Origin of the sequence: Streptomyces shenzhenensis, assembly GCF_003688995.1 — a bacterium.
GTDB lineage: Bacteria > Actinomycetota > Actinomycetes > Streptomycetales > Streptomycetaceae > Streptomyces > Streptomyces shenzhenensis_A.
The window spans coordinates 115344-173014 of the sequence record NZ_PENI01000002.1; the positions used below are offsets into that span (position 1 = coordinate 115344).

Annotated in this window: 38 protein-coding genes, 1 other RNA gene and 3 pseudogenes (2 of these 42 cut by a window edge); 28 read left to right on the forward strand and 14 right to left on the reverse strand. The window is 68.6% G+C overall.

The genetic code is table 11. The features are described 5' to 3' along the window. Nucleotides 1-413 carry the final stretch of a bifunctional RNase H/acid phosphatase gene (locus CTZ28_RS03530; protein ID WP_121887727.1) on the forward strand. 781 nt of this gene lie to the left of the window's left edge, so 413 of the gene's 1194 nt are visible here — the last part of the coding sequence; the start codon falls outside the window, past its left edge; it ends in the stop codon at nt 411-413. 462 nt (nt 414-875) lie between these two features. Here CTZ28_RS03530 and eda read toward each other — a convergent pair whose 3' ends face one another. Beyond that, nucleotides 876-1547, reverse strand: a complete 672-nt coding sequence (gene eda / locus CTZ28_RS03535) for a bifunctional 4-hydroxy-2-oxoglutarate aldolase/2-dehydro-3-deoxy-phosphogluconate aldolase (protein ID WP_121887728.1) — start codon at nt 1545-1547, stop codon at nt 876-878. Nucleotides 1548-1624: 77 nt separating this feature from the next. Beyond that, a complete protein-coding gene (gene yaaA, locus CTZ28_RS03540; RefSeq protein ID WP_121887729.1) occupies nt 1625-2407 on the reverse strand; it encodes a peroxide stress protein YaaA in 783 nt (260 codons plus the stop codon). Nucleotides 2408-2557: 150 nt separating this feature from the next. Between yaaA and CTZ28_RS03545 the strand changes: the two genes are divergently transcribed. The 3 genes and pseudogenes from CTZ28_RS03545 (at nt 2558) to rnpB (ending at nt 4698) form a co-directional block, all read left to right on the forward strand. Beyond that, nucleotides 2558-3382 (forward strand): AraC family transcriptional regulator, encoded by an 825-nt coding sequence (locus CTZ28_RS03545; RefSeq protein WP_121888088.1) that lies wholly within the window; start codon nt 2558-2560, stop codon nt 3380-3382. An 82-nt stretch (nt 3383-3464) separates the two neighbouring features. Continuing rightward, a pseudogene (locus tag CTZ28_RS49445) lies at nt 3465-4181 on the forward strand (DMT family transporter); the annotation flags it as partial. 115 nt (nt 4182-4296) lie between these two features. Then, nucleotides 4297-4698, forward strand: an RNA gene (gene rnpB / locus CTZ28_RS03560) — RNase P RNA component class A. Nucleotides 4699-5203: 505 nt separating this feature from the next. Here rnpB and CTZ28_RS03565 read toward each other — a convergent pair. From CTZ28_RS03565 to CTZ28_RS03580, 4 genes and pseudogenes are all read right to left on the reverse strand, one after another. Continuing rightward, nucleotides 5204-5716: pseudogene (locus CTZ28_RS03565) on the reverse strand (transposase); the annotation flags it as partial. Nucleotides 5717-6042: 326 nt separating this feature from the next. Beyond that, a complete protein-coding gene (locus CTZ28_RS03570; protein WP_121887731.1) occupies nt 6043-6699 on the reverse strand; it encodes a response regulator in 657 nt (218 codons plus the stop codon). Further along, on the reverse strand, nt 6696-8042 hold the full coding sequence (locus tag CTZ28_RS03575; protein WP_121887732.1) for a sensor histidine kinase: 1347 nt from the start codon (nt 8040-8042) through the stop codon (nt 6696-6698). Before CTZ28_RS03575 ends, CTZ28_RS03570 begins: the two co-directional genes overlap by 4 nt. Nucleotides 8043-8124: 82 nt before the next feature. Next, nucleotides 8125-10473 carry an MMPL family transporter gene (locus CTZ28_RS03580; protein ID WP_121887733.1) on the reverse strand — a complete coding sequence of 783 codons (2349 nt, stop codon included), beginning with the start codon at nt 10471-10473 and terminating at the stop codon, nt 8125-8127. A 404-nt stretch (nt 10474-10877) separates the two neighbouring features. Here CTZ28_RS03580 and CTZ28_RS03585 point away from each other — a divergent pair, with 404 nt between their 5' ends. The 5 genes from CTZ28_RS03585 to CTZ28_RS03605 are packed head-to-tail and all read left to right on the forward strand — an operon-like array spanning nt 10878 to nt 15689. After that, nucleotides 10878-12095, forward strand: coding sequence for a cytochrome P450 (locus CTZ28_RS03585; protein WP_121887734.1), 1218 nt, complete (start codon nt 10878-10880; stop codon nt 12093-12095). A gap of 28 nt (nt 12096-12123) precedes the next feature. Then, entirely contained in the window at nt 12124-12321 is a 198-nt protein-coding gene (locus CTZ28_RS03590) for a ferredoxin (RefSeq protein WP_121887735.1), read from the forward strand. Continuing rightward, entirely contained in the window at nt 12318-13502 is a 1185-nt protein-coding gene (locus CTZ28_RS03595; protein WP_121887736.1) for an NAD(P)/FAD-dependent oxidoreductase, read from the forward strand. The genes CTZ28_RS03590 and CTZ28_RS03595 overlap by 4 nt, the downstream gene beginning before the upstream one ends. A 57-nt stretch (nt 13503-13559) precedes the next feature. After that, complete coding sequence (locus CTZ28_RS03600; protein WP_259471460.1) at nt 13560-14981, forward strand: MFS transporter; 1422 nt, start codon at nt 13560-13562, stop codon at nt 14979-14981. A 42-nt stretch (nt 14982-15023) separates the two neighbouring features. Further along, nucleotides 15024-15689 carry a DedA family protein gene (locus CTZ28_RS03605; RefSeq protein WP_121887738.1) on the forward strand — a complete coding sequence of 222 codons (666 nt, stop codon included), beginning with the start codon at nt 15024-15026 and terminating at the stop codon, nt 15687-15689. A 15-nt stretch (nt 15690-15704) separates the two neighbouring features. Here CTZ28_RS03605 and CTZ28_RS03610 read toward each other — a convergent pair whose 3' ends face one another. After that, the gene (locus tag CTZ28_RS03610) at nt 15705-16235 is read right to left on the reverse strand and encodes a PadR family transcriptional regulator (RefSeq protein WP_121887739.1); all 531 of its coding nucleotides are present in this window, start codon (nt 16233-16235) and stop codon (nt 15705-15707) included. Between the two features lie 251 nt (nt 16236-16486). Here CTZ28_RS03610 and CTZ28_RS46830 point away from each other — a divergent pair, with 251 nt between their 5' ends. After that, nucleotides 16487-16642, forward strand: a complete 156-nt coding sequence (locus CTZ28_RS46830; RefSeq protein WP_183154255.1) for a hypothetical protein — start codon at nt 16487-16489, stop codon at nt 16640-16642. Nucleotides 16643-16734: 92 nt separating this feature from the next. On the opposite strand, the gene CTZ28_RS03615 is transcribed toward CTZ28_RS46830, so the two are convergent. Then, nucleotides 16735-17424, reverse strand: coding sequence for a TetR/AcrR family transcriptional regulator (locus CTZ28_RS03615; RefSeq protein ID WP_220795303.1), 690 nt, complete (start codon nt 17422-17424; stop codon nt 16735-16737). A 98-nt stretch (nt 17425-17522) separates the two neighbouring features. Between CTZ28_RS03615 and CTZ28_RS03620 the strand changes: the two genes are divergently transcribed. From CTZ28_RS03620 to CTZ28_RS03645, 6 genes are all read left to right on the forward strand, one after another. Beyond that, nucleotides 17523-18434, forward strand: coding sequence for an SDR family oxidoreductase (locus CTZ28_RS03620; RefSeq protein ID WP_121887740.1), 912 nt, complete (start codon nt 17523-17525; stop codon nt 18432-18434). Between the two features lie 247 nt (nt 18435-18681). Beyond that, nucleotides 18682-19698 carry an aldo/keto reductase gene (locus tag CTZ28_RS03625; RefSeq protein WP_121887741.1) on the forward strand — a complete coding sequence of 339 codons (1017 nt, stop codon included), beginning with the start codon at nt 18682-18684 and terminating at the stop codon, nt 19696-19698. A 583-nt stretch (nt 19699-20281) separates the two neighbouring features. Further along, entirely contained in the window at nt 20282-20941 is a 660-nt protein-coding gene (locus tag CTZ28_RS03630) for a hypothetical protein (RefSeq protein WP_147481110.1), read from the forward strand. A 33-nt stretch (nt 20942-20974) separates the two neighbouring features. Then, complete coding sequence (locus CTZ28_RS03635) at nt 20975-21265, forward strand: hypothetical protein (RefSeq protein WP_121887743.1); 291 nt, start codon at nt 20975-20977, stop codon at nt 21263-21265. A 17-nt stretch (nt 21266-21282) separates the two neighbouring features. Next, entirely contained in the window at nt 21283-22035 is a 753-nt protein-coding gene (locus CTZ28_RS03640) for a Rossmann-fold NAD(P)-binding domain-containing protein (RefSeq protein ID WP_220795308.1), read from the forward strand. Continuing rightward, entirely contained in the window at nt 22017-22238 is a 222-nt protein-coding gene (locus tag CTZ28_RS03645) for a helix-turn-helix domain-containing protein (RefSeq protein WP_259471462.1), read from the forward strand. Before CTZ28_RS03640 ends, CTZ28_RS03645 begins: the two co-directional genes overlap by 19 nt. 626 nt (nt 22239-22864) lie before the next feature. Here the strand turns inward: CTZ28_RS03645 and CTZ28_RS47995 are convergent. Next, complete coding sequence (locus tag CTZ28_RS47995; RefSeq protein ID WP_259471463.1) at nt 22865-23176, reverse strand: hypothetical protein; 312 nt, start codon at nt 23174-23176, stop codon at nt 22865-22867. On the opposite strand from CTZ28_RS47995, the gene CTZ28_RS03650 reads away from it, so the two are divergent. Both CTZ28_RS03650 and CTZ28_RS03655 read left to right on the forward strand, forming a co-directional pair. Continuing rightward, complete coding sequence (locus CTZ28_RS03650) at nt 23175-24572, forward strand: DUF3320 domain-containing protein (RefSeq protein WP_259471464.1); 1398 nt, start codon at nt 23175-23177, stop codon at nt 24570-24572. The two genes, CTZ28_RS47995 and CTZ28_RS03650, sit on opposite strands and share 2 nt — an antisense overlap. A gap of 274 nt (nt 24573-24846) precedes the next feature. Beyond that, nucleotides 24847-26769 (forward strand): DUF2075 domain-containing protein, encoded by a 1923-nt coding sequence (locus CTZ28_RS03655; protein WP_121887744.1) that lies wholly within the window; start codon nt 24847-24849, stop codon nt 26767-26769. Nucleotides 26770-26812: 43 nt separating this feature from the next. On the opposite strand, the gene CTZ28_RS48000 is transcribed toward CTZ28_RS03655, so the two are convergent. After that, entirely contained in the window at nt 26813-28615 is a 1803-nt protein-coding gene (locus CTZ28_RS48000; protein ID WP_259471465.1) for an HNH endonuclease, read from the reverse strand. Nucleotides 28616-29154: 539 nt separating this feature from the next. Here CTZ28_RS48000 and pglW point away from each other — a divergent pair. From pglW to CTZ28_RS03685, 3 genes are all read left to right on the forward strand, one after another. Next, a complete protein-coding gene (gene pglW, locus CTZ28_RS03670) occupies nt 29155-33846 on the forward strand; it encodes a BREX system serine/threonine kinase PglW (RefSeq protein WP_121887745.1) in 4692 nt (1563 codons plus the stop codon). After that, a complete protein-coding gene (gene pglX / locus CTZ28_RS03675) occupies nt 33843-37451 on the forward strand; it encodes a BREX-2 system adenine-specific DNA-methyltransferase PglX (protein WP_121887746.1) in 3609 nt (1202 codons plus the stop codon). The genes pglW and pglX overlap by 4 nt, the downstream gene beginning before the upstream one ends. 918 nt (nt 37452-38369) lie before the next feature. Beyond that, nucleotides 38370-39233 (forward strand): hypothetical protein, encoded by an 864-nt coding sequence (locus CTZ28_RS03685; RefSeq protein ID WP_259471466.1) that lies wholly within the window; start codon nt 38370-38372, stop codon nt 39231-39233. A 119-nt stretch (nt 39234-39352) separates the two neighbouring features. Here CTZ28_RS03685 and CTZ28_RS03690 read toward each other — a convergent pair whose 3' ends face one another. Both CTZ28_RS03690 and CTZ28_RS03695 read right to left on the reverse strand, forming a co-directional pair. Next, nucleotides 39353-39991 (reverse strand): DUF6879 family protein, encoded by a 639-nt coding sequence (locus tag CTZ28_RS03690; protein ID WP_121887747.1) that lies wholly within the window; start codon nt 39989-39991, stop codon nt 39353-39355. Then, complete coding sequence (locus tag CTZ28_RS03695) at nt 39984-40253, reverse strand: hypothetical protein (protein ID WP_121887748.1); 270 nt, start codon at nt 40251-40253, stop codon at nt 39984-39986. Before CTZ28_RS03695 ends, CTZ28_RS03690 begins: the two co-directional genes overlap by 8 nt. Nucleotides 40254-40480: 227 nt before the next feature. Between CTZ28_RS03695 and CTZ28_RS03700 the strand changes: the two genes are divergently transcribed. The 4 genes from CTZ28_RS03700 (at nt 40481) to pglZ (ending at nt 50264) form a co-directional block, all read left to right on the forward strand. Continuing rightward, nucleotides 40481-40891, forward strand: coding sequence for a hypothetical protein (locus CTZ28_RS03700; protein ID WP_121887749.1), 411 nt, complete (start codon nt 40481-40483; stop codon nt 40889-40891). Next, on the forward strand, nt 40888-43044 hold the full coding sequence (locus tag CTZ28_RS03705) for a tetratricopeptide repeat protein (RefSeq protein WP_121887750.1): 2157 nt from the start codon (nt 40888-40890) through the stop codon (nt 43042-43044). Before CTZ28_RS03700 ends, CTZ28_RS03705 begins: the two co-directional genes overlap by 4 nt. A 429-nt stretch (nt 43045-43473) precedes the next feature. Next, the gene (gene pglY, locus CTZ28_RS03710) at nt 43474-47361 is read left to right on the forward strand and encodes a BREX-2 system ATPase PglY (protein WP_121887751.1); all 3888 of its coding nucleotides are present in this window, start codon (nt 43474-43476) and stop codon (nt 47359-47361) included. Then, a complete protein-coding gene (gene pglZ, locus CTZ28_RS03715) occupies nt 47358-50264 on the forward strand; it encodes a BREX-2 system phosphatase PglZ (protein ID WP_121887752.1) in 2907 nt (968 codons plus the stop codon). The genes pglY and pglZ overlap by 4 nt, the downstream gene beginning before the upstream one ends. A 47-nt stretch (nt 50265-50311) precedes the next feature. On the opposite strand, the pseudogene CTZ28_RS03720 reads toward pglZ, so the two are convergent. After that, a pseudogene (locus tag CTZ28_RS03720) lies at nt 50312-51359 on the reverse strand (CBS domain-containing protein). Continuing rightward, nucleotides 51356-53173, reverse strand: a complete 1818-nt coding sequence (locus CTZ28_RS03725) for a DUF262 domain-containing protein (protein WP_121887753.1) — start codon at nt 53171-53173, stop codon at nt 51356-51358. The pseudogene CTZ28_RS03720 and the gene CTZ28_RS03725 overlap by 4 nt, the downstream one beginning before the upstream one ends. A gap of 168 nt (nt 53174-53341) precedes the next feature. Between CTZ28_RS03725 and brxD the strand changes: the two genes are divergently transcribed. From brxD to CTZ28_RS03740, 3 genes are all read left to right on the forward strand, one after another. Then, nucleotides 53342-54691, forward strand: coding sequence for a BREX system ATP-binding protein BrxD (brxD, locus tag CTZ28_RS03730; RefSeq protein WP_121887754.1), 1350 nt, complete (start codon nt 53342-53344; stop codon nt 54689-54691). Further along, complete coding sequence (locus CTZ28_RS03735) at nt 54691-56889, forward strand: DEAD/DEAH box helicase (RefSeq protein WP_121887755.1); 2199 nt, start codon at nt 54691-54693, stop codon at nt 56887-56889. Before brxD ends, CTZ28_RS03735 begins: the two co-directional genes overlap by 1 nt. Nucleotides 56890-57507: 618 nt before the next feature. Then, nucleotides 57508-57671, forward strand: the 5' portion of a protein-coding gene (locus CTZ28_RS03740; protein WP_121887756.1) for a LamG-like jellyroll fold domain-containing protein. It continues 4165 nt past the right edge of the window; only the first 164 of its 4329 coding nucleotides appear in the window; its start codon is at nt 57508-57510; the stop codon falls past the right edge of the window.

Here is a 57671-nt window from a genome sequence, read left to right on the forward strand (position 1 = left end):
TCGCCGCCGGGCTCGGCCTGGAGGTGGCCGTCGCGGACGGACTCCGCGAGACGGACTTCGGCGCCTGGGAGGGGCTCACCTTCGGCGAGGTCCACGAGCGCCATCCGGACGACCTGAACGCCTGGCTGACCGACCCCGAGGCGCGCCCGACCGGCGGCGGCGAGAGCTTCGCGGCGACCGCCGCGCGGGTCGCGGCCGCCCGCGACGAACTGGTCACCGCGTACGCGGGCCGTACCGTCCTGCTGGTCACCCACGTGACCCCGATCAAGACCTTCGTACGCCTGGCCCTGGGCGCCCCGCCCGAGTCCCTGTTCCGCATGGAACTCTCGGCGGCGTCGCTGTCGGCGGTGGCGTACTACGCGGACGGCAACGCAAGCGTACGACTGTTCAACGACACGTCCCACCTCCGGTGAGGTTGACCGGGGTGAGTTGAGGGGCCGTGGGTGTTGTCTGGCGGGGTGGGCGTGATGTCGCCGGGGTGCGTGTTGAGGGGGGGGCGCGGTCGGGCGGTGCCCTGTCGGGCTGGGCGCGGTCAGGGGTGTGACGGTCGGTCGGAGTCCCGTGCCGAGTTGAGGGTCATGCCGCCGGTCGGGCCCCGCGCCGCGGTAGGCGTCACATGGCTGCCCCGGGGCCGCGCGCCGCGTTGGGCGCCATGAGGCCGGGCCGGGGCCTTGCGCTGTGCTGGGGGGCACACGGTCGAGCCGGAGTCCCGCGCCGCGGTAGGCGTCAGAGGGCCGCCGCGGGGCCGCGCGCCGCGTCGGGGGTCACGAGGCCGAGCCGGAGGCTTGCGCTGCGTTGAGGGTTACGCGGTCGGCCCGAGCCCCGCGTCGAGGTGAGCGTCGTGCGGCCGAGCCGGAGTCCTGTCGGGGTGAACGTCATGCGGTCGGGCGGAGGTTGGCTGCTGTTCGGGCCAGGGCTTCGATGCGGGGCCAGTCCCGGGCTGCCACCGCGTCCGCCGGTACCATCCAAGTGCCGCCCACGCAGCCGACGTTGGGCAGGGACAGATACTCCGCGGCGTTCGCCGGGCCGATCCCTCCCGTGGGGCAGAAGCGGGCCTGCGGCAGCGGACCGGCCAGCGACTTCAGATACGCCGTACCGCCGGCCGCCTGCGCCGGGAAGAACTTCATCTCCCGCACCCCGCGTTCGAGCAGCGCCACCACCTCCGACGTGGTCGAGACCCCTGGCAGGAACGGCACCCCGGACCCGGCCATCGCCGCCAGCAGCGCATCCGTCCAGCCGGGGCTGACCAGGAACCGCGCCCCGGCCGCGCACGAGTCGTCCACCTGCGCGCGGTCGAGGACCGTACCCGCGCCGACCACCGCGTCCGGCACCTCGGCGGCGATGGCCCGGATCGCCGCCAGCGCCGCGGGCGTCCGCAGCGTCACCTCGATCGCGGGCAGCCCGCCCGCGACCAGCGCCCTCGCGAGCGGCACGGCGTCGGCGGCGTCCGCCAGCACGACCACGGGCAGAACGGGCGCGAGATCCAGCGGTGACGGAGGTGACGGCGGCGACAGCGGTGATATCGGCGATATCGGCGATGAGGACATGCCGCTCATCCTGCCCGCGCCGAGCATCATGCGCAAAGGCCGTTGCGCATGATGCAACGCACGCCGCCTCCCCGGCCTCAGTGCACCTCGGCGACCAGCACGTCCAGCGACCAGGCCCGGCCCGCCCGCGCGGGCGCCTGCGCCTCCACCACGTACCCGAGATCCCGCAGCGCCGTCACCAACTCACCCGGACCCTCCGGCGCGACACCGGACGACAGCAGACTCCGCACGATCCGCCCCTTCGTCGCCTTGTTGAAGTGGCTGACGACCTTCCGGGTCGGCGCGTGCAGCACCCGCACGGTCGCCGTCCGCCCCGCCACCTCGCCCTGCGGCTTCCACGCGGCGGCATACGCGGCGGAACGCAGATCGAGCACCAGCCCCTCACCGGCCACCGCGGGCAACACGTCCGCCAACGGGGTACGCCAGTGCGCGCCCAGCGCCCCGAGACCGGGCAGCCGTACCCCCATCGAGCAGCGGTACGACGGAATCCGGTCCGTCACCCGGAGCGCACCCCACAGCCCGGAGAAGACCAACAGCGACCGCGCGGCGCGCCGCTTGGCGGCCGGATCCAGGGAGGCCAGGCCGAGGGCGTCGTAGAGCACACCCGTGTAGATCTCCCCGGCGGGCCGCGCCCCGGCCGTGCGCAACCCGGCGTTCTTCGCCACCTCGCCGCGCAGGCCCTCGCTCAGCCCGAGCACCTCGCGCGCCTTGACCTCGTCGCCCGTGCACAGTTCGACCAGCTCGTCGAGGACGGCCGCACGGGCGGCGGCCAGCCCCGGCAAGGACAGCGACTCCGGCTTCAGCGGGGCGCCACGGCCGGACGCGGCCTTGCCTTCGGACGGCGGCAGCAGGACAAGCAACGCGTACTCCTTCTCTCGGCCTTCGCGCCAGCGTACGGCGTACGGCAGGCACACAGCCGACCCGGCGCGGCGCCCCGGCGGCATGGAACCGGGGCCCGAAGGTGTTGCACCCCCGTAGGCGCGAACACGAAGGGGAGGGGTGTGGGGCCGGTGGCCGAGCAGGCACGGTGGACGAGGGCGCGACTGGGCAGCTGCGGCCCGCCGCTCGACCTGCTGACCGCCCGCTTCCAGCGACACGTCTACGCCCCGCACGCGCACGAGGAGTTCACCATCGGCGTCTGCGTCGGCGGCGCCGAGGTCATCGACTACCGCGGCGGCCGCATCCGCACCGGACCCGGCTCCATCATCGTCCTCGCCCCCGGCGAGATGCACACCGGCGGCCCCGCCACCAGCACCGACGGCTACGCCTACCGCGCCCTGTACGCCGACCCGGCGCTGCTCGCCGACGGCACCCTCGGCGGCGTACCGCACTTTCGCGAACCCGTCCTCGCCGACCCCGAACTCGCCGCCGCGTTCCGGCTCGCGCACACCGACCTGAGCGCCCGCCCCGACCCGCTGGAGGCCGAGTCCCGGCTGCCCTGGCTGCTCACCGCGCTGGCCCGCCGGCACTCCACGGCACGCCCGGCCCCCGACCTCGTACCGGGCGCCGCCGGCCTCGCCCGAGCGGTCCGCGACCGCCTGGCCGGTGAACTGACCGCCCCGCCCTCCCTCGCCGCCCTCGCCACCGACCTCGGCCTGTCCCGCTACCAACTCCTGCGGGCCTTCCGTACGACCATGGGTATACCCCCCTACGCCTGGCTCGCCCAGTACCGGGTGACCCGGGCGCGCGGCCTGCTGGAGGCCGGCCTGCGCCCCGCCGAGGTCGCCGCCCTCGTCGGCTTCGCCGACCAGGCGCACCTCACGCGCTGGTTCCGCCGGGTGCTCGGGGTGACCCCGGCGGCGTACCGCAACAGCGTTCAAGACGCCGCCCGGTGAGCGGGCCGAGACTCGGCGCATGACTGCACGCGGCTGGTTCCTGTTCTCCCTGATGGGAGTCGTCTGGGGCATCCCCTATCTGATGATCAAGGTGGCGGTGGACGCGGTGTCCCCGTCGATGGTGGTGTTCACGCGCTGCGCCCTCGGCGCGCTCCTCCTGCTCCCGTTCGCGCTCCGCCAGGGCGGCCTGACCGGGACCGTACGGGCGCACTGGCGGCCCATGCTGGCCTTCGCGTGCATCGAGATCATCGGCCCCTGGTTCACCCTGACCGACGCCGAGCGGAACCTGTCCAGCTCCACCGCGGGCCTGCTGATCGCGGGCGTCCCGATCGTGGGCGTGCTCCTCGCCAGGTTCTTCGGCGACGCGGAACGGCTGGGTGTCCGGCGGCTGACCGGGCTGGCGCTCGGCCTCGGCGGGGTCGTGGTGCTCACCGTCCCCCAGCTGACCGGCGGTGACGCCCGCTCCCTCGGCGAGGTGCTGCTGACGGTGCTGGGCTACGCCACGGCCCCGCTGATAGCCGCCCGCTGGCTCAAGGACGTACCGTCCCTGCACCTCACGGCGCCCTGCCTGGCCCTGGCCGCGCTGGTCTACGCTCCGGCCGCCGCCGTGTCCTGGCCGTCCGCCATGCCTTCCGCGCAGGTGCTGGCCGCGCTGGCCGGTCTGGGCGTGATCTGCACGGCCGTCGCCTTCGTCGCCTTCCTGGAACTGATCAAGGAGGTCGGCCCGACCCGGGCCACCGTCTTCACCTACGTCAACCCGGCGGTCGCGGTCGCGGCGGGCGCGCTGTTCCTGGACGAGCCGCTGACGGCCGGGATCACCGTGGCGTTCGCCCTGATCCTGGCCGGCTCGGTACTGGCCACGGCCGCCGGTCCGCGCCGCCCCGCACGCCCGGTAACATGGTCGACACGGCAGACGAGCCGGGCGGACGGCCGCGTGGAGTCCCCCTAGGGGGCTTCCCGAGGAACGTCCGGGCTCCACAGGGCAGGGTGGTGGCTAACGGCCACCCGGGGTGACCCGCGGGACAGTGCCACAGAAAACAGACCGCCCGGCGCTTCGGCGCCGGGTAAGGGTGAAACGGTGGTGTAAGAGACCACCAGTGCCCAGGGTGACCTGGGCAGCTAGGTAAACCCCACCCGGAGCAAGGTCAAGAGGGAGCACCCCGGTGTTCCTGCGCGGACGTTCGAGGGCTGCCCGCCCGAGTCCGCGGGTAGACCGCACGAGGCCGGTGGCAACACCGGCCCTAGATGGATGGCCGTCACCCCGGCCTCCGCGAGGACCCGGGGGACAGAACCCGGCGTATAGCCCTGCTCGTCTGCCGCTCTCTATTTCCGCAGGTCAGAGCCCATGTTCACTCGTTGAACAAACTGGCCGGGTCGAATCCGGGTCGAATCCGGACCGTGTAGGCGGGCGGCGACGCGGAGACATGCGGCTCGTATCGTCCGTCCTGTCCCCTTGATATGGGACATACAGGGTGTATGGGGCACCAGCCGGGTGCGGGATGGCCCCAAGTCAGTGGTCAGCGAGTGGGGACGCTTCGGGCGCCTTCGAAAGTATCGTCCGGCGTTTCTCCTTGCTGGAGAGCGGTGATCTGCGCTGGGTGCAAGTCATTCCGTCTGCTGGCGGCCCACAGAGCAATTCGGGAGCGGCGGGTGGACGTGGGCATCGCGGAAGCAGTCGAGCGGTAAGCCAGGGCCGTGCGCCAGCCGAGTCAACGCGCGTTCCCGGATCCGGTGGGCAATCAGCGCGGGGTGGCCCTGGCGAGTGTCATTATCACCGCTGGAGTGGTGTATTGACGGCCACTCGGTGATCTCGATTTGAGGCTATGCGGTGAGTTCGGTGGGCAGGGCGGTCTCGTCTGTTTCTGACTCGATCGGGTGGAGGCGGGCTTTGGTGAGGAGTTCGCGGCCCATGTAGCGGCGGGCCTCGGTCCACTCGTCGTTCTGCTCGGCCAGGACCGCGCCGCCGAGCCGGATCACGGCGGTGCGGTCGGGGAAGATGCCGACCACGTCGGTGCGCCGCCGGATCTCCTTGTTCAGCCGCTCCTGCGGATTGTTCGACCAGATCTGCCGCCAGATCTCGCGGGGGAAGGCGGTGAAGGCCAGCAGGTCATGCTGGGCGGCGTCCAAGTGGGCGGCGGCTTTGGGGAACTTGGCCTCCAGCGCGTCCAGGATGTGTGTCATCTGGGCCTTCACCGCGTTGGTGTCGGGCCGTTCGAAGACGGTTCGCAGCAGGGTGGCCACCCACGGCTGGGCCGATTTCGGAAAAGGCCCGGCATCCAGCGGGTGGTTGCGGGCCTCGATCACCGGCCGGGCCTGCTCCCACCCGGCGACCGGTCGGCCGACGAGTGTACTGACCGCGGTATCCCCCCCAGCACTCGCGGCACGGTGAACAGCGGCACCTGACCGCGTACCTGCGCTTCCATCCGTGAGCTGGACCGCCCGCGGCCGTGCCTCTGAAAAGGCCCAGAGACCACTCGGCGTCGTCCTCGGCACGGATCGCCACCAGGCAAAGCTTGCACAGCCCGTCCGTGTTGAAGTGCTCCACTATCGACGACTGTTCGCAAGGCGGCAGGGCGGTCGGTTTGCCGGCCGCGCCGTCCGGCGCCGTCTGCGCCAGGTGGTTCCGGAGAGCCCTACGCGGATCCGGCATGTCCGGCCGTTCATGCCGGTCTTACGAGACCGGTGTCGTAGGCGAAGATCACGGCTTGGACGCGGTCGCGAGCCCCGATCTTGGGGAGTATGCGAGTGATGTGGGATTTGACTGTGGACTCGGCGAGGTGAAGGCGTTCGGCGATCTCGCCGTTGGTCCAGCCCGTGGCGATGGCGGTGAGAACTTCACGCTCGCGGTCGCTGAGGTGGGCGAGGCGCTGTTGCTGCTGTGGGGAGTGGCCGGGCAGCCGGTCGCTGAAGGTGTCGATGAGTTTGCGGGTCAGGCCGGGGGAGATGACGGCGTCACCGGCGGCGACCGCCCGGACTCCGGCGACGAGCTCCTCGGGCAGGGCGTCTTTGAGGAGGAAGCCGCTTGCTCCGGCGCGCAGGGCTTCGTAGGCGTACTCGTCGAGGTCGAAGGTGGTCAGGACGAGGACACGGGAGCGTCCGCCCAAGTCCATGATTCGGCGGGTTGCTTCAATGCCGTCCATGCCGGGCATCCGGACGTCCATCAGGACGACGTCGGGGCGGAGTTCGGCGGTGAGGCGGACGGCTTCGGCCCCGACGCCCGCCTCACCGATGACCGTGATGTCGGGATGCTGTTCCATGAGCATGCTGAAGCCCATGCGCTGCAGAGCCTGGTCGTCGACGATGAGGATGGTGGTCATGCGGGGTTCTCCGGGAGAGGTGGGGCCGTCCCGCCTTCGGTGGAAGCGGGCTTAACAGGTGCGCTGCGGGGGATGAGGCGAGCATGGACGGTCCAGCCGCCGTGGGTGTTGGGACCGGCGGTGACGTCTCCCTGGTAGAGGGCGGCGCGTTGCCGCATGCCGACCAGGCCGCGACCGCCCGAGACGGTACGGCTGGCCGTGGCGGTACGAGAGGGGCCGGTGTCCTCGACGGTGATGTGCAGCGCGTCTGGGCGGAGTGTGAGAGAGACCCGGACGGAGGTGGTCGGGGCGGCGTACTTGACGGTGTTGGTCAGGGCTTCCTGGATGATGCGGTAGACGGTCAGTTGGAATCCTGGAGTCAGACTGGTGAGATCGCCGTGGATGGTGAGGTCGGCGGTGGGGCCGGCGGCCTGGACTCGCTCCAGTAGCGGGTTGAGATCGGCGAGGCCGGGCTGTGGGGCGAGGGGCGCGTCGGGGGGATGGTTCTTCGCCGTGCCGTTGTCCGGGCCGTGGTCGATGACGGCGAGCAGACGGCGCAGTTCCGCCAGGGCGTCCCGGCCGCTTGAGCTGATGATGCGCAGTGTCTGGGCACCGCGTTCTGGTCTGGCTTCAGTGAGCCCGGCGGCTCCGTCTGCGAGGCCGACGATCACGGCGAGGGTGTGGCCGAGGATGTCGTGCATCTCGCGGGAGATGCGGGTACGTTCCTCGGCGGCGGCGAGCTGAGCTTCGTGGGCGCGCTGTTTTTTCAGGGCAATGGTGTAGGCGTCGGCCAGGCGGACCATCAGGCCGAGCGCGGCGAACGACGCCATGGCAACCATCACGATCAGCGTGGTGACCTCAGGGCGTGTGGCGTATTCCAGTTGATCGCCGTTCCAGAAGACGTAGGCCCACGCGGCAAGCTGGACGGTGGTGACACCGACGGCGAGCATGATCTGGCGTGGGGAACAGAACCGGCCCACATTGAACAGGGCCACCACCCGTGCGACCTCGGCTCCGGTCAGCACGCCGAACGGGAGGGCAACGACCGAGGCGGCGGTGGTGAGGGCGAAGACCAGCATGGGCCGTCGCTCCCGCCACAGCAGTGGGACGGTGAAGGCGAGGATCAACGGAAGTTTCTCGTCGCCCACGTTGTAGGGGTTGAGGTAGGAGTCGACGCCCGCCAGGGTGCACAGGGCCGGCACTCCCCAACGCCGGATGCGGGGGTGCGCCCGCTCGGCACGACGCCAGACGGCCAGTCGGGCCATGACCGACACGATCACGCTCTGCTCCGGGTCATCGGTCAGAGTCTCCAGAAGCCGGTGATGGTCCGGGCGCCCGGACGAGGGGGAGCTGGGTCTGGTCACGGGACGGGTCCTCGTTGGTCGGGGCCGTCCGCCAGCCTTCAGAGGAGTGGTCCAGCGGACGGGCCAGGGTGACAGGATGGGCTCAGTTGCTTTCGTCCTGGCCGGCGTCGCCGGTGCGCCGAGGGAAGGGCAGGCCCCGGGGCTGTCGTAGTGCTGCGGGGGGCGGCGGAGCCGTGTCCGTCGTACCGGTGAGGGACGGGGCCTCGGTGCCCACGCTGGCAAGAACCGGCTCGCGGAGGATGAGGGTCGCCGAGGAGTCTTGTCGAGCCAGCGCCTTGCGTAGCTTCTCACCCTCGACGTCAACATCCGGCATAGCCCGGTCGAGCCACTTCGGCAGGACCCAGGAGCGGTGTCCGAGCAGGACCATGACTGCGGGGACGATGGTCATCCTGACGACGAAGGCGTCGAAGAGAACAGCGGAGGCGAGCCCGAGGCCGATGGACTTGATGAGGGCCGCGTCGTCGAGAAGGAACCCGGAAAAGACGGAGATCATGATGACGGCGGCAGCGGTGACGACGCGGGCGCTGTGCCGGAAACCTCCGACGATCGCTTGCGTCGGGGAGGCACCGTGGACGTACTCCTCGCGCATCCGGGTCACGAGGAAGACTTCGTAGTCCATGGCGAGACCGAAGACGACACCGATCAACAGGATGGGCAGCATGCTGACGATCGGACCGGTCTGGTCGATACCGAAGAGGTCCTTCATCCAGCCCCACTGAAAGACCGCGACCAGCAGACCGAGAGTGGCGGTCACACTGAGAAGGAAGCCGAGGGCCGCCTTGAGCGGGACCAGGATCGAGCGGAAGACAAGCATCAGTAGGACAAGCGCCATGCCTACGACGATGGCCAGGTAGGGGATGAGCGCTTGGAAAAGCTTGGTGGAGACGTCTATGTTGACGGCGGTGAAGCCGGTGACCATCAGGTCAGCGCCGGACTCCTTTTGGAGGGCGCTGCTCTGGTCGCGGATGTCGGTGACGAGGTCCTTGGTGGCCTGACTGCTGGGCTCGCTCTTGGGGATGGCGCCGATCAGCGCCACGTTGCCCGCCTCGTTGAAGGTGGGCTTACTCGTTTCGGCGAGGTCCCCCATCTTGCTCAGCAAGGTGCTCGCCTGCGCGGCGGCGGCCTCGGGGTCGTTGCTGTCGCGGGCGTCGACGACGACGGTGAGCGGGCCGCTGAAGCCGGGCCCGAAGCCCTTGCTGAGGGTGTCGTAGGCGACGCGCTGGGTGGAGCCCGGCGGCTTCATGGAGTCGTCGGGCAGCGCCAGCCGCAGGGAAGTCGCGGGCAGTGCGAGCAGTCCTAGGCCGAGGACGGACACCGCGAGAACCTTGAGAGGGTTGCGGGTGACGAACCTCGCCCAGCGCACCCCCATCGTCTGCCCGCCCTCGCCGCGTTCCGCGGACTTCATCCGGCGGGTCAGCATCCTGTTGCTCATGATCCGCTTCCCGGCGAAGCCGAGGACGGCGGGCAGCAGGGTCAGCGCGATGAGGACGGCGACGGCGACGGCGAACGCGGAGGCGAGGCCCATCGAGGTGAGTGAGGCGATACCGATGACGCTCAGGCCGCCGAGGGCGACGATCACGGTAAGACCGGCGAAGACGACCGCCGACCCGGCGGTGCCCAGAGCACGGCCGGCTGCTTCTTCGGGGTCGTGGCCGTCACGCACCTCGGTGCGGTAGCGGGAGACGATGAACAGGGCGTAGTCGATGGCGACTGCCAGACCCAGCATGAGCGCCAGCGTGGATGCCTGCGAGGACATGTCCCAGATCTGGGTGGCGATGGTGATGCACAGGACCGCCGTCCCGACCCCGAGGATCGCGGTGAGCAGCGGCAGCCCGGCCGCGACCAGTGAACCGAAGGTGATCACGAGGGCGACGGCGGCTACCGCGAGGCCGAGCAGTTCGGCCAGCTTGCTGGACGCCTTGTCCTCGACGGCGTTGCCGCCCAGGCTCACGGTCAGTCCGGCCTGTTGGCCCTGCTGGACAAGCTCGGCCTGGGCCTCGTACGCGGCCCGACTGATTTCGGCCTGAGCGACCTTGTAAGTGACCTGGGCGTAGGCGATGGTGCCTGAGGTGCTGACCTGGCCGTCTGCGAAGGGTGCGGAGACGCCGGCGACTTGCGGTGACCCCGTCAGCTTCGCCACCAGGGACTCGATCTCTGCCTTGTTCTCCGCGGAGGTGAGCTTCTGACCGGCCGGGGCCTCGAAGACGATGCGGGCGGTCGCTCCGTCGGCGGACGCCTGCGGGAACTCTTTCTGCAGCAGGTCGATCGCCTGCTGCGACTGGGTGCCCGGCAGGCTGAGTCCGTCGGTGGTAGTGCCTGAGGAGCTGAAGGCTCCGATGCCGACGGCAGCCAGAACGACGATCCACAGGCTCAGGAAGAGGCGTCGGCGCCGGAAGGCCAATCGGCCGAGCCGATAGAGGAAGGTGGCCACGGATTACTCCCAGGAGGAGGGCTTGAGGGACTTGGGGCCTGACTGACCCGTGACCTCACGCTAGGAGCCGATCTCAGCGACCTTGGCCCCCCACGGTGGTCAATCCGGGGTGAGCGATTAGGACCGTGGTATGAACCGTCGCTCTCCAACCTCCTGCGAAGGTCGTAGAGCAATGCCGGTGACCTGCGATTTCGTCCATGGCATGGAAAACCCCGGCAAAAACGGGGGGATGGCAATCCGAGGGAACACAGCTAACCTTCCCTAGGTCGCCACGACATAGGTGCGTGACCGTGTTCCGGCCCCCACGCTCGCGCCGCGGCACACGACAGGACTTTGAGCCCGTCCCGGCTGTGCTGCCCCGTCCGTAGGCGCACGCCGCTTCGCGACCCCCACAGGAGAACCTCATGACCGCCACCGCCGCAGCCGACGACACCGCTGGCCTTCCCGCCTACCCCGGCAAGCGCACCGGGCGCTGCCCCTTCGACCCGCCCACCGCATACACAGGTTGGCGTCAGGGTGAAGGACTCCAGCGGGTACGGACATCGCACGGCAAGGCTGCCTGGGTGGCCACCCGCTTCGACGATGCCAAGGTCGTGCTGAGCGATGCCCGGTTCAGCGCGGACGTCCGCCGCTTTCCCCAGCTGACCGTCAGTGTCCAGAGCGCGCAGGGGCCGCAGCCCTTTCCTCGGACAGATGACCCCGAACACGCCCGTATCCGCCGCCAGTTCACCGGCGAGTTCACTGTCAAGCGGATGGAGGCGCTGCGCCCGGCCGTCCGTGAACTGATCGACGGCATCCTCGACGAGATGATCGGCCGGGAAGAGCGGCCGGTGGACCTCATCCAGCACTTCGCGCTGCCCGTGCCGTCGTTGGTCATCTCTCTGCTGCTCGGCGTGCCGTACGAGGACCACGCCTTCTTCCAGGAGCACAGTGCCGTTCTCACCCGCAGCTTTGCCACGCGGGAGGAGAAGACGGCCGCCAGCGGGGCTCTCAACGACTACATGCTGAAGCTGGCGCACCGCAAACAGCGCGAGCCGGGCGACGACCTCGTCAGCCGGGTACTCGGCGTCGGCGAACTCAGCCCGGAGGAGGTCGCGGTCAACGGCAAGGTCCTACTGCTCGCCGGACACGAGACCACCGCGAACATGATCGGCCTGAGCGTCACGGCGCTGCTGGAGAATCCCGAACAAGCGGCCCGGATCCGCAACAGCGACGATCCCCGGCTCACGGCGGGCGCCATCGACGAACTCCTGCGGTACCTGTCCATTCCGCAGGACCTCATCCACCGCGTCGCCACGGAGGACCTCACGCTCGGCGGACAGCACGTCAGTGCGGGCGACCTCGTCACCGTCAGCCTGCCCGCTGCCAACCGCGACGACAGATTCGCCGACGCCGACGTCCTCGACCTCGACCGGCGCCTTCCGCCCGGCGGGCACCTCGCCTTCGGCCATGGCATCCACCAGTGCCTCGGCCAGTCCCTGGCCCGCGTCGAGCTGCAAGAAGCTCTCACCCTCCTGCTGCGCCGGCTTCCCGGCCTGCTCCTTGCGGTGCCGATGGCCGAGGTCAAGTTCCGGCATGAGATGGCCGCCTTTGGCGTCCATGAACTGCCCGTCACCTGGTAACCCTCCGCCCCCGGACGAAAGAGCCCCCATGCACGTGCAACTCGACCAGCCCAAATGCGTCGCCGCCGGGCAGTGCGTCGTGGCCGCCCCCGACGTCTTCGACCAGCGTGACGACGACGGCGTTGCCATCCTGCTGACCGCGCACCCGGGAAGGCACCTTTACGACGAGGTCCGCGAAGCCGTCGCTGTCTGCCCTGCCGCCGCGATCGCGCTGGTGGAACAGTGAGGAACATCGTCATCGTCGGTGCCGGAGCCGCAGGGCTCGCCGCTGCCGAGACACTCCGCCGCGAAGGCTACGACGGCACGCTCACCCTCGTCGGACAAGAGCCGAGCCTGCCCTACGACCGTCCCCCGCTCTCCAAACAGATCCTCGCCGGCCAGTGGGAACCGGAGCGCATCACCCTGCGCGCCCCGGACTCCTTCGCTGCCCTCGACCTCGACTGGCGCCCGGGAAGGCCGGCCACCCAGCTTGACACGGTGAACAAGGGCGTGATCCTGGCCGATGCAACACAGGTGCCCTACGACGGACTCGTCATCGCGACCGGCGTACGGGCCCGGCCGCTACCCGGCACCGGGGCCCATGTGCTGCGCACCCTCGACGACGCCCTCGCGCTGCGCCGATGTCTTGCCCCCGGCCGTCGGCTGGTGATCGTAGGCGCCGGTTTCCTCGGATCAGAGGCCGCCGCCGTCGCCCGGAGCCTTGGCTGCGAGGTGACCCTCCTGGAGCCGACACCGGTCCCACTCGCCCACGCGGTCGGTCCCGAGGTCGGCCAGCTCCTCGCCCAGGCCCACTTCGACCACGGAGTAGACGTGCGGACCGGCGTCACAGTCACCGAGACCAGACCGGACGGTGTATACCTGGCCGGCGGCGAACTGGTCCCGGCCGATGCGGTCCTGGTCGCCATCGGTTCAACACCGAACACCCAGTGGCTGATCGGCAGCGGACTCGACGTCCATGACGGCGTTGCCTGCGACCGTTACGGCGAGGCCGCACCGACGGTCTACGCGGCCGGGGACGTCGCCCACTGGTACAACCCGCTCTTCGATGCCTCGATGCGGATCGAGCACCGCACCAGCGCTGCCGAGCAGGGCATGACCGTCGCCCGCAACCTCATGCGCCCCGAGAGCCGCAAGCCTTTCCCGTCGGTCCCCTACTTCTGGTCCCACCAGTACGACCTGCGTATCCAGGCATACGGTCACCTGCGCGGCCACAGCGAGATGGCCATCGTCGAGGGCAACCTGACGGAACGCCGCTTCGTGGCCGCTTACCGCAAGGACGACCGGGTGGTCGGCGCACTCGCCATCGGCATGCCCCCCAAGGTGATCCGGCAGTGGCGCCAGGCCATCGCCGACCGCGCCACCTGGCAAGACGCCGTGCTCTCCACAACAGTCACCACCAAGGGCTGAGCCCTCCCCAGGAGACCCCCACATGAGCTACGGCCTGCACCAGATGCCAGTCCTGTGGTGACCGAGCTTCGGCAGGAGCCGGGCACACCAGCTCCCTCACCGCCCCGAGGGTCCCGACCCACCTTCGTCTTCTGCTGCCTGGCACTGGCCGGGTTGGTGTTCGCGATGCTCCAGTCGCTCATCACCCCAGCCATCCCCGTCATCGCGGACGCACTGGACACGCCCACCGCCGATATCGGCTGGCTCGTCACCGCCTACCTGCTCGCCGCCGCGATCGCGACCCCGGTCGCAGGCCGGCTCGGTGACATATTCGGCCGCCGCCGAGTACTTCTCATCGTCCTGTCCCTACTGATCTGCGGAACCCTGATCGCGGCACTGTCCGACAGCCTCGCCGTCCTGCTGGTCGGGCGGGCCGTACAGGGCTGCGGAGGAGCGGTGCTGCCGCTCGCTTTCGGCATCGTTCGCGACGAGCTCCCTCCCGAGCGCGTCGGCTTCGCCATCGGGCTGCTGTCGTCCCTGCTTGGCTCCGGCGCTGCGCTCGGCAGCGTCCTCGCCGGACCCATCGTCGATCACCTGTCCTGGCACTGGCTGTTCTGGATCCCCCTGCTCCTGCTCCTGCTCGCCGCCGCAGGCATCGTGTACGGGGTCCCGCACTCCACCTCCCGCACCCCCAGCACGGTCCACTGGACCGGCGCGATCCTGCTGTCGACGGGACTGGGCTGCCTGCTCCTGGCGCTCAGTAAGGGAGGCGGCTGGGGTTGGGAGAGCAAGACGACACTCGGCCTGTCCGGCGGCGCGGTCATCGCGTTCACCGCGTGGGCGATGGCCGAACGCCGGGCCCGAGAACCACTGGTCGACACCCGGATGCTGGTACGGCGAGGCGTATGGACGACCAACACCGTCGGCATCGCCTTCGGCATAGTCACCTTCGGCTCCTCACTGCTCATCCCTCTCCTGCTGCAACTGCCCGTCGATACCGGCTACGGCCTGGGCAGGTCCGTCAGCGAATCCGGGCTCTACCTGCTGCCCGCGACCATCGCGATGATCGTCTTCGCCCCGATCTCGGGCGCTCTGCACCGCCACTTCGGCGCCAAATGGCTTCTCGTCCTCGGTACGGGCATGGCTCTGTCCGGGTTCGCCTGGCTCGCGCTCGCCCACGCCACCACCTGGCACATGCTGACCGGAGTCTGCCTCATGGGCATCGGTATCGGCCTTGCCTCCTCCGCCATGACCAACGCCCTGCTCACCGCCGTGTCACCAGCCCAGAGCAGCGCCGCCACCAGCCTCAACACCCTCGCCCGCACCATCGGCGGCAGCATAGGCACCGCTGCTCTCACCGCCGTCCTCGCCTCGGACACCACTGCAGGCGTCCCGGCAGAGACCGGTTTCACCTACGGCTTCGGGATCTGCGCCGCAGCGCTCACCGTGGCCCTCATCAGCGCCATCGCCCTGCCAGCTGATCGGCCCCGCGCGAACTGAACGCCTCGTCTCCCCCCCCCATACGTCGAAGGGACGTCCTTCATGTTCTCCAGCGTGCTCGACTGGCTCCAGTCGTCACCGCAGCCCGTGGTCCTGGCGGGAGCTGGATTAATCGCCCTCGGCGAAGCCATCGTCGGTATCGGACTCGTCCTCCCCGGTGAGGCGGCCATGCTGATCGCCGCCTCCACCATCGACTCCATCCCCAAATTCCTGCTCCTGTGGGCGGTCGCCGCGCTGTGCTCCATCACGGGTAACGTCATCGGCTTCGAACTGGGCCGGCGCATCGGCCCTGGCCTGCGCGAGACCAAACTCATCCGCAAACGCGGCGCCGAAGGCTGGGACAAGGCAACCGAAATGCTGCGCAGCCGGGGCACCTGGGCCATCTTCCTCGGACGCCTCATCCCCCTCGTGCGCGGCTTCGTACCCGCCGTGGCGGGCGTCGCCGGCATGTCCTACCGCAAGTTCCTCCCGCCGATCGCTGCTGGCGCCGTCATCTCCACCGTGCTGCCCCTGCTGTTCGCCCTCGGCGTCGTCGCGAGTCTGGGCAGCGTCGGCGGAGTAGCCGCAGTAGGTGGACTGATGCTTCTCATTGCCGCGATCATCGTCATCCGCAGGCGTCTTGGGGCACGGTCAGAAAAGACCGCTTCCGACGCGGCCATCTCCCGGCCAACGGCCGAACCGGAGCCCTCCCACGAGCCGACTCACTGAGCGCGCCTGAGCCTGCTAACCAGTGCTGTCGACCGGCCCCGCCTCCGCCACGACATCGGCACGTACCTGGGCCAGCCACACCCGGTCCATGTTGAGCCGCGCCGTCCCGTAATCGAGCACTCGGCGGCCCCAGCCTCCCGTCCGCGCCTGCGCCAGCCCGGCGACATGCTCCCGCCTGCGCTCCAAAACGGCATCCTGGGCATCGAGGATCCGCAGGCGTTCACCGGTGGTCAGCAGGTCGAAGTGCAGCACCCGAGCCAGGAACTCCTTCCTGTTGTCCGTGGTGTCCTCAGGAGGCTCGGCCAGCAAGTCGTGCAGGACTTCCCGGCCGGCGTCGGTGATCGAGTAGACGTGGCGGGTCGGGACGCCCGGGAGCTTCTCGGTACGGCGGCGCACCGAATCAGCCTCGACGAACCGCCGCAGGCGTGGATAGAGGGAGTCGTTCGACAGGCTTCGACCAGTCGCCGCCTCGATCTCCCGGCGCAACTCGTAGCCGTGCAACGGTCTTCGCGTCAGCTCGGCCAGCAGCAGGATCTCAATCCACATGGAGGGATGCTACGACCACCCGCCCGCCCATCGCTCCAGACCCGGTGTCGCACCCGACGGAGACCCGAACGATCGGCGAGGAACCCGAGGTCCAGCACCGCGACACTCGGCTCCCGCCCTAGGTTGTCACCGCTGGCCCGCCATACAGCTCGTGCCTGCCTGTCCTGCCAGCACCAGTTGCCTGCCCGCCAAGAGGACAGTTCCGGCGAGGCGCGCCCCTGGCAGGACGCGCCCGAGGAGAGATCCCGCCCATGACCCTGCGCATCGGCTGCACAGCCGACGACTCCACGATCAGCAAGGACACCCTGGTCGCGGTCAGCGACGAGGGAACTGCGCGAGCCTTCCCCGAAGTCGCGACTGGAGCCGCGCAGCAGCCGGACGCCACCGTCCCTCTACGGGTTTTGTGAGCTGCACAGCAGTCGCAGGCACTCGGTGTCTCAGGCCGCGCGCCTCGCACATGCTTGAAATCTCGACCTTCGCCACAGGCTCCTGGCCAGCTTCAGGAAGCCGGGATGGCACTTGACTCTTCCCTCTGACGAGCTAGTAGGCCGGAGGCGGTCACTGCTGTCGTGCGGCGCACCAGGTCGGTGAAGTCCGGGCGCATAGCCGCCAGGGCAGGATCGGAGGCGTAGGCGGCCAGCATGGCGTCCGAGGGACGGCTGCACTGCCAGGCGGTCATGGTCATCAGCAGTGTCGTCTCCACCAGAGCGGCGCTGCCTTGGGCGCCGAGTTCGGGTATGTGGCACTGGACCAGTCGAACCAGGCTCTGCAGTGACTTCCGGGCGGCGTGCTTGTGCCGGATGCCAGCCTCGGCGGAGATGTTCTGCTCCAGCACCGCGCCCTGCGCGCTGAGCAGGTCGCACAGTACCGGCCGCTGCGCCAATGAGGTGGCCAGGGTGTCGGCCAGTAGGTCTCCACGCTCTCGGGCTGAGCCTTCACCGGTCGGATGCAGGCGTTCCAGCTCAGCGATCCAGTCATTGATCTCGGTCTCAAGCAGGTCGAGCAGGACCGCCTCGCGGGACTCGAAGTAGCGCAGCACGTTCGGCTTGGCCAAGCCGACGCGACGGCTCAGTTCGTTCAGGCTCAGCTTCGCGACCGGCATCTCGGCCAGCATCGCGGCCGCGGTGTCCAGGATCTGGCGTCGTCGCTGGCTGCGTTGTTCGTCGGTGCGGGCACGTTGGAAGGTCACACCCCCATGTTACAAACCGGCGGTACTTTGCAAAGTTACCGGTGGTCCGTTACGGTGGGCGAGAGGCAAGATACCGGCAGTACTTAATGAGGTTCGTCATGTACCAGGTTCCTGACCAGCACGGCAAGCTCGCGGTGGTGACCGGCGCGAACAGCGGCACCGGCAAGGAGGCCGCGAAGCAGCTGGCCGCTGCCGGAGCCCACGTCGTACTCGCCGTGCGCACGCCGGCCAAGGGCGAGCAGGCCCGAGCCGACATCCTCGCTGCGCATCCCGCAGCCCAGGTGGAGGTCCGCCGTCTGGACCTGGCCGACCTGGACTCCGTCCGCGCCTTCGCCGACGGTCTGCTTTCCGACGGCCGGCCGCTGGATCTGCTGCTGAACAACGCCGGCGTGATGATGCCCCCGGTACGCCACGAGACCAAGGACGGCTTCGAGCTGCAGTTCGGCAGCAACTTCCTTGGCCCGTTCGCCCTCACCGTCCGCCTGCTGCCCCTCCTGCTGAAGGCCCCGGCACCGCGGGTCGCGACGATGAGCAGCGGCCAGGCCAACCGCGCCGCCATCCGCTTCGACGACCTGAACTCCACCGGCGACTACAAGCCCATCCCCGCCTACGCGCAGTCCAAGCTCGCCGACCTCCTGATGAGCCAGTACCTGGCCCACCTGGCCACGAGCAGGGGGTGGCCCCTGCTGTCGATCGCCGCGCACCCAGGCAGCGCCCGCACCAACATCGCCGCCAGCGGCCCGACCATGGGCGGCCGCCCGCCACTGCTCCTGCAGATCCTGGGACGCATCGTGCCCTCGCAGAGCCCGGCCGGCGGCGCCCAGCCGCTGCTCCTCGCAGCGACCGGCGCGGACGTGGAACAGGCTGGCTACTACGGCCCCCGCTGGTCCATGGTCGGCCCTGCCGTGCCGGCGAAGCTGCCGCGCTCCGCAACCGACCGGCACGTCGCGGCCCGGTTGTGGGCGGCGGCCGAAGAACTCACCGGCGTCTCAGTACCCGACAGCCTCTGAGCCCCCGGTCCCACCCGCCCCGGCGACGGCCGACCGACCCGGCCAAGCGCTCGTCGCGGCGGCCGCCCAACTCGCCGTCACCGTGACGCCGCACCGGACACCGGTCGCTGTGCCTCTGCCTGTCCAAGCCCGAGGCGGAGCACACGGCCGCCCTCGACGCCCGGCTCGCGCATCTTCACTCCGGCTGCCTGCAAGAACTCCGTACACAACCCACACGGTCGGGACTCTCCCGAGAGAAGGAAGAACCATGGAAACGCGCATTCTCGGCGGCACTGGCCTGCCTGTCAGTGTCTTCGGCTTCGGGGCCATGAACCTCGGCACCTGGGGCGGCACCGACCAGGCCGACGCTGACCGGCTCGTCGGCCAGGCCCTCGACGCCGGCATCACCCTGTTCGACACCGCCGACATCTACAGCTTCGGAGAATCCGAGCAACTGCTCGGCAAGGCCCTCGGCGCACGCCGTGACGACATCGTGCTGGCCACCAAGGGCCGCAACTCCGTCGGCGATGACCCGCTCACCGGCGGCGCATCACGACGCTGGCTGTACAAGGCGGTCGAGAACAGCCTCCGCCGCCTGGGAACCGACTACATCGACCTCTACCAGGTACACCGCCCCGACTGGGCCACCGACCACGACGAGACCCTCGCCGCGCTCACCGACCTCCAGCGGGAAGGCAAGATCCGCAGCTTCGGCAGCTCCACCTACCCGGCCCACGCCGTCGTCGAGGCGCAGTGGATCGCCCGTGACCTGTCCCTGACTCGGTTCACTACCGAGCAGGTCGCCTACTCGGTATTCGACCGCTGCGTCGAGGCCGACATCTTCCCCGTCGCGCAGAAGTACCGGATAGGCATCCTCATCTGGAGCCCGCTGGCCAACGGATGGCTCGCCGGCGCCGTCAAGCGCGGCCATGCCGACACCCACCGGTCCAAGCTCGGCGGAGGCTTCGACCTGTCGACGCCGGAGAGCCAGCGCAAGCTCGACGTCGTCGACTCGCTCCAAGAGATCGCCGACGAGCTCGGAATCAGCCTGGCCGAGCTGTCGCTGGCGTTCGTGAAGTCGCACCCCGCGGTCACCACGGTGCTGGTCGGTCCCCGCACCGAGCACCACCTGCAGCAGAACCTCAGGTCCGCCGACCTCACCCTCGACGACAGCGTCCTCGACCGCATCGACCAACTCGTCGCCCCCGGCACCGACATCGCCCCCGCCGATCGCTTCCCGGTCGTCCCGCCGCAGATCACGGAAACCCGTCTGCGCCGCCGCTGACCATGACCACGGTCGGCCGGCTTCGCCGGGCCCGGACTGTCCTGGCGGCCAGGAGCCTCGGTCCCCGCGCTTTCCCGAGAACCGGTGCCGCGACGCCCTCCCCGGCGGAATCGAGCACGCACCCGCGCGATCGTCGACTACTCAAGCCTCTCGACAAGGGCAGATCTGGCATGACCATCCGCACGGCACACGACACCCCCGGGCAGAGCCGCTGCCGCAGACCCTCGCAGAAGCCGAGCAACTACCCAGTGGGCACTGCCTCCGCCAGCTCGCGAGACCTGGCCGGGGCCGTCTGCGCGCTCCTATACGAACGCCGTGATCCCGCGGCGGCCGCCGGCCTGACCTGCCTTCGCAAGACTGGCGAACCATCCACCGCGGCGGTCGCGTCGTGAGGGCCGGCGAATTCAGTGCCTCTGATCTGGCTCGCCGCACCGGCCTCACGCCACCGACACCTGCTCTGCGCTCCTGGTGCGCCACCGTTCTCGACGTGGCCGGGCACAGCTGGAAACCAGCAGTCTTGGTCACAGGTGTCGCGGTGGCTCTTCCGCTGGCAGCCGTGGAACTCACCCAGACACTCGCTGAGATGTCTGGCTATCCCGTTGCCTTGGCACTGCCCGAAGCACTTTCGACCGCAGACTCCGCCTCGGTTGTGGTGGGCATCAGCCTGACCCTCGCACTCCTCGTCATCACGAGCGCGGTCGCCGCCATCGGTTGGGCGGGCGGCATCTGGGCGCTCGTCGGCCCTGCGGTGACCGGCCGGCCCGTGACCGTCAAAGACTCCTACCGCTACGGTCTACGCCACCTTCCCTCCCTGGGACCGTGGACCCTCGGCGCCACACTGCTGCTTGTCGCCGGGCTGTCCGCGTACGTCGTCCCCGGCCTCTACCTGCTGTACGCGCTCTCCATGTTCAGCTTCCCCGTCCTGTTCGAACACGGCACCAACCCCCTCCGGCGCTCATTCCGCCTCACCCACACTCAGGCCGGACGCGTACTCGCACGCTGGAGTGTCCTTGCTGTTGTCGCGGTCGCCTTCGAGGGCGCACTGAGCCTCCTCTTCGGTGGTCTGAGCCTCGCCCTCCTCGGCCATCCGGGATTCGGCAGCAGCGCCCAAGGGCTCAACGACGGCCTCCTCGACGCCGTCCACACCGCGGTCGGCGCACCCCTGTGGGCCCTGTTGGTCATTGGCCTCACGGTCACCTACATGGACCTGCAGGCGAGCCCCACACGCAATTCGCGGTCGTAGCCGGATTCGCCACGTCGACAGTCAAGGAACACCATGCCGGCCGAGAGAGGCATTCACCGGGGAAGAGCCCTCACCGTCTGTTCGCCGCTCCACACCATCATGAACACCGCCTTCATCACGCACGGCATCCTCCTCGCCGTCTCCGCAGTCCTCCTGGCGCCCCTTTCATCTGGCGTCCTCTCCGGTCTCGCGATCGCCGAACGCATCGCCGTCTACACGATCAGGGCAGCCGAACTCCCGGCTGGCTTCAGCGTGCTCGCCGCGAACAAGGCCAGCGTGACAGCTCCGCGACGCCGCATTGCAACGTCGACGGATTCGACATAGGAACACGACATAGGGACATGACCGTGAAAGTAATCATCTTCGGCGCCAGCGGTCTCATCGGCGACGGCTTCCTTCAGGAGTGCCTGCGCGGCGACGACGTAGCCGAGGTCGTCACCGTCGGACGGACGCGACTGGACCTCACACACCCGAAGTTGCGCCAGGTCATGCACGCCGACTTCCTGAGCTTTGCCTCGGCCAGAAATGACTTTGCTGGCGCCGATGCCTGCTTCTGGGGCCTCGGCGTCAGCTCCACCGGCATGGACCACGACGACTACGAACGCATCACCTACGGATACACCACCGCTGCCGCGCACACACTCCACGAAGTCAACCCGCGCCTGACCTTCGTCTACGTCTCCGGCGGCGGCACCGACAGCACCGAACGCGGCCGTGTCCGCTGGGCCCGTGTCAAAGGCCGCACCGAGAACGCGATCATCTCCGCCTTCCCCAACGGATACGCCCTCCGCCCCGGCTTCGTCCTGCCTGCTCACAACGCCCGCACCAAGACCGCCGCCTACCGATGGGCCAGCGTCGCAGTCACCCCGTTCCTTCCGCTCCTGCGCCTCCTACGGCTGGGGCCCGTCCTTGTGACCGACACCGCCCAGCTCGGCCAGGCAGCACTGAACCTCGCCCGCCAGGGACACTCCCGCCACGTCCTGGAGAACCGCGACATCCTCACCGTGGCCTCTCGACTTGCTCATGTGCCCGCTCGCGTCAACCGCCGTCGGATCCGCGACTTCTGTCCATCGGTATGCAAATCCGGCGTCTGAGGGAGGAGCAGGGATTCAGTCTGGAGGAGCTCGCTGAGCGAAGCGGGATAAGTTTTCGTGGACTCATCTATATCGAGCACGGTCAGCGCAATCCGAGTGTTTTGACTCTTCTGTGTATTTCGTCAGGGCTCAACGTCCTTCCGGCGACGTTGTTTGAAGGGCTGTCAGTGGAGATGCTCGATGACCTCGTATCGGATGCGTGACTGATTTGTGTACGGGGCCCGACGCGTGGCTGCTCGACGAGTAACCGCTTGACGGAGACGGGCTGCTAAGGCTCGGCGCATCGCTCTTCGTACCGAAGCCGTGGGCGCAGTGAATTACCCGGGGGCCAACTCGCCGGTGAGCAGGGGCTTCGACGCTCTTGGCCCTCGGAGGCGCCCTCCCGCGACCGCGAGAGATCTCGTAGGAACGGTGCGTCAGCGCGCGCGTTTCCCTCTTTGGGATGTACGTGACCCTCGTATGCTTACGCCACGAGCCGCAATGGGTGGGGCACTTGAGGCGGCTGTTGTCGCCTGTGCTGTACAGGGGCGCGGGCTTGTCCGGGGGCTTCGGTGTACCTGGCACATGTGCGGGCCGAGACCTTTCGGATCTTTGGCCCGGCGCCGCAGCGGCAGGGAGGCGACGATGAGGCGCTGCGGATCGACTTCGGCCCGGGCATCAGCGTGCTTGTGGAGAACGACAGCTGAAAGACCGCGATCGTCGACGCGATCCGGCTGTGCCTGCTGACGACGGCGGCTGACTTCTACCGCATCACCAAGGACGACTTTCACGCGGGACGCAACGGACGGGCGACCAAAAGCAGCTGCTGCTGACCTCCTTCTTCAGCGCCTCAGGCGGCAGCGACGACGGAGACGATTGGGACGAGGACGCCACCGACGGCTTCGAGTCGATCCTCGACATGTGCAAAGCCAGCGGAGTCCTGCGCGGGCTGCCTCTGCGCTGGCACTACCGCAGCCGGCACGAGAACCTGATCGCTTTCAGCAACCACGACTTCTACGACAACTCCATGGTCACGTTCCCGGGCGCGCTGGAACAGGGACCGGACATCGGCGTGGAGTTCATCAAGGCGGACGGTGTCTACGACCGTGGCGGGAACATCGACAACCCTCTCGAGGCCACGAAAGTGGCCCCAGCGCGTCATGCGCCACTTCGACACCCGCCCCGAGCACACCCTCGGCGTGGTCGCGCTGTCGAAGGCGCAGGCGGAGGCAATCGAGGAGGCGGTACAGAAGGCCAGGGCGGCCCGCCCGGACCTCGACCACCACTTCACGGAGGGCCGCCTCGACAGTTTCTTCGTCAAGAACCTCGAAACCGTCCAGGGCGACGAGCGCGACGTCATCATCCTCTCCATCGGCTACGGCCCCGACCACCGGGGCAAACTGCTGTCGACATCTGGCCCCATCAACAGGGAGGGCGGATGGCGACGCCTCAACGTGGCCGTGACCCGCGCCCGGCGCCGCATGGAAGTCATCGCCTCCTTCTACGGAGGGGATCTGCCGGACAGTGCCAACAAGAGCGTGCAGCACCTTAAGCGGTATCTGCAGTACGCCCAGCACGGCCCTGCGATCCTCCAGACAGCGGTCGCCGATCCGGACGCGGCTCCGGAGAGCCCCTTCGAAGAGGAGGTCATCGACGTCCTGCGCGGCTGGGGACATGAGGTCCAGCCGCAGGTGGGGGTCGCCGGTTTCCGCATCGACATGGCGGTACGGCACCCAGGCGCGCCCGGCACGTACGCGCTGGGCATCGAGTGCGACGGCGCCATGTATCACTCGTCGCGGGCGGCTCGGGACCGCGACCGGCTCAGGGAAGCGGTCCTGCGCGACCTGGGCTGGAGACTGCACCGAATCTGGGGAACGGACTGGTATCGGAACCGGCGGGATGCGATGGCACGGCTGCGAGCTGCGGTGGAGGCGGCCTGTGCTGAGGATCCGCATGCCGTACGAGTGGCGCCGCCCGCGGGGGCGGTCGGCAATGGCGGCAGTACGGCAGAGGTCGTGGACGGCCCCCTGAGCGCGAGCGGCGGGGAGCCCGTGGAAGTGGCAGGTGGTCCGGCAGTCCCGCGAGTGCAGTTCGTGGTGGTCGACGCCGGCCCTGCGTCCTGGAGCCGTCCCTACCAGGAGGTCGACCCTGACCTGTTGGCAGAGATACGTGACAGGTCGAGCAGCCAGCGAGGCATGTGGAGCGTGGAGTTGCAGGATCCCGATGCCCTCGACGTCGTGGCAGACGTGGCGCTGTGTGTGGTCGAGGTGGAAGGACCTGTCGAGAAGGAGGTGATCTACACCCGGGTCCGTCTCGCGTGGGGCCTCGGACGAGCCGGCCAGGTGGTTCGCGACCGTGTCGACCGAGCTCTTCGCCGTCGCGCACGCCGACGGAGCGGTGCGCCCGACGAGTGGTGGAGGTTCCCGTGGCGGAGCGGCAGCTCGTGCTCGGAAACGTGGTCGACGAAGGGCCGGGCGTGCATCGCGAGGATCTACTGCGGGAGGCCGCCCGCTTCTTCGGCTGGGCGCGGCTCGGCGCCGATATCCGGGACGCGCTGACTGGTGACATCGACGCGTTGATCGCCGCCGGGTACTTGGTCGAGTCGGAGGGTGGCCTGGTACCTGCCGAGGGTCCTTGATCCGTTGTAGTGGGCTTGTCCAGGTTGGGCGGTGCCCCGGCATCGGCCCATTCGCCGGTACGGCTGTCAGTACCGCCAGGTACCCTCAGACGCATCGTCAACGCGGCCCGACGGGCTTCCGCTCCACCCCGGTGGAGTCTCGAAGGACATGCCCCCACCCGCACGAGTCTTTTCGTGCTGCCTGGGGGAAGTCCTTGCTGTTCCGCGCGTCCGCGAAAACGGTCGCCGTCATGGCACTCGACGGTTCGCTGTTCCTGCACCTCACCGACCGGTTCGTCCATATGCATGGCTATCGCCCGAGCACCTCGGAGGTGCGTTCCTGGGAGCGCAGCATCCCCGTCCTGGCCGCCGCACTCAACGACGCCGGCCTGGGCGACGTCGAGGTGATGCTGGAGTACGCGCTACCGCTGAACAGCAAGCGTGCCGACGTCGTCCTCTCCGGAGTGCACCCGGTCACGGGAGAGCCGTCCTACGTCGTGGTGGAGCTGAAGCAGTGGAGTCAGGCGCTGCCCCATGAGGATGACCCCACCCTGTGCCATGTCGACGCCTACGCACAGCCCGTCCTCAACCCCATCGAGCAGGTACGCCGCTACTGCGAATACCTCGTCAATTTCAACGGGGCAGTGGCCGAACACGGACACCGGGTGGCTGGAGTGGCGTATCTGCACAACGCCACCGAGTTCGGCGTGACCGGGCTGCGCGAGATCGAGCGTGACGACCACGGACTGCTCTTCACCGAGGAACGCCGTGGCGCCTTCCTCGACCATCTTCGTTCGAGGCTGAGCGACAAGCACCCAGGGGCCCGGGCGGCGGACGAACTCCACGCAGGCGCCACGGTGCCGTCGAAGCAGCTCATGTCCGTGGCCGCTGAGGAGGTGCGCGAGCGCACACAATTCGTCCTCCTCGACGAGCAGCAGGTGGCATACCGCATGGTGCTCAACGCGGTGGAGAAGGCGAAGCACGCCGACCGCAAAGAGGTCGTCATCGTCACGGGCGGCCCCGGTACCGGCAAGAGCGTGATCGCTCTCCAACTGCTCGGCGAGCTCTACCGGCGCGGGGTTCCGGCACTGCACGCCACCGGCTCACAGTCGTTCACGAAGACGATGAGGAAGGTCGCAGGCGCCCGTAAGCGGGAAGTCCAGGACCTTTTCAAGTATTTCAACAGCTTCATGACGGCCGAGAAGAACAGCCTCGGTGCCCTGATCTGCGACGAGGCACACCGTATCCGGGAGACCTCGGCCAACCGCTACACGCGCGCCGCGCATCGTACCGGCAGGGCCCAGATCGATGAGCTCATCGATGTCGCCTACGTGCCCGTCTTCTTCCTCGACGAGCACCAGGTCGTCCGCCCCGGCGAGATGGGCACCGTGGCCGAGATCAAGGCGGCAGCGGCGAAGCGGGGCATCCCCTGCAGTGTCGTCCCACTGGACAGCCAGTTCCGCTGTGGTGGTAGTGACGCCTACCTGCGCTGGGTGGTCCGGCTCCTCGGCCTGGAGCCGGGCGGGCCGGTCGTGTGGGAACCCGACGACCGCATGCAGTTGCTGGTCGCCGACAGCCCGCAAGAGATGGAAGCCTTCCTCCAGGCACGCCGGACCCATGACTACGGCGCCCGTATGTCCGCGGGCTACTGCTGGCGCTGGTCCCCGGAACCGAAGCCGGGCGACCCGCTCCCGCCCGACGTCGTCATCGGCGACTGGGCCCGCCCCTGGAACCTGCGCGGTGACCGCTCCGTCTCCGGTGCTCCCCCGGCCGCCTTGTGGGCCACCGACCCGGCGGGCTTCGGACAGGTCGGCTGCGTCTACACCGCCCAGGGCTTCGAGTACGACTGGTCCGGCGTGATCATCGGCCCCGACCTGGTCTGGCGCGGCGACCGCTGGATCACGGACCGTACGGCGTCCAAGGACCCGGTCTTCAAGAAGTCGACCCCGGACACCGACGTGGACCGTCTGATCCGTAATACCTACAAGGTGCTGCTGACCCGAGGCATGGTGGGCACGATCGTGTACTCGACGGACCCGGAGACACGGGAGAAGCTGCGGGAACTGGCGGGCGGACTGGCACGGGAGTCTGCGTCGGCTTGGCCGACAGGCCGACGCTCCGCGGCGCATACCCCCTGAGCCATGCCAACAGCGCAGGACGACGAAGATCGTTCGGGTGCCGCTACTTGCCCGTCAGCCTGTTGAGTTCACACAGAGTCCGGTGGTACCGGAGGTGCTCATCATCGATTTGATGGCTCATGTGCCGGTGGAGGCGTCCTAAGGAATCGCCTCCATGCGTCTTCTTCACGTAGCCGTCAACGTCAATGAAGATCTCGAGACCGTCGAAAAGAACATGATGGTTGGGGCACAAACAGAGCAGGTTCGGCAGTTCGTCCGGTCCGTCGTGCGGTGATCCGAGGCCACGTATGTGCGCAGCCTCGCTGTAGGGCCTGCGCTTGTACTGCAGACATGTCTTGCACACCTGACAAGCGTTGCTGTACAGGTCTTTGACCTGATTTGCGATGGCGGCATTGCGCATCAGCCGTGAGGAGCTGGATTCCCGTCGTGGGGTCGGACCTGTCGTCCGTTCTGGTCCGATACCTTCCTCGCCGGGACCGTCCGGGTCTTCGTCGGGCAGGCCGTCGGCCGTCGTGTAGCCGGCCAGGCCCACTCGATTGAGCAACTCGCGCTGGTCGACATCGTCAAGGTACGTGCTGCACAGGGTGACCACGGCCTGTAGGCGGGTGAGCGGATTCTGCAGCAACTCAGTGCTTGCATGCGTGAGACCTGCGACGGGTTGGGCCGTGTTGAGGACTCCTGTCCGCGGCATGGGGCCGGCATCCTTGGGTATCCCGTGTACTTCCCACAGACCACTGCCCTGCAAGTGCCAGAAGGGGTACTCGGGGGTGACTTTGGAGCCGGGTAGCCCGAACTCGGCCAGGAGCGCGCCGACTTCAGTACGGAAACAGGACCACGGTGCCAGGCGTGGCTTGCCCGTAGCGATGCGGGACACTGCCCACAGCAAGGCCAGTGGCTGGTGGCGACTGGGGGCGTCACTTCCGGCACGGCGATGCGTATTGAGAGCGCCGATTCGATCCAGCAAATCCGCTGGGCTCAACTGTCGAGACACAACCGGAAGAGATGCGGGAGTCTGCGGCGAAAGCGGGTGCACCTTCCTGGGCAGGAGTTGGGCAGCGTGCTGGTAATCCTCGGCAGGCCGCAGGGTAAGGCTCCGTAGCGGCGCCGGAACGTTCAAGCGCCTCAATATGGGAGCTGCAAGCACGGGATCGGGAAACTCTTCGACTTCACCCAGCGCCATGATGTGTTCCCACGTAGCGCCATCCGCATCGGCTCCCCAGACCGCCTGCGCCACCGCCGAACTCTCGAACAGGTGAAGAATGCGGGCACGAGCGATGAAGTGACCGTCCGCGTAGAAAAGAACCTCGTCGCCAATGCGGCGATTTCGCAGAGTTCTGACTTTCTCGTTGTTGGCCTGCGTTGTGGGAGTGGCTCCCCACAGGCGAGCTGTCCCATCCGGGTACAAGGCGGTGAGTGCGTCCGCGTGCTCGCCGAGCACGTGCTTGATGTCCGCGATGCGGACGCCCTGTCGTATCGATCCAGCGAAGTTCCGCGGGCCGCGATCTCGAGGCCCGCCGCGAGGCTGAAGGACTACCTGCGGCGCCATCTGCTGCGACCCGTCCGTGGTGGCGGACCCGTCCGTCACCGTGAAGCCAAGCGCACGCAGACGACGTACCACCGTGTGCGCACCGCCGCTGAAGTCAGCGGCCGACAGCGGGCTGCCGACTGAGTACAGGTGTGCTACGCCTGCGATGGCCTTCGAGTCATAGCGGTTCTCGTTCAGAACAAGCTCGTACGCAGTTGCCCTGCCGAAGCCGTACCGGCGGCGAAATGCTTCACGCCCCAGGTGCTGACACTCCTCGACCGCGGCCAGAACTCCTGCGCGTGTGATGTCCCCAAGTCCCATACCGAAAGGCTAGTACGACAGTATGACAATGCTCGATTTCCTCATCCCGGCCCAACGGGAGTAGCTCGCCGAACCGTTCGGCTGTGCCCGCACCAGCGTTGCCTCGGTCGAGAAGGGGACGGCGCGGAGGCCGACCGCCCGGTTCGCCGAGCGGGCGCCCCGTCGGCCGGCAGCGCGGGCCCGGCGGTGCAGCGCCTGCTTGGGACCTGCGGAACATGGAGATCCAGGTCATGCCGTTACGAGGCTCGAATATGTGGAGGGGTAGAAGACCGGGCAACTCGTCTTGGACCGGAAGTCATAAGCGTGATGCGGACGCGCTACGACAAGGTGCGCTCACAGGGACTGTCCCCGGCGGGATCCGGTGCTGAGGCGGGTCCGCCCGCTCGCGAGTACCTGATTCTGATTGTGCGGGCTGGTATGTCCTATAGTTCCTTTCTTCGTCACCCCTTCTCATGTAGCAGGCAGCGACTAGGATCTGCACCCTGGGTCTGACCATGGGGAACGGCGACCCCTGAGGGATACAAGGAGCGGGGAAAGGCATGCGGGAAGGCCGGTGGGTCACGGTCACCGAGTCCGAGTTCGATCACGAACGCCGCGGCCTGGAGGCGATCCGGGAGAAGCTGCCGGACTCCGACCCCTGGCGTGCCTGGTCGAACTTCACCTTCACCGCGAACACCGGCCACGTCCGCGAGGTGGACCTGCTGGTTGTCGCCCCCGGCGGCGTCTGCATGATCGAGTTGAAAGACTGGCACGGCTCGGTCACCTCCGAGAACGGCACCTGGGTGCAGACCACGCCTGGTGGCCGCCGCCGTACGCACGGCAATCCGCTGCACCTGGTCAACCGCAAGGCCAAGGAACTGGCCGGCCTGCTCGCGCTGCCCGGCAACAAGCGGGTCTGGGTCGCCGAGGCCGTCTGCTTCACCGACAACAGCCTTCGTGTACGCCTGCCCGCCCACGACCAGAACGGTGTCTACACCGTGCACCAGCTGGTCGAGATGCTCAAGGCACCCCCGCGCGACGAGCGGCGCCGGATCACCGCGATCGGCTCGCGTGAGATCGAGGCGGCCCTCAAGGGCATCGGCATCCGCAAGAGCGACGCGCAGTACAAGGTCGGCCCGTACGAGCTGGAGCGGAAGTCCTTCGACTCGGGGCCCACGTGGGCGGACTACCTCGCCCGTCACAGCGATCTACCCGAGGCCGCCCGCGTCCGCATCTATCTGAGCGAACGCGGCTCCGACGCCTCGCTGCGCCAGTCCGTCGAGAACGCGGCCCGGCGCGAGGCGGCGGTGCTGGGCCGGTTCAAGCATCCGGGCGCGGTCGAGCTCAAGCAGTACTTCCCCTCCGGGCACGCCGCCGGCCCCGCGCTGATCTTCGACTACCATCCGGACACCCTGAAGCTGGACGAGTACCTGGTCCAGTACGGCGAGAAGCTGGACATCCTCGGCCGGATGGCGCTGGTCCGCCAGCTCGCCGAGACCATGCGCTCCGCGCACTCCAGCCGCATCCACCACCGGGCGCTCGCCGCGCGCTCCGTGCTCGTTGTCCCTCGGCCGCGCGGTAGGAAGGGCCGGGCGGTGGGGGAGGATGCCGCCTGGCTCACCCCGCACCTCCAGATCTCCGACTGGCAGATCGCCACCCAGCGCAGCGGCGACTCCTCCCAGGGGCAGAGCGTGACTCGCTTCGCGCCGACCGCCCTGTCCGCGATGCACTTGGCTGACGACGCCGACGCCTACCTCGCCCCCGAACTCACCGCCCTCAATCCCGACCCGGTCCACCTCGACGTGTACGGGCTCGGCGTCCTCACCTACCTGCTGGTCACCGGCAAGGCCCCGGCCGCCAGCCAGGCCGAGCTGCTGGCCCGTCTGGAGGCGGGCGAGGGTTTGCGCCCCAGCTCCCTGGTGGACGGGCTGTCGGAGGACGTGGACGAGCTGGTGCAGGCCGCCACCGCCTACCGGCCGGGCCAGCGCCTCTCCAGTGTGGACGAGTTCCTGGAGCTGCTGGAGGTCGTAGAGGACTCCCTCACTGCCCCGGCCCAGGCGGCCACCGGTACGGAGGGGCCGGGCGACGAGGACGACCAGACTGCCGTCGCCAAGGATCCGCTGGAGGCCGTCGCCGGTGACGTGCTCGCCGGCCGGTGGGAGATCCGTCGCCGCCTCGGCACCGGCTCCACTAGCCGAGCCTTCCTCGTCCGCGACCTTCAGGCCGAAGCCCGCAGGACCCGCTCCCTGGCCGTGCTGAAGGTCGCCCTCTCCAACAGCCGCAGCGGGATCCTTGCCCGCGAGGCCGAGGCCATGGGACGACTGCGCCCCCACTCCGGCATCATCCGCCTCGTCGAACCCGAGCCGCTGCACCTGGGCGGCCGTACTGTCCTGGCTCTGGAGTATGTCGGCGATGAGCGTGACGACAACGGACAGGGCACCGAGGGCGGCGGGCGTCCGCGCCGCCGTGAGGAGACCGTCGCCCGCCAGCTCCGCGAGAACGGCCGCCTCCAGGTAGACCAGCTGGAGGCGTACGGCGACTACCTCTTCGGAGCGGTCGACTTCCTGGAGGGCGAGGGCGTCTGGCACCGCGACATCAAGCCCGACAACATCGCCATCCGTATCCGCCCCAACCGCACCCGCGAACTCGTCCTCATCGACTTCTCTCTCGCCGGCTACCCGGCGAAGAGCACCAACGCTGGCACCGACGGCTACCTGGACCCCTTCGTCGACGTCATCACCCGCGGCTCGTACGACTCGCACGCCGAGCGGTACGCCGTCGCCGTCACCCTGCACCAGATGGCCTCTGGCGAGCTGCCCAAGTGGGGCGACGGCAGCGTCCTGCCCCGTATGACCGACGCGAAGGAGTGGCCGTACCCGACCATCGCGGCCGAGGCCTTCGACCCGGCCGTACGGGACGGCCTCGTCGCCTTCTTTCAGAAGGCACTGCACCGCGATGCCAGCAAGCGGTTCCCCGAGCTGAAGCCGATGCGGGACGCCTGGCGCAAGATCTTCCTCGACGCCTCGCAGACGGTCCCGTCCAGCCACCGTTCCCGCCACCCGGCGACCACAGGGGAGGGGGCACCCGCCGAGGGCGTTGCCGCGGCGGCGATCGCGGACGCCGAGCCGGAGACGGCTGAGCAGCAGCGCGACCGTCTCGCCGCCGAGGTCACGCGGGACACCCCGCTGACCGTCTCCGGCCTCACGCCCGCTGCGCAGTCCTTCCTGTACGGCCTGGGCATCACGACGGTCGGTGAACTGCTCGACTACAGCCGCCGCAAGCTCGTCAACGCCCCCGGCCTTGGCGCCAAGACCCGCAACGAGGTCCAGCAGCGGCAGCGCGAGTGGGGCGAGCGGCTGCGTGAGATCCCCGTCTCGCCCCTGACGCCGAAGGGCCGGGCGGAGGCCAAAGAGGAGCTGGAGCAGCTCACGGCCGCCGAGTCGGCCGTCGTCGGCCAGCTTGCGACCGGCGAGTCGGCAGGCGCGCTGTCCCCCCGCACGTTGCGTTCGGTCAGCCTCGACACCCTCGCCACCGTCTTCGTGCCTGCCGTCAACAACAACGGCTCCAACCGCAACAAGGCGGAGATGGTACGGCTGTTGCTGCGCCTGCCCGACGAGCACGGGGTCCTGCCGGACATCGGCGTCTGGCCGAAGCAGAAGGATGTCGCGGACGGCCTTGGGCTGAGCCATGGCCGTATCCCGCAGATGCTCAAGGAGGAGCGCAAGCGCTGGAAGGCGGAGCCCGCCGTCCAAGCGCTGCGCGAGGAGATCATCGACCTGCTGGTGGGCATGGGGCGGGTCGCCTCGGCGGTGGAGATCGCGGATGCCCTGGCGGTCCGACGCGGCACCCATCTCGCGGGGCGCGAGCAGCGGCGCGCGATGGCGCTGGCGGCCGTACGGGCCGTGGCCGAGGTGGAGCAACTGCTGCCTCAGGAAGCCGAGTTTCAGCACCAGCCGAACCGCAAGGCGACGGACGAGTCCCTGGGCGCCGGCCTGCTGGCCCTCGATGTACGGGAGAACGACGGCCCGGACACCCCGACCGCGCCCGGCCTCCTGGAGTACGCGACCCGTCTCGGTAAGACGGCTGACCGGCTCGCCAAGCTGGACACCCTACCGACGGCGGCGACCGTCCTTGCCGAGCTGGGCGCGCTGACGGTGCCACCGGGCGCGGTGGACTGGGATGAGCGGCGCATGGTGGAGCTGGCGGCTGCGGCGTCGGTGAATGCCGCCGCCACTCCGCGCTTGGAGATCTACCCGCGTGACCTGTCGCTGGTGAGGGCGTTGCGCCTTACGCAGGCCGGGCTCGTCCGCTGGATTCCGGGTATGCCGGAGGGCCAGCAACCGGGCCTGACCGGCGCGGCGGTGCACGAGCGGGTCCGTGCTCGCTTCCCGGAAATGGTCGTTCCTGACGGGCGTGGCGGCACGCACCACGAACTGCCGACGGGGGGCCCGCTCACCAAGGCGTTGCGCGACGCCGGTTTTGAGCTGTCGCTCAGCATGCACGAGCGTGAGGGCGTGCTGCGCTACCTGCCGACGCGGGTGGACGACGCGTCGAGCTATCTGACGACGGGGGCGTGGCGGCAGTCGACGCGTACGGGTGCGGTGACGCGGTACGCCGACGACCCGCAGCTCGCGGGCGCGGTACGAGCGGAGGAACGGCTGCTCGCGTCGGCCCGTCGGGACGGATACCGGGTGCTGACCGTACGGCAGCAGCTGGTGCGGGACGCGGTGCGGGAGCTGGGTGCCGGGCGGTTGGGCACAGCTGCGGTGTCGGTGACGGAGCTGTTCCTGGAGGCGCTGCACGCGCAGGTCACGCCGGGCACCAAGCCCACGTGGGAGACCCTGCTCAAGGCGGACGCCGCCGAGCCTGGCTCGAAGGGCGCGGTGCGGTTCGCGGAGTACGTGCGGACGGCGTGGGGTGTGGTGGAGCCCCGGATCGCGAAGCTGCTGGGTGAGGGTGGCGGCGCGGCCTCGGGTCCTGTACTGCTGACGGAGGCCGGGGTGTTCGCGCGGTACGACGCGATGGGCGTCCTGGACCGGCTGGCGTCGGTTGCCCGGCGGGGCGGGCGCGGCCTGTGGCTCCTGGTCCCGCAGAGCGACCCCTCGCGGGAGCCCCGGCTCGGGCAGGTGGCCGTGCCGTACCAGGCCGGCCTGGGGGAGTGGATTCAGCTTCCGGACACGTGGGTGGGCAACGCCCATCGCGGGTCCGGCGAGGTTGCGGCAGGTGCCGCTGTCGAGGGAGACGTGAAGTGATCGACCGCAAGGCTCTGTTGAACGACCTGAAGCAGCAGGTCAAGGCGGTCGAGACCGACCTTGGGCGACAGGTGAAGGCGCTGGGCGATGTCGGCGCGCGCCTGAGGGCCGAGTACGACCAGGCACGCAAGCTCGGGCGTACGGCGGCGACGTGGAACTCATGGCTCGATGAGCGGGTCACGCAGGTCGCGGTGGCGTGGGTGCTGGGGACTGTGTTCGTACGGTTCTGTGAGGACAACCGGCTGATTCCCGAGCCGTACTTGACGGGGCCGGACGGGGATCGGCGTGAGCTGGCGGAGTCCCGGTACGACGCGTATGTGGAGTCGGATGAGGATCCGACGTACCGGGGGTGGCTGGAGAAGGCGTTCGAGGAGTTGGGGCAGGGGCAGGCGGGTCGGCTGCTTTTCGACAAGCGGCACAATCCGCTGTATCAGGTTCCACTGTCGCATGACGGTGCGCGGGAGCTGGTCGAGTTCTGGCGGGGGCGGGACGAGGCGGGTGCCCTCGTCCATGACTTCATCGATCCGCTGAACGAGGACGGTACGGAGGGGTGGGACACGCGGTTCCTGGGTGACCTCTACCAGGACTTGAGCGAGGCCGCCCGGAAGACGTATGCGCTGCTCCAGACGCCGGAGTTCGTGGAGGAGTTCATCCTCGACCGGACGATGAATCCTGCGGTGCGGGAGTTCGGGTACGAGGAACTGAAGATGATCGACCCTACGTGTGGGTCGGGGCACTTTGTGTTGGGGGCGTTTCGGCGGTTGGTGCGGCTGTGGGCGGAGGGGCAGCCGGGGAAGGACGTGCACGAACGGGTATCGGCCGCGCTGAAGTCGGTGCACGGCGTGGACGTCAACCCGTTCGCCGTGGCTATTGCGCGGGTTCGGCTCCTCGTTGCGGCGATGGCTGTGGGTGGCGTGCGGACGCTGGCTGAGGCGGCGAAATACGACTGGCCGGTACAGTTGGCGGTAGGAGACTCGCTGATCAAGTCCCGCCAGTCCCAGCAGGGCAACCTGTTCGGTGAGGTGGACGAGGACCTTGTGGACGAGCTGGCCGAGTTCAAGTACGCCACGGAGGATGTGCACGAGTACCAGGAAATCCTGAGGCCGGGGCGGTACCACGTGGTCGTGGGGAATCCGCCGTACATCACGGTCAAAGATAAGAAGCTAAACGAGCTGTATCGTGATCTTTATCCGGCGTGTGCAGGCACATACGCGCTCTCGGTTCCGTTCGCCCAGCGGTTCTTCGAATTGGCCAAGCGCGGAGATACTGAGGGGCGAGGGTACGGCATGGTTGGGCAGATCACCGCTAACTCCTTTATGAAGCGTGAGTTTGGGGCGAAGCTCATTGAGGGCTACTTCGGGCACGCAGTGGAGTTGACCGAGGTCGTCGATACGTCAGGTGCCTACATTCCGGGTCACGGGACGCCTACGGTCATCCTGGTTGGTAAGCAGCGAGGCGGAGCTGGGCGATCTCCCACCATTCGGACTGTTCGAAGTGTGCAGAGTGAGCCGTCCGCGCCGGATAACGCTGAGGAAGGGTTGGTCTGGCGGGCGATCGTCGAACAGATCGACAAGCCAGGCTCGGTGGGCCAGTGGGTCTCGGTAGATGACCTGGAGCGTGGGCGATACTTCGGCAAGCAGCCATGGGTTTTGGCCGATGGCGGACTTGAAATGGTCGAGCAACTCGGCAAAGCCAGCGAGCAGATCATGAAGGAGGTCGTCGAGCCACCGATTGGACGGGCGATCCGGGCTGGCGCCGACGAAGCGTACATTCGCCCACTCCGTGACACTTATCGGACGGTGGCTGATCGGCGTGGCATTCGACCGCTCATGATTGGCGAAATTGTTCGCGACTGGGATGCTTCACCTGAAGAAGGTATTTGGTTTCCCTACGCTAAGGAATTGCAGCCTGGTGATCTGACGGCTGACCTGTGGCCGTTGCGTCGTCTGCTTGAAGTGCGGCGAACTTTCCAAGGTGACATGGCGGATGCTGGGCTCCAGTGGTGGGACTACATGCAGTTCACTTCCTCTGCATACAGGACCGCGTTGTCCATCTCATTCGCGTTCGTGGCCACGTATAACCACTTCGTGCTGGACCGGGGTGGGAAGGTGTTTAACCGTTCCGCGCCGGTGATCAAGTTGCGGGAGGGGGCGAGCGAGGAGGAGCACCTGCGGCTGCTTGGGCTGCTCAACAGCTCCACTGCGGGCTTCTGGTTGAAGCAGGTCAGCCAGGGCAAAGGCGGTAGTGGTCTCGGGCGCGGCATTCAGAGCGAAGCGTGGGAAGAACGCTACGAGTTCACCGGCACCAACCTTGAAGAGTTCCCCGTCCCGGCCTCCAACCCCACCGCCCTTGCTACCGCCCTCGACATCCTCGCCCGACAGTTCTCCGCCAGCCGCGCCTCTGCTGTGGTCGAAGCCGCCATTCCCAACGCCGCCACTCTTCGTGAAGCCCGCAAGACCTGGGAGTCCACCCGCGCCCGCATGATCGCCCTCCAGGAAGAGCTGGACTGGCAGGTCTACTCCCTGTACAACCTCCATGGCGAAGACCTTCGTGCCTCAGAGGACCCCGACGACCCCAACATTCCTGAACTCGTCGTTGGGGAGCGTGCCTTCGAGATCGTTCTTGCGCGCCGCGTGGCCGCAGGTGAGGCCAGTGACGAGTGGTTCAAGCGGCATAACTCCGCGCCCATCACGGAGATCCCTGCCCGCTGGCCCGCCCCCTACCGGGAGATCGTCCAGAAGCGGATCGACGCCATTGAGTCGAACCGCGCCATCGGCATGGTCGAGCGTCCCGAGTACAAGCGCCGTTGGGCCACCGAGGGCTGGGACGCCCTCCAGGAGAAGGCACTCCGCTCGTGGCTGCTCGACCGTATGGAGAACCGCGACCACTGGTTTGACGAGAGCGGGCAGCCCACCATTCTCACCCTGGCCCGGCTCACCGACGCGCTCTCGCGTGACGAGGACTTCGTCTCCGTCGCCAAGCTCTACGCACCCCGCAAGGAACTCGTGAAGGTCGTCGCCGAGCTGATCAGCGACGAGCACGTGCCGTTCCTCTCCGCCCTGCGGTACAAGCCCTCTGGAATGAAGAAGCGCGCCGACTGGGAAGAGGTGTGGGACCTTCAGCGCCAAGAGGACGCTGCGCCTGACGAGCCCGCCAAGCGAAAGATCCGGGACTCCATCCCCGTACCGCCGAAGTACACCTCGGCTGACTTCCTCCGCCCCTCCTACTGGAAGGCTCGCGGCAAGCTCGACGTGCCCAAGGAGCGGTTCGTCTCCTACGGGCAGGCCAACACCGCCACCCCCGAACTGTACGGCTGGGCCGGCTGGGATCACCGGGAGCAGGCGCAGGCCCTCGCTACGTACTTCACCAACACCGCGCTGTCCACTGAAGAGATCACGCCCTTCCTCGCCGGCCTGCTGGAGCTCCAGCCGTGGCTGTACCAGTGGCACAACGAGTTCGACATGCTCTACAGCGGCTCCCCGGCAGACTTCTTCGCCGGTTACGGCCAGCAGAAGCAGGGTGAGCACGGACTCACCGACGACGATCTCCGTAACTGGCGGCCCCCGGCTGCGACCCGAGGCCGTCGCGCTGCTGTGAAGAAGTAGCCGAAAACGACTCGGTGTTGTGCCCGGGTACGCCGATGCCGAGTCTGCCGGACGAGGAGCCGCCGGGTGGGTGTGCGAGCGGCCTCCGGACGGTATGCGCAGCTCCGCCCATACCGTTTTGCCGGGGCGGCCGGGCGAGGGGTGACGCCCCAGGCATCCGCGAGGGCGGCGACGAGGAGCAGGCCTCGGCCGGACTCGGATGTGGAGTCGGGGGTCGAGGGAGTGGGTGGGGGCCGTGACCGGGGTCGGGTACGGGTGGCCCCAGTTGTTCAGACGGTGGGAGAACCAGTCGGCGGGCGAGGCGGGCGCCGCGTGGGGGCGAGGTGAAGCGCATGGTGAACTCGCGTTCGGGTGCGAGGCGCTGTGGCATATGTCCGTCGGGGGAGTTGTTGACTTCATAGGGGCAACGGTTGCGGACTCTGCGTAGCGTTGACCAGGCGCGACGTGCTGACGGGTGTGGGATGTACACGTGGGCGGAGCGCTTGTACGTGGCGTTGGCGTGGCCTGCTGTGCGTGTTCGAGCGGCCCGTGCCGCACTCGCCGTACAACCCACAGCCTGGACCGCGTTCGTCCAGTTCGCGGCACTCTGACAGAGCAGGGCCCTCCGCAGGCGTGGGCTTGCCGAGGGCCCTGCACGTGTCCGTCTCGTGCGGGTCTGCCAGAGCGCTCGACGTCCGCTCAGAGCGACTCAGTTTGCGGCGGCAGTCGCCTTCCTGGGTGACGATCAGCATCCTTGTCGGACCCAGCCGGCGTATGCCGGAGACGGCGGGGCGGCAGCGTGACACCGGGCGCCCAACTCGGCCGCACAGACAGCACGTTGCGGTCGGCCCGCCTGCCAACCGTCACTCACATGAGGCGGCCCAAACTGAGCGGACGCAACTTGGTCACTGGAGGGCAGAGCTACTGTAAGTTCCTGCTATGAATCAGGGCAAAGTGATCGAGAACCCCGAGTCGCGCTTCTCCACTGTGCTGGTGGGCGCGGCCAGGCTTCCGGGCGTGCGTATCCACAGGGAGGCGTACCTTCGGAGAGCGCTGGCGCGCTACTGCTCCGAGGACGAGATCCGCATAGCCATAGAAGAGACCCCCGCGGCGGCGGGTATCCCGGTCGACGTTCTGGACAAGGCGGCCAACGACTCCATCCGCTACGAAACCGCCAAGGTCAGTGCGCTCTCCGCCGCTGCCGGGATACCTGGCTTCTTCGCGCTTCCTGCCACCGTGCCCGCCGACATGGCCCAGTACTTCGGCCACATGCTGCGTATCGCGCAGAAGCTCGCCTACCTCTACAGCTGGCCCGATCTATTTGATGGCGACGGCGATGACGTCGATGACGCGACCATGGGGGTGCTCACGCTGTTCTTCGGCGTGATGTTCGGTACCCAGTCGGCGAACGCCGCTGTGGGGAAGGTCGCCGGGATGATGGCGGACCAGGTCGCCAAGAAGCTGCCTCAGAAGGCACTCACCCAAGGCGTCATCTACCCCATAGTGAAGAAGGTCGCGGGCTACATCGGTGTTCAGATGACGAAGCAGACCTTCGCGAAGAGCGTCTCGAAGGCCATCCCTGTCGTCGGGGCCGCTGTTTCCGGCGGGCTCACCTTTGCGACCTATCGCCCCATGGCCAAGCGGCTGAAGAGGCACCTCTCCGACTCGGAACTGGCGAAGCCGACGCACCGAGTCGTTGTTGTGGAAGCCGAGGCAGTCCACGAGACCTTCGTCGCGGAACATGCTGAGAGCCATGCCTCGGACGGTACTGCCGACACGGCAGAGGGCCCTCGGTCCTCGTAGCTCACCCGCTGTGAGGGGGCGGAGGGGGAGTCCCTCGCACGCTCTCGTTCGGCTGCGGACTGTACGCGTACGCGGTGGGCTTGTACGTGGTGGTGGGCGTGACCGTTTCGTGGACTGGATCACCGAGCGCCAGGCGCACCCGTCCACATGCCGGAGACTCTGGGCGGGGCAAGTGGCAGGATTTCCCGGTCGAAGAACTCGTGAAATTCCTCAGCGCGCTCGTAAAGCGCGTCAAATCCACTAGAAGTTTCCCGGATCAGTTCCCGTTCAGTGAAACGGTTGGCACCCGCCGCGTTCCCGTCGCCGTCGTAAACGACTTCGTACATGACGACGTCCCCGAGAATGACCACCTCGGGAGCTGGACGGTCCTTCTCGATGTCCCTGATTTTTCGGGCGTCGAGCACTTTGATGTCGTCGCCCTCATCCACCCGCACGCGAAGCACGAACAGCTCCCACTGCACGTACGGTGTGACGGGGAATTCCACGACACGAAGGCGCCGGTGTGAAATTCCCAGCCGTGCCGCTTTCTGGAGTTCCTGCGCGTAGTCGGCGCGCCTCTCCTCGGCCAGGGACAATGCTCGTGTCCAGTCGCCGGCGGCGAAAGCCTCCCAGCTGGCGAAGCCGCGCTCCTTGAAGTGCTGTCCGCGTTCGAGCTTGTTCAGGAAGTGGATGCCGCTGGTGTAGACCCGGCCGAAGTCCTCGTGATACGTGGGGCGATCCATACGTTCGGAGACGCCGGCAGGGAAGGAATCAAACACTGGGGATATCCGGTTTCGCTGCGACGAGCATGTTTCGTGGGATGACGACGAGGCGTTCGTCCGAGCCGATCGAGACCCCGTCGGGCAGATTCTTGCCGAGCGACTGGGTGAGGTCTCGGCCGATTACGGCGATGTCTCCGTTGGCGAGTTCCCAGATGTCCGGGCAGTCGGGAGTTCCGGTTGTGTTTCCGAGTTCCTGGGGTGATTTCCCTAAGCGCTTTTTAAAACTGGTGTCCGGATCGGCTTCCCATGGCCTGGCCATCTTCGTCGCTCCCTCAGTCGGTCGGGTAGCGTCACTGTAGCGTGCACCAGAGGTGCCTGACCATGTGTCAGGCGTGGGCGGCGAGGGTAATGGCGTGGATTGATTCCTCCTTGTCTGGCGCCGTTCAGGGGTGAGATGATATTGATCGGGAAGAAAATCATGTAAACGCCTGGCAGGTGGGACGTTTTTTCTGTGCTGTAGGGAAATCGGCGAATGGAGGGGTGGAAGTGGATCCGGAAGTGACCTCGCTCGCACAGAGCGCGGGGACCACCTTGGTCACGTTGATGGCGGCCGACGCCTGGCACCGCACACGGGACGGGCTCGTCCAGCTCTGGCGCCACGTGCAACCCGAGCGTGCCGAGACCGTGGCCGCCGAGTTGGAGGTGACTCGCGAGGATGTTCTGGCCGCCACGGCGGCTGACGACCACGAGGCCTTGGACGAACTGCGTGCGCAGTGGCAGGGGCTGGTACGGCGCCTGCTTGTCGCCCGGCCCCCCGCCAGAGACGAATTACGCAGGTTGCTGGACGAGCTCGATCCTGGCGGCTCGGCCGCCCGGCAGATCACTCAGCACGCCACCGCTTCCGGTCAGGGCCGGGTCTACCAGGCCGGACGAGACCAGCACATCACCGAGCGATGACGGGCGGGACGGACGGTCACGCCGAGGACCAGGGGCGTGTCTACCAGGCATCGGGGGACCAGCACATCAACGAGCATCACCATTACGGTGGTGGCGGGCCGGCGCCCGGTGGCCCGGACTCGGTGCGCCGCCCGGCAGTGGGGCGGTCTCCCGTCGTACTGCGTGACCGCAACGAGGTGATGGAACGCCTGCGGGCGAGTGTCGAGGCAGAGCGCGGTGGCGAGGTCTACGTGCTGCACGGCATGGGCGGATCAGGCAAGACGGCGGTCGCGTGCGCGCTCTTCCAGGAGATCGCCGACGAACAGGACCGGGTGGCTCTGTGGGTCAACGCCGCCGACCGTGCCAGCCTGCGCGGAGGCATGCTGGCCGTCGCCGCCGACCGAGGAGCAGGCGACGGCGAACTGCTGGCTGCCCGCAATGGCCTCCGCCCCGCGGCGGATCTCGTCTGGCGGTATCTCGACCGCTCCGCCGAGCCGTGGCTGCTGGTCCTCGACAACGCCGATGAGCCGGAGATCCTTCGGGACGGAAGCTGGCTGCGTACCAGCCCCCGCGGCGTCGTCCTGGTCACCACACGGCGTGCTGCGGCCCGCTGGTGGCCGGGCGCCGAACTGCAGCACATCGGCGTGCTGCCGCGTGAGGATGCGGCGTTGGTGCTGTGCGACCTTGCCCCGGACAGCGGCACACCCGAGCAGGCGGCGCAGATCGCGGACCGGCTCGGGCGGCTGCCTCTCGCCCTCACCCTGGCCGGCGGCTTCCTCTCCCACCAAGTGCTCGACCCCTGGACGATGGACGCCTACGGACACCACCTCGACGGAGACGAACGGGTCCAGCTGATCGACCGAGGAGCCGACGCGTTGTCCGGACCGGACCCGCGGCACCTGGTCGGCTTGACCTGGCAGCTGACACTCGACACCTTTGAGGCACGCGGGCTGCCCGAAGGGGCGATGCTGCTCAGGCTGCTGGCCCGGTTCGCCGCCGAGCCCCTGCCGCTCAGCCTTCTCAACCACGCCGACATCAACAACGTCCTTCCCCAGGCCCGTACCGAGACAGCCCTGAGAGCACTTCTCGACCAGTCGCTGTCCGAGGTGGTCGACCTCGCTGGCGCGCGCTGCGTACAGAGTCATGGAGTGCTGCTTGACAGTGTCCGCGCGGCGACCTCCGTAGACCTGCTGCCTGCGCTCGACACCACCGCCGTCCGGCTGCTCGACGCGGCCGTTCCTCGTGTACCTGACGCGGGCCCGTACGATCCGCAACTGCGACTGCTGGTGCCTCATGTGCTCACCCTGGTGCGACGTATCGGCGAGCCCTTGGCCGCCGCCGACGCCCTGGCCGTCGCGACGCGCCTTTCGGTCGCCCTGCACCGGACCGGGGACTACCTCTCCGCCTGGGAGACCTCCCGCACCGCGGCGGACCTCGCACAGCGACTGCTCGGCCAGGACGACCGGCTGGTCCTGGCCGCCCGCTCCAGAACCGGCCGGGCACTGTTCCGGCTGGGCAGGTACGCCGAAGCCGAGTCGGTGCTCTGCGACGTTCGCGCCATGCAGGAGAGGCTGTTCCGGGCTGACGACCTCGACACCCTGGACACTTCTTACGGCCTTCAGCTCGTGCTGGGGAATCTCGGCAGACGCGAGGAATCGCTCGCACTTCTGCGGACTGTCGTCACCGGCCGGCAAACGACACTGGGCCCCGCGCACCCGCTGACCCTGCGCGCCCGCGCCAGTCTGCTGGAGATGCTGCCTGCCTCCGAGGTGGTTACCGAAGAAGACGGCGCGTTGCTTTCGCTGCCGTCGGAATGTGCCCGGCTCCTCGGCCCCGATCACACGGTGACGCTCGGCGCCGGGCATAACCACGCCTGGGCGCTGTACCTCCTGGGCCGTTTTGACGAGGCTGACGAGGAGATCCGGCTCGTCGCCGACGCGTATGTACGGCGCTTCGGCCCCGAGTACCCGATCGTGCTTGCAGCCCGGCAGCTCTTCTCCCGGACCCGGTCCGCGCTCGGCCACATGGATGTAGGGATCGAGTTGATGGCCGATGTCGTCGCGCGGCGGGAACGCGGCCTGGGCCCCGGGCATCCCTTCACGGTCGCGAGCCGTCGGCTGCTGGACGAGTACCGATCGGGGCGATGGCACCCACCGCAGCCCTCCGGTGGATGAGACAGGGACGCGCGACAGCACGTTCCGGATCGCATGGTCTCTCGTGCCCGCAAGGCGTTCCGGCGCTGTGGTCCCCACGTCAGCTGTGCCCGGGGGTACACGGCACAGGGACGGTCGGTGTACCGATGTAGGGTGCTATGCGCAGGCCGCGCGACCGGTCATTCAGTACGAGGGGGAAACGAAGTGCAAACGACACAAGCCCGCCTCCCTCGGCCTGGCCGATGCCGTGGACGCCGTTCTCGCCCAGCGGTACGCGACTGACCTCCTCGCCACCGGGCAGGACCACCGGCACGTCGCACCGCCCACCCGTACTTCCGGGTCCTCTCCTGCGGCCTGGACCGGTGGCCAGCTCCGGGTCGGCGAGGCAGCCCGCACCACATCGAGTACGAGCAGCAGCACCGAACACTGTCAGGGAGAGCGAGACCCGCAATGGCCCAGCCGCCCCTCCTCCGCGATGTCATCGACATCAAGAAGAACATCTCCACCTCGGACTTCGTGCTGTCCCTCGCCGAGGCAACGACACCCGAGGGCGCCCAGCACGCGCTCAAGGACTACGTCGTCACCGAGCGGTTGCTGGAGAACTTCGACGAGGCGCTGGCGCTCATCAAGTCCTCGCTCGACGGGCACCGCTCCAAGGCGGCGTACCTGCACGGCTCGTTCGGTTCCGGTAAGTCGCACTTCATGGCTGTGCTGTACGCGCTGCTCAGTGGCGACCCGGCCGCTCGTGCCCGTACCGAGTTCGACCCGGTGCTGACCAAGCACGAGTGGCTGACTACGGACGGCAAGCGGTTCCTGCTGGTGCCGTACCACATGCTCGGCGCGAAGGCCCTCGAACAGCGGGTGCTCGGCGGGTACGTCACGCACGTCAAGAAGCTGCACCCGGATGCTCCGACCCCGCAGGTGTACCGGACCGACTCCCTCTTCGCCGACATCCGGGCCAACCGTGCCACCTACGGTGACGAGGCGGTCATCCGAGGTCTGGGCGGCAGCGACGCGGGCGACGGCGAGACGGACGAGTGGGGTGAAGGCTTCGCCTGGACCCCGCAACTCCTCGACACCGCCCTCGCCGCCGAGGAGAACCACGAGGGGGGCACCCCGCTCAACCTCCGTAACCCCTCCACCCCGGCCGAGCTGCGCGCCAAGCTGGTCAACGACGCCAGCACCAACCTTTTCCCCGGCTTCGCCAAGAACGCCACCGAGAACGAGCACGGCTTCATCTCCCTGGACGCCGGTCTGTCCGTCATCGCCGAGCACGCCAAGTCGCTCGGCTACGACGGCCTGATCCTGTTCCTGGACGAGTTGATCCTCTGGCTCGCGACCCTCATCCACGAGCAGAAGTTCGTGGCCCGCGAAGCCAGTAAGATCACGAACTTCGTGGAGGGCGGCGACGCCCGACGCGCCATCCCCGTCGTCTCGTTCATCGCCCGCCAGCGCGATCTGCGTGAACTCGTCGGCGAAGAGGTGTCCGGCGCGGCGGAAGCCTCCATCCAGGACACTCTGAACCTGGCCTCCGGCCGGTTCGACAAGATCACCCTGGAGGACCGAAACCTCCCGCAGATCGCTCACGCGCGCATCCTCAAGCCGAAGGACGCCGAGGCGGAACGGCTCGTCGAGGCGGCCTTCGAGCAGACCAAGCGGGTCGGCACCCAGGTCTGGGACACCCTCCTCGGCTCGGAGAAGGGCACGACCGGAGCGGACGCGGAGTCGTTCCGGCTGACGTACCCCTTCTCGCCGGCGTTCATGGACACGCTCGTCCACATCTCGTCCGCGCTGCAGCGCTCCCGTACCGGTCTGAAGCTGATGGGCCAACTCCTCGCCGACCACCGCAACGAGATCCGGCTCGGGCAGCTCATCCCGGTCGGCGACCTCTACCCGGTGATCGCGGAGGGCGGCGACAAGCCGTTCACCGACAGCCTGAAGGTCGTCTTCGAGGCCGCCGACAAGCTCTACAAGACCAAGCTGCGGCCCTACCTCCTCAGCTCGTACGACATCACCGAGGACGACGTCGAGCAGTACGTCAACCGGCCCGGGGCCATCACCGACCCGCAGCGCCTCAACCGCTGCCGCATGTTCGTCGGCGACAACCGGCTCGTGTGCACCCTGCTGCTGTCCGCGCTCGCGCCCAGCGTGCCCGCCCTGGCCGAACTGACCATCCGGCGGCTCGGCGCGCTCAACCACGGGTCGGTCCTCGCGCCGATCCCGGGTGCCGAAGTCGGCATCATCAAGAACAAGGTCGCCGAGTGGGCGGCCCGGTTCCCAGAGATCAAGGAGACCGGCACCGACGCCAACCCCGGCGTCCGGCTGGAGCTGTCCGGCGTCGACGTCGACTCCGTCATCGCCAACGCCCAGGTCAACGACAACCCCGGCAACCGGGTCGCCCTCGCCCGGCGCCTCCTGTCCGAGGAACTCGGCGTCGAGCACGGCCAGTTGAGTGACCAACTCAGCTTCACCTGGCGCGGTACCTCCCGCACCGCCGAGATCGTGTTCGGCAACGTCGCCGACGAGGACGAGCTGCCCGACCACGACCTGATGCCGCAGGAGGACGGTCGCTGGCGTATCGCGATAGACCTCCCCTTCGACGAGGGCGAGTGGGGTCCGGTCGAGGACGTCAACCGCATCCGGCGGCTGCGCGAGCGCCAGCAGGGCGAGCGGTCCCGTATCGTCGCCTGGCTGCCCGCCCATCTGTCCGCGCAGCGCTTCGCCGACTTCCGGCGTCTCGTCGTCATCGACAAGGCCCTCGCCGACGAGCACCGCTTCGACACCCAGTACGCCGGCCACCTGAACGCCGACAACCGCAGCCGCGCCAAAGGCCTTCTCGAAACCCAGCGCGAGGCTCTGCTCAAGCAGGTCAAGGGTGCCTTCAAGCAGGCGTACGGGCTCGCCCAGAAGCAGGCCGCCGACGTCGTGCCCGACTTCGACGACCACCTCGTCCCGCTGCCTGATGTCGACGGCCTCACCCTGTCCTTCGGGCAGAGCCTGCACGACGGCATCCGGCACGTCGCGGGCAAGCTGCTCGCCCACCAGTACCCGGCACACCCCGACCTCGACCCCGACGGCACCGGAATCGCCGTCAAATCCGCCGACACCCGCAAGGTGTTCACCCATGTGCGGGCTGCCGCCGAGGCGCGTGACGGGCGGGTGGAGGTCCCGGCCGCCGACCGCAAGCTGATGCAGCGGATCGCCGGGCCACTGCGCCTCGGGCAGCAGAAGGAGGCGTACTTCGAGCTGTCCCGCTACTGGGCCGACCACTTCCGCCAGCTCGCCAGCGCCCAGGGTGTCGCCGGGGACCTGTCCCTGATCACCCTGACCGACTGGACGGACAAGCCCGACCCGCGCGGCCTGCCCGATTTCCTCGCCCGGCTCGTCGTCGCCGCCTTCGCCGAGATGGACGACCGGGTGTGGGTGCGCGGCGGCACCGTACTCGACCCCGCGCCCGAACTGTCCGCGATCAAGGACCATGACGCGCTGCGCAGCCAGCCGCTGCCCGCCGAGTCCGACTGGGACACGGCACGGCAGCGCTTCGAGACGATCTTCGGGCAGAAGGCGCCCGCCCTGCGGCGCGGCCGGATGGTCAACCAGTTCGCCCGCCAGATCATCGAAGCCGCCCGCCTCCACCGGGACCACGCGGCGGACCTGGTGCACCAGCTGGAGGCCCACGCCTCCTTCCTCGGCCTCGACCAGACTGCCGACACCGGACGACTCGCCCTCGCCCGCCGCTCCCTGCAACTGATGGACGCGCTCACGGCGGAAGCCGGCAAGGGTGCGGCCGGGGCGAAGAAGACCGTGGAGGCCCTTGCCTCCTTCGGCCTGGGCGCAACCAGCGCCGACCGGTACGGCACCTCGATCAAGCAGGCCCGCAGCGTCGCGGAGGCAGTCGCATCCGCGCCGTGGAGCACCCTCGAACTCGCCCCCGGACTCGGCCCCGAGGGCGCGGCACTGCTCGACTCGCTGTGCAACGTGGCCCGTGACGACCAGCGCACCGCGGACCTCCGTGACGCACTGACTCGCACCCAGCGTGAGGTCGTCGCCCTGTTGAAGCGCAGCCAGGCCGCCGCCACCCCGCCGCCCCCGCCTGCCGCGCCCCAGCCCACGGCCGACGACCTGTCCCTGAACACGCCGACCAGCGACCCGCGCATTCCGTACACCCCGCAGGAGACCCCCACACCGGCCTCCTCCGGCAACGGCTCCGCGCGAACGGCCGGTGGCCGTCGTACGACCGTGGCACGCGCCGCCGCCGACCTCGAGGCGGAACTGTCCGAACTGGCCGCCCGCCACCCCGACGCGACCATCGAGATCACCTGGAAGGTCGTCGAATGACGGAGACCGTCGCTGCTGCCCCGGGCGCCGTCCGGCTGAACACCGCGACCGTCACCCAGTACCTGTCCTCGCAGTCCTCCCTGGCCGCCACCCTGACCGGAGACGGCGGGGGCAGGCGCCGGGTCGTACTGCTGCGGTCCGCGCCCCGGTGGGACGGGCCTGCCGAACCCGTCTGGGGCGAGGGTCGGACGGCCGGCGTCGCGGTGGCGCCCTCACCGCTCGCCGTCCACGAACTCGTCCTTGACCACCTGACGGGCCGACGCCCCGGCCCCGCCGTCCTGGTGGTCCTCACCGACCGCGAGCAGAACGAACTCGACCCGGCGATCACCGCCCGCGTCCACAAGCAGCGCATCGACATGGTCGACAGCTGGGACGTTGTGCGGGAGGCCTTCGGCGCCCGGCAGATCGACCCGCGCCTGAAGGACGTCAACTGGGCCGCCGAAGCCCTGCTCGACGCCACCCCGCCCGGCGGCTGGCCGCCGGTGCCCGGCGGCTGGCTGTCCCGGCAGTACGCCCTCACCGCACTCGCCCAGCGCCGCCTGCGCCTCGGCCGCTACGACGCCGAGGGCGGTCCGCGACGCCCCGGCGAGGACCGGCTCGACGCGCAGACCCTGCTGCACTGGTCGACCGGGCCCGGAGCCCCCGACCGGCTGCTGGGCCTGCGGGGGCCCGAGCGCGCCGGGCTGACCGCCTTCCTGGGCGAGGAGGACCAGGCCGGTATCGCCGGACGCGCTCTGCTCGCTCTCGTCGACGCCGAGCGAGGCGTGGACGCCGCAGCCTTCGGCCTCCTGTGCGCGGCCCTGTGGCAGCACGCCGAACCTGCCCCCGAGACGTATCAGGCCCGAGGCCGTGCCGAACGCTACCTCGGTGACCAGCACCCGGCCGTCGGCGAACAACTCGACGCCCTGGTGGGCGCCTTCGGACGGTCCGCCGAGGAGTACGTGAGCACGCTGCTGACGGCCGGACACCGGAGCGGCGGCGCCGACGCCGACCAGGCCCGCGAGGCGCGCCGCACCAGTGGCATTGTGCTCGACCGGGCCGCCGTACTGGCTCGCCAGTTCGGCGCGGAGGCGGCCGTCGGGGCGAGCCCCGTCCTGCGCGGCGGACTCGAAGCCCGGTTCACCGCCGTCGGCCGAGCCCTTGCGGCGGGCGACACGGCCGCGGCCGCGGAGGCCGTTCGACGGCTCGCGGACCACAGGCTCGCCACCGATCCGGAGGAGTCCGCCCGCATCGAGCGCGCCCGCATGGGACAGCGGCTCGCCCTCTGGCTGGCCACCGACCCGTCCGCCGACGCTCCCACGGTCGCCGACGCCATACAGCGGCACATCGCCGAGACCGGCTGGGCCGACCTTGCACTGGAGCACATCGAGGCCGGCGGCGACCCGGACCCCGTCCTCAAGGCCGCTTACGACACCCTTGGCCGGCACGTCAGGGACCGGCGGCGGCAGATCGACGCGTCCTTCGCGCGCTCGTTGGCCGGCTGGACGCAGGACGGCACCCGGCCTGGCAGCATGCTCACCGTCGAGACCTTTCTCGACCGGGTGGTGGGGCCCGTCGTCCGGCGCGGGGAGGAGCGGCGGGTGCTGCTGCTCGTGCTCGACGGCATGAGCGCGGCCATAGCGAACGAGCTCGGCGAGGAACTGCGCCGCTCCTGGGCGGAGTTCGACCTGCTGGCCGAGGACACTCCGCGTCGGCGGGCGATGGCCGCCGCCCTCCCCACGGTGACGGCCGTGTCCCGGACATCGCTCTTCGCGGGCACCTTGATGAAGGGCACTCAGTCCGATGAGAAGAGGCTCTTCCCCACGCTGAAGCTGTGGAGTGGGGCAGCGGCCGCCGTCTTCCACAAGGACGACCTGCGTACCGAGACCGCGGGCGACACATTCGGCCCGGCTCTCACGGAAGCACTCACCGACGGCAGGACCCATGTCGCCGTCGTCCTCAACGCCATCGACGACCGCCTCGCCAAGGAACAGAAGCTGGGCGACGGGGCGTGGCGGGTCGACGACGTACCCGGTCTGCGTGACCTGCTCCGGGTGGCGGCGGCCCAGGGCATGGCGGTCATCGTCACCAGCGACCACGGCCACGTCGTCGATCGCCACGGCACGAAGGCCGATGCCGCCACCGAGCCCGCGTCCGCGCGGCACCGCCTGCCCGGCGGTGGCCCGATCGGCGAACGGGAGATCGCCCTCTCCGGGCCGCGTGTGGTCTGGCCCGAGCCCGGCGCCTCCATCGTCGCGCTCTGGGACGCGGACTCCCGCTATACCGCCCTCATGGCCGGCTACCACGGCGGGGCCTCCCTCGCAGAGTTCACCATCCCGGTGCTCGCGTTCCTGCCGTTCGGGGCGGAACCGCCCAAGGAATGGCGGGAGTTGGGAGACCAGCGGCCACCCTGGTGGGCTCCGGAGGAGGCGGGGAGATCGGCATCGGACGAGCGTTCGGCTCAGCCCGCCGGCGTGGCTCCGAAGAAGGGCACGGCGAAGCCACGCAAGAAGCAGCCCAACCCGGAGTCGCTGCCCGACGCGCTGTTCGACGTGGCGTTTACGGCTGGGGGAGACGACGCCTTGCTCACACCGACCGTCGTCTCCCGGACCGAGGTGCTCGTGGCGGCGCTGCTCGACTCGGAGATGTATCAGGGGCAGCTCGACGGTCTAGCGCGCAAGCCGCAGAAGGAGCAGGTCCACCAGGCCCTAGCCGCCCTGCTCGACGCGGGCGGCACCCTGCCCGTGACCGCGCTGGCCCAGCGTGCGGGCATGCCCACCACCCGGGGCGACGGCTTCGCCGCGGTCCTGCGGCAGCTCCTCAACTACGACGGCGTGCAGGTGCTGGAGACCTTGCCTGACGGGCGCACGCTGCGGCTCCACGAGGCGCTTCTGCGCGAGCAGTTCGCTCTCCGAGCGGGCTGACAGCGTTCGGGGTGCCGCTGGCGTTCGCGTCGAGGCACCGCGCCGTCTCAGGCCACGAACGCCCGCAGCAGCTTCGCGAACGTCGTCAGCTCGTCGAGCAGCTCCCGCGGGAGCGGCTTCTCGTCGAAATGGGCGATCCGGTTGCGGATGTCCCTCACTCGCTTCAGGCGGCCGATGAACTGTTCCCTGGGCATGTTGGGCCACTTCAAGGCTTCCCAGTTGGCGTCGGCTGCCTCGGCCAGCGACGTCTTCGTCTGGTCGCCGTCCAGGAGCCTCAGAATAGTCGCCGAACATGAGGTCGGAGACCTGGCCGGTGCGGTGCTCGGGTTTCTTGTTCGTCTGGACGGCCTTGATGGTCTGCTCGTCCAGCGCGGCGCCCAGGCAGCGCCGCAGCAGGGACTCGATCTCCCCGACGATGAAGAAGGGCCGTGCCGCGCCCTCGAAGCGGTCCGTGACGTCCGCGGCGGTGACGATGCCCGAGAGGCAGCCGTCGTCGCCGCGGACCAGGAGATACCCGTGCTCGCGGATGACGGGAAGGGCGGAGAAGAACTCCTGGCGCGTGTCGGCGACCGGAAGGGAGTCCTTCTCCATGGCGTTGTCCAGCGTCGGCTGCTTGCCCGCCTCGTACATCTTGGCGACAGACCCCCAGGTGACCACCCCATGGATCTGCGCCATGCCGGTCGTCACCGGGACCTGCGCGACGTTCTTCGTACGCATCAGGAACGTGGTCTGTGCCAGGGGCGTGCCGGGACCGACGGACACCAGGCCGCGCCGCGCCGACGGAATGTCCCCGAGCAGCAGACGCTGCGGAAGGGCGGCCGAGGGCAGTGCTTCCTCCGTCTCGTCCTCCTCCGCGTCGGCGAGGGCGGCCTGCGCGGGGATGGACGCGAGCGGCACCACGTCGACGTTGCTGCGCTGGCCGCACACGGCGAAGTCCGGCAGCGTGGTCAGCCCGGCGTCTGTGAGCGCCTGCGAGATGCGATGCACCGTCCGGTGGTCGCGGACTTTGACCTGGAACAGGTCCAGGATGTCCTGCACAGGCACGGTCCGGCCTTTGAGCGCGGCAAGGTCCTGCCCGCTCGGTGTGGTCGTCATCGGGCGTCGCCCTCCGCGAGGTCACGGAGCATGGTCCTCTTGCCCATGGCGGCGTGCACGAGATCCTGCAACTGCTTGGAACGGTCGTTGTAGAACCGTTCGTAGTCGTTGTCGCGGAGCGATTCCGGATCGATGAGATGGGTGGCGAGTACGTCGTCGAACCACTCGGGGCGCATGTCGGAGGTCGCGACCATGGTGGACAGATAGGACGCCGGTGCCCCGGTCATATCCATCGCCGCGCGGTAGGACAGCGGGGTCTTGTTCACGATGGAGTTCGTGGGCAGGCCCTCACTGTTGCCCCGCCGGAACCATGCCTTGGGAAAGATCTGCCGGACGTCCACGCTGTACTCGTCCAGCCTGCCGGGACTGAGCGGGCTGTCCGTGTGGTGCCAGTCCACCGCCCCCTGCTTGATCAGCAGGGCGTAGATGCCCTTGTAGGCGGCACTGTTGCGGGTAGTGAGGCTGTCGAGGCGGTCGGCGAAGAAGAAGGCGTCCGTGACGGTGTCGGGCGCCCGGTCGTCCTGCGCGATCCACGGGACGAACTGCTCGACGTCACGGGTGAAGCGGGTCTCGGTGGAGCCGCCGTACATCTCGCCGAGGACCCCGCACCAGTACCACTGCTCGGTCCTCTCCTCCGCTCCCAGGCCGTCCAGTGCCGTGTCGAGGATGGCGCGGACGGCCGCGAGCGGGACGAGCTGTGTCTTGTACGGCAGGTCGTTCGGGCGGACGATGCACTGCCGTTCCAGGAAGTCGCCCACCCAGGCGAAGGCGTCGGCGAGTTTCGGCGCCAGCCGGACGAAGTCGGCCAGCGGGAGGTCCAGCAGGTCCCGGCGCTTGCACGACACGGTCGCCCCGGTGCCCGCCTGCTTCCGCTCCCAGGTGCGTACCAGGGCGATGGCCTGCAGGAAGTCGATGCTGCTCAGCCCGTTCTCGACGCCGCTGTCCAGACGGCCGAAGACCGGGTACTTGGCAGCCAGCCCCTGCTTGATCTCCCGCCACACTTCGGGGAGCTGGTAGTAGTCCCCGGTTCGGTCCACGTACTCGCGGTCCCCGGCGTAGGTCGCGGTGAGCAGTTCGAAGACGTTCAGGGGCACTCCGCCCGTGTTGACCCGCTCGAACACCGCGCAGACGGCGTCCATGGAGGTGGAGGCGGCCAGGCGGATCATCGGGACCTGGAAGGCACGGATCTGCTGGAGGACCGACTCGTCGAACTGGCCCCACAGATTCCAGTTCCGGTCCTCGTCCGCCTTGATGTAGGACATCATCCACTGGTTCACGCGCTGGGCGTCGAAGACGAGGTGCAGAGGGAAGAGACCGGCTGCGCACTCGTCCTCCGTGGTGCTCAGATCCAGCACCACCGTGCGGTTGAAGTCGGTGCGGAGCACCTTGTCCGCCGGGACGGACAGGATGGCCTCGTCGCGGTCCGCGGACGGGCCGACGGCCTTCGCGATGTCGACGTAGTACCACCGCTCGATGGGCTTGCCACGGGCGTCCGCAGTCTCCACCGGGGCGTTCAGCCACAAGGCCTGGAAGAGGGAGGTGAGGCGCTGCTGCCCGTCCAGCAGGAGGAGGTCCGCGGCCGGGTCCCCGTCCGGGCGTGCCCCGGTGAGCGTCCGGGAGCGGAACCGGGTGGCGCCGCCGGTCTGCAACGTCATCACCACGCCGAGCGGATAGTCCAACGTCACCGTCGCGATGATCGCGCGGATCCGGTCGTCGTCCCATTTCCAGTTCCGCTGGAAGTCGGGCAACTGTAAGGAGCCCGACGCCACGTCCGCGAGTACGTCTTTCAGCTTTACATTGTCGAGTGCCGCCACGTTCGTCTCCCACCCCTGGCGTATGTACGGAGAGTGATTCCAACAGCGTCTCCGGGTAACCGTCAATCGATTCAACGAAGTGGGGCGCCCCGCCACGGGAAGCGCGAACCGAGGGCCGCCTTCCGGTCCCTGTACGGACGTACCCGTGGAAATGGAAGACTGGTCGCCGTGAGCACCACCGGATCTCAGCGCCCCGCACAGGTGAGCGCCGCCCGCCGCCGTACCGTCATCGACGCGTTGCGGCGCGGTGCCGTGCCCGACAGCGGGCTCGACCTGCTGGCCACCGGACTCGACCGGTTCGAGGCGGCCCTGGACGCGGAACTGGACGCCGTGGCGTCCGGCGGCTCCGTGTTCAAAGCCGTGCGGGGCGAGTACGGGTCCGGCAAGACGTTCTTCACCCGCTGGCTGGGGGAGCGGGCCAAGCGCCGCAACTTCGCCGTGGCCGAGATCCAGGTCTCGGAGAACGAGACCCCGCTGCACCGGCTGGAGACGGTCTACCGGCGGCTCACCGAACGGCTCACCACCTCCAGCTTTCCGCCCAGCGCACTGCGGCCCGTGGTCGACGCCTGGTTCTACGCCCTGGAGGAAGACGCCCTCGCGGCCGGCGCGGCCGAAGACGAGCTTCCGAGCGAGGTGGACAAACTGCTCGTCGCACGGCTCGCCGAGGTCTCCCGGCACGCCCCGTCGTTCGCCACCGCGCTGCGCGGCTACCGGGCTGCCCTTGCGGACGGCGACGAGGCGACCGCCGCGGCCGTCCTGGCGTGGCTCGGGGGCCAACCGCACGTCGCGGCTTCCGCCCGCCGGACCGCCGGGGTGCGCGGCGACCTCGACCACTTCGGCGCCCTCGGGTTCCTGCAGGGGCTCCTCACCGTGCTGCGCGACTCCGGACACACCGGGCTGTTCGTCGTCCTCGATGAAGTGGAGACGCTGCAGCGGGTCCGGTCGGATGCCCGCGACAAGGCACTCAACGCGCTGCGGCAGCTCATCGACGAGGTGCACTCCGGCCGTTTCCCCGGTCTCTACCTGGTCATCACAGGCACTCCGGCCTTCTACGACGGGCAGCAGGGCGTGCAGCGCCTGGCCCCGCTCGCCCAGCGGCTGGCCACAGACTTCACCACCGAGCCGCGCTTCGACAACCCTCGCGCCGTGCAGATCAGGCTCCCCGGCTTCAACCAGGAGTCGCTTGTCGGACTCGGCACCACCATCCGTGACCTGTACGCCGATGCCGCAGAAGCGCCCGAGCGTGTGCGGAAGGTCGTCGACGACGCGTATGTCGCAGACCTCGCGCTGGCTGTAGGCGGGGCGCTGGGCGGGAAGGTCGGGGTTGCTCCCAGGCTCTTCCTGAAGAAACTCGTCGGGGACGTGCTCGACCGCGTGGACCAGTTCGACGACTTCGACCCCCGGCAGCACTACCGGCTCACCGTCGTCGGCAGCGAACTCACCGACGTCGAGCGGAACCTGGCCGCCACGGTCTCCGAGGGCTCCGCGTCGGCTGACGACATCGACCTGGAGCTGTGATGGCGGACGCGGGAAGCCCAGCCGGGACTGGCCCGGGTGACGAGGGTGCCGACGTACTCGACCGGCTCGACCCCGTCGTCCTGCATCACATCGTCAACACCCTCGGCTGGCCCGACCTGCGTTCTCTTCAACGCGCGGCGATTCCACCGCTCATGGACGGACAGGATGCCGTCCTGCTGGCTCCGACGGCGGGCGGTAAGACCGAGGCTGCCTGCTTCCCCTTGCTGTCGGCGATGACCGAGCAGAAGTGGACCGGCACATCCGTGCTGTACCTGTGCCCGCTCAAGGCACTCCTCAACAACCTGGTCGGCCGCGTCGACTCCTACGCCCAGTGGCTGGGGCGGCGCGCAGCGCTCTGGCACGGCGACACCAAGGAATCGCAACGGCAGCGCATCCGGGCCGAGGCGCCGGACATCCTGCTGACCACGCCCGAGTCGCTCGAAGCGATGCTGATCGGCGTCAAGACCGACCACGCCCGCCTGCTGGGAGGCGTGCGGGCCGTCGTCATCGACGAAGTACACGCGTTCGCGGGGGATGACCGGGGATGGCATCTGCTTGCCGTGCTCGAACGGTTGGAGCGGGTCACCGGACTGCCCATCCAGCGCGTCGGGCTCTCGGCGACCGTCGGCAATCCGGCCGAGCTGCTGCACTGGCTGCAAGGCGCGGGCGTCGGCAGTCGCACCGGTCAGGTGGTCGCCCCCGGAGTGCACCTGCCGGCCACCGACGGCAGGGGACACGGCGCCAAAACGAGACGCGAGCCGTCCAGCAGACCTGCGGGCGAAGTGGAACTCGACTACGTCGGCTCTCTCGACAATGCGGCCAGGCTCATCGCGGCGCTGCACAGGGGAGAGAAGCGGCTCGTCTTCTGCGACTCGCGCCGCCAGGTCGAGGAGTTGGGTGCGGCGCTTCGCGCGCGCGAGGTGGCTGTCTTCCTGTCCCACGCTTCGCTCTCCGTCGATGAACGCACCCATTCCGAGCAGGCGTTCGCCGAGGCGCGCGACTGCGTCATCGTCTCCACGTCAACCCTCGAACTCGGCATCGACGTCGGCGACCTCGACCGCGTCATTCAGATCGACTCACCGACCACTGTCGCCTCGTTCCTGCAACGCATCGGACGCACCGGGCGGCGGTCCGGCACGGTGCGGAACTGTCTGTTCCTGACTACACGCAAGGAGACGCTGCTCCAAGCGGCGGGCTTGTTGCTGATGTGGTCGCGGGGCTGGGTTGAACCGGTCGTCCCTCCGCCCGAGCCACGTCACTTGGTAGCTCAGCAACTGCTTGCCGTCACCCTGCAACAGCACAAGCTCGGCGACCGGTTGTGGGACCGGCAGTGGAACGGCCTCGCCCCCTTCGACAAGTCGGCTGCCCCCGTCCTGCGCTTCCTCACCGAGGAGGGCTTCCTCGACAGCGATGGTGGAATGCTGTTCGTCGGTCCCGAGGCAGAACGTCGCTTCGGCAAAAGGCACTTCATCGAGCTCACCGCCTCCTTTACCGCGCCTCCGCAGTTCACCGTTTTGTCCGGGCGCACGGAGATCGGGCGCACCGACCCGAGCGTGCTCACGGAGGAACGCCCCGGCCCCAGACGGTTGCTACTCGGTGGACGCAGTTGGCAGGTCACGTATATCGACTGGCTGCGCAAACGCGTCTTCGTCGAGCCAGCCGACGGCGGCGGAATCGCCAAGTGGATGAACGGCGGCGTCGCCGGACTGTCGTACGCCCTGACGCGTGCCATGCGCGAGGTGCTGCTGGGCGCGACGCCGCCGGTGTCCCTCACCCGGCGTGCGGAGTCCTGCCTGGCCGAACAGCGCGAAAGCGACGCGCCTGACACCGTCTACCCGGGCGGCACGTTGATCACTCGCGTCGGCTCCGATGTCCGTTGGTGGACCTGGGCCGGCTACCGCGCCAACGCCACGCTGGCGGCCACCCTCCAGTCGGTCACCGACCCCCTGCAACGGCCCACCGACAGCTGGCTGCGCCTGCGTGAGAACCTCACCCCGGCCGCTTGGCGGGTGGCCCGTGAGAACGTCGGCGAGAACCTCGTCCTGCCCGACGTGGACCGCAGGGCCGTACGCGGGCTGAAGTTCTCCGCCGCTCTCCCGGAACGCCTCGCCGTAGCCACGGTGGCGGCCCGCTTGGCCGACTTCGAGAGCACCCGCTTGGTGCTCGGAGAGCCGACGCGCTTTCAGCACGACGGCTGAATCGGAGAAGCTGCCAAGGTCGCTTCAGACGGACGCGGACTTCTTCGAGCGCATCGAGCGGTCCGTTTGACCCCAATAGCGACGACGCCCCCGTCCCGGACCGCTCCAGGGCGGGGTGTCTCCTTACGTAGCCATCAAGGTAGCCGCACAAGCACCCTCGCTACACGGTCGGCCGACACGGATCCGGGGACAGTTGCTCGGCCAGGCGCGCGAAGTCTTGTGGGATCCCCTGGTCCATCGACTCCAGACCAGATCGGGCCAACTGCCTCAATGATGACGTCGGGTTGGTGAGCCGAGTCGAGGGCGTGTCCGCGGTGCCATGTGGCCCGGCCGAGGAAGGCGTCGATCGCCTGAGTGTCCCACTGCTTGGAGACCGCTCCGAGTCGTCGGCGCGCCGCTGGTCAGACCTCCCTTGAGCGATTTGCTTGCGGATCATCTTGCGGTCAGGAGATCGACACTGAGTATTCAGTCGACATCGCGCAACCTGCGTCAAACGTCTTGATCATCACATCCCCTTCCTGAGCTTGGCGAATTGATGTCCCTTTCCTCCCTGTTGGCCTGTCGCTCTTTGCAGGCTTCAGTTACCCCAGGTGACTGTGTGAACGTTGTGAGGGAGCTATGACGGGGATGCAGGCTCGAACGCGGGCCGTGCGCAGGGCTGTGGGCGTGGTGCTGGGTGTGGTCCTGGCCATGGGGGCAGCGCCTGCGGTTGGCCAAGCCGCGGCCGGTGCGGCGGCCGGGTCGCGCAGCGGCGGACCGGCTGCTGCAGCGGCTGAGACCGG

What these genes read in the sequence shown, in the direction of transcription:
- CTZ28_RS03610 (WP_121887739.1), bottom strand. Translation starts at nt 16,235, where the DNA reads ATGTGGATTGAGATCCTGCTGCTGGCCGAGCTGACGCGAAGACCGTTG.
- CTZ28_RS03645 (WP_259471462.1), top strand. Translation starts at nt 22,017, where the DNA reads ATGCAAATCCGGCGTCTGAGGGAGGAGCAGGGATTCAGTCTGGAGGAG.
- CTZ28_RS03640 (WP_220795308.1), top strand. Translation starts at nt 21,283, where the DNA reads ATGACCGTGAAAGTAATCATCTTCGGCGCCAGCGGTCTCATCGGCGAC.
- CTZ28_RS03650 (WP_259471464.1), top strand. Translation starts at nt 23,175, where the DNA reads ATGCGCCACTTCGACACCCGCCCCGAGCACACCCTCGGCGTGGTCGCG.
- CTZ28_RS03685 (WP_259471466.1), top strand. Translation starts at nt 38,370, where the DNA reads ATGAATCAGGGCAAAGTGATCGAGAACCCCGAGTCGCGCTTCTCCACT.
- CTZ28_RS03635 (WP_121887743.1), top strand. Translation starts at nt 20,975, where the DNA reads ATGCCGGCCGAGAGAGGCATTCACCGGGGAAGAGCCCTCACCGTCTGT.
- CTZ28_RS03605 (WP_121887738.1), top strand. Translation starts at nt 15,024, where the DNA reads ATGTTCTCCAGCGTGCTCGACTGGCTCCAGTCGTCACCGCAGCCCGTG.
- eda (WP_121887728.1), bottom strand. Translation starts at nt 1,547, where the DNA reads ATGTCCTCATCGCCGATATCGCCGATATCACCGCTGTCGCCGCCGTCA.
- pglY (WP_121887751.1), top strand. Translation starts at nt 43,474, where the DNA reads ATGGCCCAGCCGCCCCTCCTCCGCGATGTCATCGACATCAAGAAGAAC.
- CTZ28_RS03735 (WP_121887755.1), top strand. Translation starts at nt 54,691, where the DNA reads ATGGCGGACGCGGGAAGCCCAGCCGGGACTGGCCCGGGTGACGAGGGT.
- CTZ28_RS03705 (WP_121887750.1), top strand. Translation starts at nt 40,888, where the DNA reads ATGACGGGCGGGACGGACGGTCACGCCGAGGACCAGGGGCGTGTCTAC.
- CTZ28_RS03625 (WP_121887741.1), top strand. Translation starts at nt 18,682, where the DNA reads ATGGAAACGCGCATTCTCGGCGGCACTGGCCTGCCTGTCAGTGTCTTC.
- CTZ28_RS03585 (WP_121887734.1), top strand. Translation starts at nt 10,878, where the DNA reads ATGACCGCCACCGCCGCAGCCGACGACACCGCTGGCCTTCCCGCCTAC.
- CTZ28_RS03570 (WP_121887731.1), bottom strand. Translation starts at nt 6,699, where the DNA reads ATGACCACCATCCTCATCGTCGACGACCAGGCTCTGCAGCGCATGGGC.
- CTZ28_RS03590 (WP_121887735.1), top strand. Translation starts at nt 12,124, where the DNA reads ATGCACGTGCAACTCGACCAGCCCAAATGCGTCGCCGCCGGGCAGTGC.
- CTZ28_RS03620 (WP_121887740.1), top strand. Translation starts at nt 17,523, where the DNA reads ATGTACCAGGTTCCTGACCAGCACGGCAAGCTCGCGGTGGTGACCGGC.
- pglZ (WP_121887752.1), top strand. Translation starts at nt 47,358, where the DNA reads ATGACGGAGACCGTCGCTGCTGCCCCGGGCGCCGTCCGGCTGAACACC.
- CTZ28_RS47995 (WP_259471463.1), bottom strand. Translation starts at nt 23,176, where the DNA reads ATGACGCGCTGGGGCCACTTTCGTGGCCTCGAGAGGGTTGTCGATGTT.
- CTZ28_RS03630 (WP_147481110.1), top strand. Translation starts at nt 20,282, where the DNA reads ATGTCTGGCTATCCCGTTGCCTTGGCACTGCCCGAAGCACTTTCGACC.
- CTZ28_RS48000 (WP_259471465.1), bottom strand. Translation starts at nt 28,615, where the DNA reads ATGGGACTTGGGGACATCACACGCGCAGGAGTTCTGGCCGCGGTCGAG.
- pglW (WP_121887745.1), top strand. Translation starts at nt 29,155, where the DNA reads ATGCGGGAAGGCCGGTGGGTCACGGTCACCGAGTCCGAGTTCGATCAC.
- CTZ28_RS46830 (WP_183154255.1), top strand. Translation starts at nt 16,487, where the DNA reads ATGACCCTGCGCATCGGCTGCACAGCCGACGACTCCACGATCAGCAAG.
- CTZ28_RS03695 (WP_121887748.1), bottom strand. Translation starts at nt 40,253, where the DNA reads ATGGCCAGGCCATGGGAAGCCGATCCGGACACCAGTTTTAAAAAGCGC.